The 55,487-nt window shown below is 65.3% G+C and carries 54 protein-coding genes, 2 pseudogenes and 1 riboswitch (1 of these 57 running past the window's edge); of the genes and pseudogenes, 21 read left to right on the plus strand and 35 right to left on the minus strand.

What is annotated here, in order from left to right; translation table 11 throughout:
• Positions 1–264: 264 nt before the first annotated feature.
• Positions 265–624 (minus strand): DUF1236 domain-containing protein, encoded by a 360-nt coding sequence (locus tag AKN84_RS31285; protein WP_050424340.1) that lies wholly within the window; start codon positions 622–624, stop codon positions 265–267.
• A 231-nt stretch (positions 625–855) separates the two neighbouring features.
• Between AKN84_RS31285 and AKN84_RS46185 the strand changes: the two genes are divergently transcribed.
• The 8 genes and pseudogenes from AKN84_RS46185 (at position 856) to AKN84_RS31315 (ending at position 9,750) form a co-directional block, all read left to right on the plus strand.
• Positions 856–1,011 carry a DUF3096 domain-containing protein gene (locus AKN84_RS46185; RefSeq protein ID WP_076865695.1) on the plus strand — a complete coding sequence of 52 codons (156 nt, stop codon included), beginning with the start codon at positions 856–858 and terminating at the stop codon, positions 1,009–1,011.
• 91 nt (positions 1,012–1,102) lie between these two features.
• Positions 1,103–4,023: pseudogene (ppdK, locus tag AKN84_RS31290) on the plus strand (pyruvate, phosphate dikinase).
• Positions 4,024–4,149: 126 nt separating this feature from the next.
• The gene (locus AKN84_RS47505; RefSeq protein WP_157863354.1) at positions 4,150–4,320 is read left to right on the plus strand and encodes a hypothetical protein; all 171 of its coding nucleotides are present in this window, start codon (positions 4,150–4,152) and stop codon (positions 4,318–4,320) included.
• Positions 4,321–4,443: 123 nt separating this feature from the next.
• Positions 4,444–5,940 (plus strand): cell wall hydrolase, encoded by a 1,497-nt coding sequence (locus AKN84_RS31295; RefSeq protein WP_050424341.1) that lies wholly within the window; start codon positions 4,444–4,446, stop codon positions 5,938–5,940.
• Between the two features lie 293 nt (positions 5,941–6,233).
• Positions 6,234–7,478, plus strand: coding sequence for an MFS transporter (locus AKN84_RS31300; RefSeq protein ID WP_050424342.1), 1,245 nt, complete (start codon positions 6,234–6,236; stop codon positions 7,476–7,478).
• Positions 7,479–7,523: 45 nt separating this feature from the next.
• The gene (acuI, locus tag AKN84_RS31305) at positions 7,524–8,510 is read left to right on the plus strand and encodes an acrylyl-CoA reductase (NADPH) (RefSeq protein ID WP_050424343.1); all 987 of its coding nucleotides are present in this window, start codon (positions 7,524–7,526) and stop codon (positions 8,508–8,510) included.
• A gap of 187 nt (positions 8,511–8,697) precedes the next feature.
• A complete protein-coding gene (locus AKN84_RS31310; RefSeq protein ID WP_021080004.1) occupies positions 8,698–9,276 on the plus strand; it encodes a hypothetical protein in 579 nt (192 codons plus the stop codon).
• A 240-nt stretch (positions 9,277–9,516) separates the two neighbouring features.
• The gene (locus tag AKN84_RS31315; protein ID WP_024579958.1) at positions 9,517–9,750 is read left to right on the plus strand and encodes a DUF6894 family protein; all 234 of its coding nucleotides are present in this window, start codon (positions 9,517–9,519) and stop codon (positions 9,748–9,750) included.
• A gap of 27 nt (positions 9,751–9,777) precedes the next feature.
• Here the strand turns inward: AKN84_RS31315 and AKN84_RS31320 are convergent, their stop codons facing one another.
• From AKN84_RS31320 to ygfZ, 5 genes are all read right to left on the minus strand, one after another.
• Positions 9,778–12,483, minus strand: coding sequence for a DUF2339 domain-containing protein (locus AKN84_RS31320; protein WP_050424344.1), 2,706 nt, complete (start codon positions 12,481–12,483; stop codon positions 9,778–9,780).
• 110 nt (positions 12,484–12,593) lie between these two features.
• A complete protein-coding gene (locus AKN84_RS31325; protein WP_050424345.1) occupies positions 12,594–13,100 on the minus strand; it encodes a tyrosine phosphatase family protein in 507 nt (168 codons plus the stop codon).
• A gap of 125 nt (positions 13,101–13,225) precedes the next feature.
• Positions 13,226–13,837, minus strand: a complete 612-nt coding sequence (locus AKN84_RS31330) for a YfbR-like 5'-deoxynucleotidase (RefSeq protein WP_050424346.1) — start codon at positions 13,835–13,837, stop codon at positions 13,226–13,228.
• Complete coding sequence (locus AKN84_RS31335) at positions 13,834–14,460, minus strand: DNA-3-methyladenine glycosylase I (protein ID WP_050424347.1); 627 nt, start codon at positions 14,458–14,460, stop codon at positions 13,834–13,836. Before AKN84_RS31335 ends, AKN84_RS31330 begins: the two co-directional genes overlap by 4 nt.
• Entirely contained in the window at positions 14,457–15,338 is an 882-nt protein-coding gene (ygfZ, locus tag AKN84_RS31340; protein WP_050424348.1) for a CAF17-like 4Fe-4S cluster assembly/insertion protein YgfZ, read from the minus strand. Before ygfZ ends, AKN84_RS31335 begins: the two co-directional genes overlap by 4 nt.
• A 129-nt stretch (positions 15,339–15,467) precedes the next feature.
• On the opposite strand from ygfZ, the gene AKN84_RS31345 reads away from it, so the two are divergent.
• Positions 15,468–16,802: a dihydroorotase gene (locus tag AKN84_RS31345; RefSeq protein WP_050424349.1), complete on the plus strand. Its 1,335-nt coding sequence runs from the start codon at positions 15,468–15,470 to the stop codon at positions 16,800–16,802.
• Positions 16,803–16,814: 12 nt separating this feature from the next.
• Here AKN84_RS31345 and AKN84_RS31350 read toward each other — a convergent pair whose 3' ends face one another.
• The 5 genes from AKN84_RS31350 to AKN84_RS31370 all read right to left on the minus strand — a co-directional run bounded on the left by AKN84_RS31350 (position 16,815) and on the right by AKN84_RS31370 (position 19,308).
• Entirely contained in the window at positions 16,815–17,081 is a 267-nt protein-coding gene (locus AKN84_RS31350) for a hypothetical protein (RefSeq protein ID WP_050424350.1), read from the minus strand.
• 157 nt (positions 17,082–17,238) lie between these two features.
• On the minus strand, positions 17,239–17,895 hold the full coding sequence (locus AKN84_RS31355; protein ID WP_050424351.1) for an HAD family hydrolase: 657 nt from the start codon (positions 17,893–17,895) through the stop codon (positions 17,239–17,241).
• Positions 17,885–18,262: a TIGR02301 family protein gene (locus tag AKN84_RS31360; RefSeq protein ID WP_050424352.1), complete on the minus strand. Its 378-nt coding sequence runs from the start codon at positions 18,260–18,262 to the stop codon at positions 17,885–17,887. Before AKN84_RS31360 ends, AKN84_RS31355 begins: the two co-directional genes overlap by 11 nt.
• Before the next feature lie 86 nt (positions 18,263–18,348).
• A complete protein-coding gene (locus AKN84_RS31365; RefSeq protein ID WP_050424353.1) occupies positions 18,349–18,768 on the minus strand; it encodes an NUDIX hydrolase in 420 nt (139 codons plus the stop codon).
• Positions 18,769–18,807: 39 nt separating this feature from the next.
• Positions 18,808–19,308 carry a hypothetical protein gene (locus AKN84_RS31370; RefSeq protein ID WP_050424354.1) on the minus strand — a complete coding sequence of 167 codons (501 nt, stop codon included), beginning with the start codon at positions 19,306–19,308 and terminating at the stop codon, positions 18,808–18,810.
• Positions 19,309–19,370: 62 nt separating this feature from the next.
• Here AKN84_RS31370 and AKN84_RS31375 point away from each other — a divergent pair.
• Positions 19,371–20,131 (plus strand): annotated as a pseudogene (locus tag AKN84_RS31375) (SOS response-associated peptidase).
• Between the two features lie 411 nt (positions 20,132–20,542).
• Here AKN84_RS31375 and AKN84_RS31380 read toward each other — a convergent pair.
• Genes AKN84_RS31380 through AKN84_RS31390 form a run of 3 tightly spaced genes read right to left on the minus strand, consistent with a single transcriptional unit; the run spans position 20,543 to position 21,840 of the window.
• A complete protein-coding gene (locus AKN84_RS31380; protein WP_050424355.1) occupies positions 20,543–20,929 on the minus strand; it encodes a RidA family protein in 387 nt (128 codons plus the stop codon).
• Between the two features lie 3 nt (positions 20,930–20,932).
• Complete coding sequence (locus AKN84_RS31385) at positions 20,933–21,412, minus strand: DUF6691 family protein (protein WP_050424356.1); 480 nt, start codon at positions 21,410–21,412, stop codon at positions 20,933–20,935.
• Positions 21,413–21,414: 2 nt separating this feature from the next.
• Entirely contained in the window at positions 21,415–21,840 is a 426-nt protein-coding gene (locus AKN84_RS31390) for a YeeE/YedE family protein (RefSeq protein ID WP_050424357.1), read from the minus strand.
• A 214-nt stretch (positions 21,841–22,054) separates the two neighbouring features.
• On the opposite strand from AKN84_RS31390, the gene AKN84_RS31395 reads away from it, so the two are divergent.
• A complete protein-coding gene (locus AKN84_RS31395) occupies positions 22,055–22,489 on the plus strand; it encodes a hypothetical protein (RefSeq protein WP_050424358.1) in 435 nt (144 codons plus the stop codon).
• A 105-nt stretch (positions 22,490–22,594) separates the two neighbouring features.
• Here the strand turns inward: AKN84_RS31395 and AKN84_RS31400 are convergent, their stop codons facing one another.
• Entirely contained in the window at positions 22,595–23,107 is a 513-nt protein-coding gene (locus AKN84_RS31400; RefSeq protein ID WP_050424390.1) for a mismatch-specific DNA-glycosylase, read from the minus strand.
• A gap of 304 nt (positions 23,108–23,411) precedes the next feature.
• Positions 23,412–23,807, minus strand: coding sequence for a hypothetical protein (locus AKN84_RS31405; RefSeq protein WP_050424359.1), 396 nt, complete (start codon positions 23,805–23,807; stop codon positions 23,412–23,414).
• A 234-nt stretch (positions 23,808–24,041) separates the two neighbouring features.
• Here AKN84_RS31405 and AKN84_RS31410 point away from each other — a divergent pair, with 234 nt between their 5' ends.
• Positions 24,042–25,712 (plus strand): flavin-containing monooxygenase, encoded by a 1,671-nt coding sequence (locus AKN84_RS31410; protein WP_050424360.1) that lies wholly within the window; start codon positions 24,042–24,044, stop codon positions 25,710–25,712.
• An 18-nt stretch (positions 25,713–25,730) separates the two neighbouring features.
• Here AKN84_RS31410 and AKN84_RS31415 read toward each other — a convergent pair whose 3' ends face one another.
• The 7 genes from AKN84_RS31415 to AKN84_RS31445 form a co-directional block, all read right to left on the minus strand.
• On the minus strand, positions 25,731–26,399 hold the full coding sequence (locus AKN84_RS31415) for a hypothetical protein (RefSeq protein WP_157863355.1): 669 nt from the start codon (positions 26,397–26,399) through the stop codon (positions 25,731–25,733).
• Between the two features lie 317 nt (positions 26,400–26,716).
• Positions 26,717–28,615 (minus strand): phosphomethylpyrimidine synthase ThiC, encoded by a 1,899-nt coding sequence (thiC, locus tag AKN84_RS31420; protein ID WP_050424362.1) that lies wholly within the window; start codon positions 28,613–28,615, stop codon positions 26,717–26,719.
• A 164-nt stretch (positions 28,616–28,779) separates the two neighbouring features.
• The gene (locus AKN84_RS31425; RefSeq protein ID WP_050424363.1) at positions 28,780–29,388 is read right to left on the minus strand and encodes a thiamine phosphate synthase; all 609 of its coding nucleotides are present in this window, start codon (positions 29,386–29,388) and stop codon (positions 28,780–28,782) included.
• A complete protein-coding gene (locus AKN84_RS31430) occupies positions 29,375–30,157 on the minus strand; it encodes a thiazole synthase (protein ID WP_050424364.1) in 783 nt (260 codons plus the stop codon). Before AKN84_RS31430 ends, AKN84_RS31425 begins: the two co-directional genes overlap by 14 nt.
• Before the next feature lie 178 nt (positions 30,158–30,335).
• Positions 30,336–30,533 (minus strand): sulfur carrier protein ThiS, encoded by a 198-nt coding sequence (gene thiS, locus AKN84_RS31435; protein ID WP_050424365.1) that lies wholly within the window; start codon positions 30,531–30,533, stop codon positions 30,336–30,338.
• Positions 30,524–31,537 carry an FAD-dependent oxidoreductase gene (locus tag AKN84_RS31440; RefSeq protein WP_050424366.1) on the minus strand — a complete coding sequence of 338 codons (1,014 nt, stop codon included), beginning with the start codon at positions 31,535–31,537 and terminating at the stop codon, positions 30,524–30,526. The genes thiS and AKN84_RS31440 overlap by 10 nt, the downstream gene beginning before the upstream one ends.
• Positions 31,525–31,666: riboswitch (TPP riboswitch) on the minus strand. Its footprint overlaps the gene before it by 13 nt.
• A gap of 73 nt (positions 31,667–31,739) precedes the next feature.
• On the minus strand, positions 31,740–32,267 hold the full coding sequence (locus AKN84_RS31445) for a lytic transglycosylase domain-containing protein (RefSeq protein ID WP_050424391.1): 528 nt from the start codon (positions 32,265–32,267) through the stop codon (positions 31,740–31,742).
• Positions 32,268–32,648: 381 nt separating this feature from the next.
• On the opposite strand from AKN84_RS31445, the gene AKN84_RS31450 reads away from it, so the two are divergent.
• Entirely contained in the window at positions 32,649–32,843 is a 195-nt protein-coding gene (locus AKN84_RS31450) for a hypothetical protein (protein ID WP_050424367.1), read from the plus strand.
• Positions 32,844–33,008: 165 nt separating this feature from the next.
• Here the strand turns inward: AKN84_RS31450 and AKN84_RS31455 are convergent, their stop codons facing one another.
• The gene (locus AKN84_RS31455; RefSeq protein ID WP_050424368.1) at positions 33,009–34,364 is read right to left on the minus strand and encodes an ATP-binding protein; all 1,356 of its coding nucleotides are present in this window, start codon (positions 34,362–34,364) and stop codon (positions 33,009–33,011) included.
• Positions 34,365–34,366: 2 nt separating this feature from the next.
• Positions 34,367–35,104, minus strand: a complete 738-nt coding sequence (locus tag AKN84_RS31460) for a response regulator (protein WP_021079973.1) — start codon at positions 35,102–35,104, stop codon at positions 34,367–34,369.
• A 279-nt stretch (positions 35,105–35,383) separates the two neighbouring features.
• On the opposite strand from AKN84_RS31460, the gene AKN84_RS31465 reads away from it, so the two are divergent.
• Positions 35,384–35,761: a PRC-barrel domain-containing protein gene (locus AKN84_RS31465; RefSeq protein ID WP_021079972.1), complete on the plus strand. Its 378-nt coding sequence runs from the start codon at positions 35,384–35,386 to the stop codon at positions 35,759–35,761.
• A 317-nt stretch (positions 35,762–36,078) separates the two neighbouring features.
• Positions 36,079–36,630, plus strand: a complete 552-nt coding sequence (locus AKN84_RS31470) for a PRC-barrel domain-containing protein (protein WP_050424369.1) — start codon at positions 36,079–36,081, stop codon at positions 36,628–36,630.
• A gap of 89 nt (positions 36,631–36,719) precedes the next feature.
• Here AKN84_RS31470 and AKN84_RS31475 read toward each other — a convergent pair whose 3' ends face one another.
• The 4 genes from AKN84_RS31475 to AKN84_RS31490 all read right to left on the minus strand — a co-directional run bounded on the left by AKN84_RS31475 (position 36,720) and on the right by AKN84_RS31490 (position 42,590).
• The gene (locus AKN84_RS31475; protein ID WP_244485612.1) at positions 36,720–38,117 is read right to left on the minus strand and encodes a glycerophosphodiester phosphodiesterase family protein; all 1,398 of its coding nucleotides are present in this window, start codon (positions 38,115–38,117) and stop codon (positions 36,720–36,722) included.
• Between the two features lie 126 nt (positions 38,118–38,243).
• Complete coding sequence (locus tag AKN84_RS31480) at positions 38,244–39,215, minus strand: HlyD family secretion protein (protein ID WP_050424371.1); 972 nt, start codon at positions 39,213–39,215, stop codon at positions 38,244–38,246.
• A complete protein-coding gene (locus AKN84_RS31485; protein WP_050424372.1) occupies positions 39,202–41,532 on the minus strand; it encodes an ABC transporter permease in 2,331 nt (776 codons plus the stop codon). The genes AKN84_RS31480 and AKN84_RS31485 overlap by 14 nt, the downstream gene beginning before the upstream one ends.
• Positions 41,529–42,590: an HlyD family secretion protein gene (locus AKN84_RS31490; protein ID WP_050424373.1), complete on the minus strand. Its 1,062-nt coding sequence runs from the start codon at positions 42,588–42,590 to the stop codon at positions 41,529–41,531. Before AKN84_RS31490 ends, AKN84_RS31485 begins: the two co-directional genes overlap by 4 nt.
• Before the next feature lie 391 nt (positions 42,591–42,981).
• On the opposite strand from AKN84_RS31490, the gene AKN84_RS31495 reads away from it, so the two are divergent.
• Positions 42,982–43,269: a hypothetical protein gene (locus AKN84_RS31495; RefSeq protein ID WP_050424374.1), complete on the plus strand. Its 288-nt coding sequence runs from the start codon at positions 42,982–42,984 to the stop codon at positions 43,267–43,269.
• A 124-nt stretch (positions 43,270–43,393) separates the two neighbouring features.
• Entirely contained in the window at positions 43,394–43,546 is a 153-nt protein-coding gene (locus AKN84_RS48215) for a hypothetical protein (protein WP_167351889.1), read from the plus strand.
• A 118-nt stretch (positions 43,547–43,664) separates the two neighbouring features.
• Here AKN84_RS48215 and AKN84_RS31500 read toward each other — a convergent pair whose 3' ends face one another.
• The 3 genes from AKN84_RS31500 to AKN84_RS31510 form a co-directional block, all read right to left on the minus strand.
• Positions 43,665–44,879 carry an ABC transporter substrate-binding protein gene (locus AKN84_RS31500; RefSeq protein WP_050424375.1) on the minus strand — a complete coding sequence of 405 codons (1,215 nt, stop codon included), beginning with the start codon at positions 44,877–44,879 and terminating at the stop codon, positions 43,665–43,667.
• Between the two features lie 337 nt (positions 44,880–45,216).
• Positions 45,217–46,785 carry a DUF4403 family protein gene (locus AKN84_RS31505; RefSeq protein ID WP_050424376.1) on the minus strand — a complete coding sequence of 523 codons (1,569 nt, stop codon included), beginning with the start codon at positions 46,783–46,785 and terminating at the stop codon, positions 45,217–45,219.
• Between the two features lie 209 nt (positions 46,786–46,994).
• The gene (locus AKN84_RS31510) at positions 46,995–47,684 is read right to left on the minus strand and encodes a L,D-transpeptidase (protein ID WP_050424377.1); all 690 of its coding nucleotides are present in this window, start codon (positions 47,682–47,684) and stop codon (positions 46,995–46,997) included.
• Between the two features lie 248 nt (positions 47,685–47,932).
• On the opposite strand from AKN84_RS31510, the gene AKN84_RS31515 reads away from it, so the two are divergent.
• Complete coding sequence (locus AKN84_RS31515; protein WP_244485614.1) at positions 47,933–49,153, plus strand: acyltransferase family protein; 1,221 nt, start codon at positions 47,933–47,935, stop codon at positions 49,151–49,153.
• 25 nt (positions 49,154–49,178) lie between these two features.
• Here the strand turns inward: AKN84_RS31515 and AKN84_RS31520 are convergent, their stop codons facing one another.
• Complete coding sequence (locus tag AKN84_RS31520; RefSeq protein WP_050424393.1) at positions 49,179–49,961, minus strand: sulfite exporter TauE/SafE family protein; 783 nt, start codon at positions 49,959–49,961, stop codon at positions 49,179–49,181.
• Between the two features lie 113 nt (positions 49,962–50,074).
• The gene (locus tag AKN84_RS31525; protein ID WP_050424378.1) at positions 50,075–51,457 is read right to left on the minus strand and encodes a TAXI family TRAP transporter solute-binding subunit; all 1,383 of its coding nucleotides are present in this window, start codon (positions 51,455–51,457) and stop codon (positions 50,075–50,077) included.
• A gap of 138 nt (positions 51,458–51,595) precedes the next feature.
• Here AKN84_RS31525 and AKN84_RS31530 point away from each other — a divergent pair, with 138 nt between their 5' ends.
• The 3 genes from AKN84_RS31530 (at position 51,596) to AKN84_RS31540 (ending at position 54,245) form a co-directional block, all read left to right on the plus strand.
• Positions 51,596–52,651 (plus strand): glycosyltransferase family 4 protein, encoded by a 1,056-nt coding sequence (locus tag AKN84_RS31530; protein ID WP_050424379.1) that lies wholly within the window; start codon positions 51,596–51,598, stop codon positions 52,649–52,651.
• Positions 52,652–52,684: 33 nt separating this feature from the next.
• Positions 52,685–53,374, plus strand: a complete 690-nt coding sequence (locus AKN84_RS31535; protein WP_050424380.1) for a class I SAM-dependent methyltransferase — start codon at positions 52,685–52,687, stop codon at positions 53,372–53,374.
• A gap of 253 nt (positions 53,375–53,627) precedes the next feature.
• Entirely contained in the window at positions 53,628–54,245 is a 618-nt protein-coding gene (locus AKN84_RS31540; RefSeq protein ID WP_050424381.1) for a hypothetical protein, read from the plus strand.
• Positions 54,246–54,520: 275 nt separating this feature from the next.
• On the opposite strand, the gene AKN84_RS31545 is transcribed toward AKN84_RS31540, so the two are convergent.
• Positions 54,521–55,487, minus strand: partial view of an aminotransferase class III-fold pyridoxal phosphate-dependent enzyme gene (locus AKN84_RS31545; protein WP_050424382.1) — the 3' portion only. 698 nt of this gene lie beyond the right edge of the window; only the last 967 of its 1,665 coding nucleotides appear in the window; its start codon lies off the right edge, out of view; it ends in the stop codon at positions 54,521–54,523.

Here is a 55,487-nt window from a genome sequence, read left to right on the forward strand (position 1 = left end):
TCGGGTGAGGGGCCGCAGCTCTAACGAGGGACCGGAACCCCTCACCCGGCGCTACGCGCCGACCTCTCCCAAGGGAGAGGTGAACCTCCGCAGTCGATCCAGCTCAAACTAATCTCATCACGCGCCAGAGTTCATCACGCCGCAACAGAAAAGCCCCGCCCGGTGGGGAGGCCGGGCGGGGCTTTCTGGTCCGGTCGATCTTCGCGCAGATCCGCTTGCGCGGCGCCCGGACTGTTCGTTCAGGCCATCGCGCTGACGTTTGCTCTAGTCGACCACCTGAACGATCCGTCGCGAACGCGGCTCGACCAGAACGGTCTCACCATTCACGACGGTGTAGCGATACGGCGTCGCGCCGAACCGTTGCGGCACGTCGTAATAGGTCACGCCGGCGTCCGGCAGCACGGTGCCGACCACGACGCGATCCGGAATGGTGTAGTTCGGTACGCGCTCGCGCACGATGTATTCGCGGAAGGCGGGTCGCTGATCGACTGTAATCCCGCCATCCTCCTCGACTGCAACCGGCGGGCCACCGCGGACAACGCCAACGGTCTGGGCCTGTGCGGCAACAGCCGGCACCGTGATCGCAGCAGCAATGGCTGCAACGGCAAGTATTCTGTTTCGCATGGCTCGCTCCATTCTTTATGGCGCGCGCCGGCCTTCGCCGAAGCGCACGTCGAGCCAATGCATCGGCTGCGGTGATGTTCCGGAAAAACCGCTGTCATATCCGTGGCAATTTGGAGCAATTTTCATGAGTAGCGGGAACTCTCAGGCCGTGCAGGCGTCTTGATGTGGGAACCTCCTCAGCGGATAAACTGCCGCTCGATTCGCACCTCCAAAAACTGCCGGAGAAATTCAATGACCATCACCGCTGGGCATCTGCCTGCCATCGTGGCTCTGGTTGCAGGCGTCCTGATCCTGATCATGCCGCGGCTCCTCAACTACATCGTCGCGATATACCTGATCTTCGTCGGGCTCGTGGGAATGGGTCTGCTGCGCTGGCTGCACCTGTAGCGGGAAAGCGGGGTTTCGCGGCTTGCGCGGAACCCCTCAAAATGGTGTAAGGCGCGCATCTTCGACCCCTCCTTCCGGATTGTTGTCTGACATGGCCAAAGCCGTCGCGAAGTCCAAGAAACCTGCTGTGAAAACTGCCGCGAAAACTGCAGCGAAATCAAAGCCCTCCGCCGCGGCCCGCAAGGCCGCTCCGGCGCGCAAGGCATTGAAGAAGAGCGCCCCGAAAGCGGCGCTGAAAGCTGCTGCCAAGCCGCCTGTGAAGCCGGCCGCAAAGCCTGCCAGCAAGGCGCCGGCGAAGGCCGTTGCGAAGAAGGCGGCTCCGCCGGCGATCAAGGCCGGCAAGTGGGTCTATACGTTCGGCGACGGCAAGGCCGAGGGCCAGGCGACCCTGCGCGATCTGCTCGGCGGCAAGGGCGCCAACCTCGCTGAGATGGCCAATCTCGGCCTGCCGGTGCCTCCCGGCTTCACGATTCCGACCTCGGTCTGCACCTATTTCTACGACCACGACAAGACGTATCCGAAGGAATTGAAAGCGCAGGTTGAGAAGGCGCTCGACTATGTCGGCAAGCTGACCGGCAAGACGTTCGGCGACGCCAAGAACCCGCTGCTGGTCTCGGTGCGCTCGGGGGCGCGCGCCTCGATGCCGGGCATGATGGACACCGTGCTCAATCTCGGCCTCAACGACCGCACCGTCGAAGCGCTTGCCGAACTCTCCGGCGACCGCCGGTTCGCCTATGACAGCTACCGCCGCTTCATCACGATGTATTCGGACGTGGTGCTCGGCTTCGAGCATCATCACTTCGAGGACATCCTCGACACCTTCAAGGACGGCCAGGGCTACTCGCTCGACACCGACCTCACCGGCGACGACTGGGTCGAGTTGGTCGGCAAGTACAAGGAAGCGGTCGCCAAGGAGACCGGTCACGACTTCCCGCAGGATCCGCATGACCAGCTCTGGGGCGCGATCGGTGCGGTGTTCTCATCCTGGATGAACGCGCGCGCGATGACCTACCGCAAGCTGCACGACATTCCGGAGTCGTGGGGCACCGCCGTCAACGTGCAGGCGATGGTGTTCGGCAACATGGGCGAGACGTCGGCGACCGGCGTCGCGTTCACCCGCAACCCCTCGACCGGCGAGAGCAAGCTGTACGGCGAGTTCCTGATCAACGCGCAGGGCGAGGACGTTGTCGCCGGCATCCGGACGCCGCAGGACATCACCGAGGAAGCGCGTCAGGAATCCGGCTCCGACAAGCTGTCGATGGAAGCCGCGATGCCGGCCGCGTTCAAGGAATTGACGCGGATCTACACGCTGCTCGAGAAGCACTACCGCGACATGCAGGACATGGAGTTCACGGTCGAGCAGGGCAAGCTGTGGATGCTGCAGACCCGTGGCGGCAAGCGCACCGCGAAGGCGGCGCTGCGCATCGCGGTCGAGCTCGCCAATGAAGGCCTGATCTCGCGCAAGGACGCGGTGACGCGGATCGATCCGGCCTCGCTCGACCAGCTGCTGCACCCTACCATCGATCCCGCCGCCAAGCGCGATGTGATCGCGACCGGCCTGCCGGCATCGCCTGGCGCGGCCTCCGGCGAGATCGTGTTCTCGTCGGACGAAGCCGCCAAGCTGCAGGCCGACGGGCGCAAGGTGATTTTGGTCCGCATCGAGACCAGCCCGGAAGACATCCACGGCATGCACGCCGCCGAAGGCATCCTCACCACCCGCGGCGGCATGACCTCGCACGCGGCGGTGGTCGCGCGTGGCATGGGCAAGCCCTGCGTCTCCGGCTGCGGCACCATCCGCGTCGATTACGGCCGCGGCACCATGAGCGTGGGTCAGCGCACCTTCAAGACCGGCGACGTCATCACCATCGACGGCTCGGTCGGACAGGTGCTGGCCGGCCGCATGCCGATGATCGAGCCGGAGCTGTCCGGCGAGTTCGGCACGCTGATGGGTTGGGCCGACGAGGTCCGCAAGCTCGGCGTCCGCGTCAACGGCGACACGCCCGATGATGCGCGCACTGCGGTGAAGTTCGGCGCCGAAGGCATCGGCCTCTGCCGCACCGAGCACATGTTCTTCGAGGAGACCCGCATCCGCACCGTGCGCGAGATGATCCTCTCCGAGGACGAGCAGTCGCGCCGCGCCGCGCTGTCGAAGCTGCTGCCGATGCAGCGCGCCGACTTCGTCGAGCTGTTCGAGATCATGAAGGGCCTGCCCGTCACGATCCGCTTGCTCGACCCGCCGCTGCACGAGTTCCTGCCGCACACCCAGGCCGAGATCGAGGAAGTGGCGCGCGCCATGAACACCGATCCGCGCAAGCTGGCCGACCGCGCCCGCGAACTGTCCGAGTTCAACCCGATGCTCGGCTTCCGCGGCTGCCGTCTCGCGATCGCCTATCCGGAGATCGCCGAGATGCAGGCGCGCGCGATCTTCGAGGCCGCCGTCGAGGCCGGCAAGCGCACCGGCAAGCCGGTCGGTCTTGAGGTGATGGTGCCGCTGATCGCGACCAAGGCCGAGTTCGATCTGGTCAAGGCACGGATCGATGCGACCGCGGGCGCGGTGATGAAGGAAACCGGCGTCAAGCTGACCTACCAGGTCGGCACCATGATCGAGCTGCCGCGCGCCTGCCTGATGGCCGGCGAGGTGGCGGAGACCGCGGAGTTCTTCTCCTTCGGCACCAACGATCTGACGCAGACCACCTACGGCATCAGCCGCGACGACGCCGCGAGCTTCCTCGGCACCTATGTCGCCAAGGGCATCCTCGAGATCGATCCGTTCATCTCGGTCGATCGCGACGCGTCGGCGAGCTGGTCAAGATCGGCGTTATGCGCGGCCGCAAGACCCGGCCGAGCCTCAAGGTCGGCATCTGCGGCGAGCATGGCGGCGATCCCGCGTCGGTCGCGTTCTGCCACGAGGTCGGGCTCGATTACGTCTCGTGCTCGCCCTACCGCGTGCCGATCGCGCGCCTCGCCGCCGCGCAGGCCGCGCTCGGCAAGGAGATCGCCAGCCAGGCGTGAGCGATCACACGGTTCAGAGAGTGCGATGGCCGGGACCAAGTCCCGGCCATTTTTGTTGAGTGCCGTCAGCAGCCGCCGTCATTGCGAGCGAAGCGAAGCAATCCATCTCACGGCATATGCGGAGCGATGGATTGCTTCGTCGCTGGCGCTCCTCGCAATGACGATGGTGTTGCGGCCGCGGCCCTGCCGCGTAACACTTTGTTCACCATCCGCGTTGACCTGTTGTTTACGACTTTCATGCGCTGCGCATTTACCAACGCGCGCGATGCAATGCGCGAAGGCGTTGCGATCGCTTGAGTGTAGCGTGCGGGCAACGCCGATTAACTCCGCGGCAACCTAAACAAGTTAGCAACGGGAAAGGTCGAATTGCGCGGATGTACCGCGTTCGATTGCACTCAGTAAGCGTTGCGTGAGCGTACGATGTTTGTGTCGCGTAACCAGCCGAAGGGCGCACGGCTCGCGCTCTTCGGTCTCGGTCTTGGCATCTTCGCACTGATGCCGACCGAGCTCGGATATCAGGATATTGCCTCGCTCCTGGCCCGGCAGCCCGGTGTCGCCGAGCGCTGGCAGAAGCGCGTCTTCGCCTCCGCGGTCGGCTCCATCCAGGTCGCGACCTACAGCTTCGGCCGGCCGATCGGAACCTCGGCGCCGCAGGATCCGCAGATCCTGCTCGCGCGGCTGGACAGCTCGAGCGGCGACATCACCGGCGCGGTGACGCGCAATCCGATCACCACGCCACCGCCGCGCTATGCGGCATCCGATTTTCCCAAGGTCGATCGCACCTTGAAGGGCGATCGTCTCGTCGTCCGGCGGCCAGACCAGGCCGATCCCGCGCAGCCGGCAAACCCGGCGCCCGCGAACGAGGATCCCGCGACATCGAATTCGTCGGTCAAGGGTATGAAGACCGCGACCGCAACGAGTGGCAGCCCACCTGCGGACAACGCGCCGCTCGATCCCGAATTGCAGGAGGCGCTGCGTGCGCCGCCGCTGCCGCAATATGCCAAGCCGTCGCCGCAGCAATACGACGTGTCGATGTCGCTCGAGGCCAACCCGCTCGACGATCTGAAGCCTGTGCGCGCGAAGCCTGCTGCTGCGCCGCCCGTCGAAGCAGCGCATGAGCGCGACCCGTTCGCATTCAAGACCGCCAGCCTGTTCTTCGGCTCGTCGCTCGGCACGCCCGAGAATCTCGAGCGCTGGCAGCCCGGCGAGGCGCCGGTCGTCGTGGCGCCCGTGGTGCAGCCCGATCCCGACATGAAGGTGATGGCGTCACTGCCGGTCGATGCCGACGGTCCGGTCAAGGCCGGCGAGATGGGCGAGAGCATCGCGCCGAAGGGCGAGGTCAACGCCGACGACCAGCACAGCAAGACGCCGGCGGAACGGCTCGGCCTGCTCGACGAGAAGTCGCGCGCCAAGTCGGAGAAGTGCCTCGCCGAGGCGGTCTATTTCGAAGCCCGCGGCGAAGCGGTGCGCGGCCAGATCGCGGTCGCCCAGGTGGTGCTGAACCGCGCCTTCTCCGGCAAATATCCGGAGACGGTGTGCGGCGTGGTCTACCAGAACAAGAACCGCCATTACGCCTGCCAGTTCACCTTCGCCTGCGACAACGTCCCCGATGTCGTCCGCGAGCCCGACATGTGGGACCGCGCGAAGAAGATCGCGAAGGCGATGCTCGACGGCAAATTGTGGCTGCCGGAAGTCGATCGCTCGACCCACTACCACGCCTATTGGGTGCGGCCGTCCTGGGTCAGCGAAATGAAGAAGATGTACAAGTTCGGCGTCCACACCTTCTATCGCCCGCGCGCCTGGGGTGATGGCAGCGACGCGCCGAGCTGGGGCAGCGCGGCCGAGACCGCCAAGATTTCGGCGCAGCTCGCCGAAGCCGCCCAGAGCTCGGCCGAGCAGGCCAGCACCAAGCGGTAGCACGCTCACACCGGCGCTCACCAACGAACGTCATTCCGGGATGGCCCGCAGGGCCAGACCCGCAATCTCGATGATTTAGGGCAATGAACGACCTCGAGATTCCCCGATGCGCGATTGCGCATCTGAGGTTCGCGCCGTTGGCGCGCCACGGAATGACACCCTCATAAGATTCTGCAGGGCAGCTCTGCAGGCGAATATTTTTCTCCAGCCCCCTCTTGGGGTTTCATGCATATGCATTAACTCCCCGTAACGTTTGCGGGGCGGTTCCCCCGCCAGTCGCGGGGGAAGGTAAGATGGCTGTTACCACCGGAGATCTTCGGCCGGCGTCCAGCACCTGGCGCACGCCGCTCGTCATCATCGTCTGCGGCTGCGCGATCGCATTGCTGAGCTTCGGCCCGCGCTCCAGCCTCGGTTTCTTCGTGCAGCCGATGGGGCGCGAATTCGCCTGGGGCCGCGACGTGTTCGGCCTCGCCATCGCGCTGCAGAACCTGTTATGGGGTCTCGGGCAGCCGATCGCAGGCGCCATTGCCGACCGCTTCGGTTTGCTGCGCGTCATGATCGTCGGCGCCTTGCTGTACGCCGCCGGCCTCCTGCTGATGCGTTACTCGACCACCTCAGTGTCGCTCGACATCAGCGCCGGCGTGCTGATCGGGTTCGGCCTGTCGGGCTCGTCGTTCAATCTCGTATTGGCGGCCTTCAGCAAGCTGTTGCCGCCCGAGCGGCGCGGCATCGCGCTTGGCGCCGGCACCGCCGCCGGCTCGTTCGGCCAGTTCCTGTTTGCGCCGTTCGGCGTCGCCTTGATCGACAATTTCGGCTGGCAGACTGCGCTGGTCGTGTTCAGCGCGCTGATGCTGCTGATCCTGCCGCTCTCGCTCGCGCTGGCGACGCCGCCCGCGGAGACGAAGGATGTGGCGCCCGCCGATCAGCAATCGTTCAAGACTGCGTTGGCGGAGGCCTTCGGCCATCGCTCCTACGTCCTGCTGGTGCTCGGCTTCTTCACCTGCGGCTTCCAGCTCGCCTTCATCACCATCCATCTGCCCGCCTATCTGGCGGATCGCGGCATTCCGGCAACGACCGGCGGTTGGGTGGTCGCGGCGATCGGCCTGTTCAACATTGTCGGCTCGCTCAGCGTCGGCTGGCTGCAGAACTTCTTTCCGAAGCGCTATTTGCTCTCGGTGATCTACCTGTCGCGCGCGCTGGCAACCGTCGCCTTCATCTCGTTCCCGGTCACACCTTTCTCGGCGATCGCATTCGGCGCGGTGTCGGGGCTGCTGTGGCTGTCGAGCGTGCCTCCGACCTCGGCGCTGGTCGCGCTGATGTTCGGCACCCGCTGGTTCTCCACTCTCTACGGGTTCGCCTTCGTCAGCCATCAGGTCGGCGGCTTCCTCGGGGTCTGGCTCGGCGGTGTGGTGTTCGAGCAGTTCGGTTCCTACGCCCCGATCTGGTGGCTCTCGGTGCTGTTCGGCGTGCTGTCGGCGCTGATCAACCTGCCGATCGTCGAGGCGCCGGTCGCCCGCCCGGTTGCGCAGCCCGCCTGATGGGTTAAACACTCCCCGAAACCAAGATTACGGGGAGCGCTCATCGTGGCAACGTTCAAGGCAATCAGGATCGACAAGGCGGACAAGGGTACCACCGCCGCACTGACCCAATTCGACGACGCGGAATTGATGGACGGCGACGTCACCGTCCGCGTCGAATGGTCGACGCTGAACTACAAGGACGGCCTCGCGCTGACCGGCAAGGCGCCGGTGGTGCGCCGCTTCCCGATGATCGCCGGCATCGACTTCGCCGGCACGGTCGAGCAATCCAGCCATCCCGACTGGAAGGCGGGCGACAAGGTCGTCTGCAACGGCTGGGGCATGGGCGAGACCCATCTCGGCGCCTATGCCGAAAAGGCCCGCGTCAAGGGCGACTGGCTGGTGCGGCTGCCTGACGGCATCTCGGCCCGCGACGCGATGGCGGTCGGCACGGCCGGCTATACTGCGATGTTGTCGGTGCTGGCGCTGGAGAAACACGGTCTGACCCCGAAGAGCGGCCCGATCGTGGTGACCGGCGCGGCCGGCGGCGTCGGCTCGGTCGCGATCGCCGTGCTGTCGAAGCTCGGCTACCACGTCATCGCCTCGACCGGCCGGATGTCGGAGGCCGACTATCTCAAGGGGCTCGGCGCCACCGAGGTGATCGACCGCGCCGAGCTGTCGGGTGCCCCGAAGGCGCTCGCCAAGGAGCGCTGGGCCGGCGGCGTCGACAGCGTCGGATCGACCACGCTCGCCAACCTGCTTTCGATGACCAGATACGGCGGCGCCATCACGGCTTGCGGTCTGGCGGCCGGCATGGACCTGCCGTCGTCGGTCGCGCCCTTCATTTTGCGGGGTGTGTGCCTTCTCGGCATCGATTCCGTGATGTGCCCGATCGAGCTCCGGAGGACCGCCTGGCAGCGCCTTGCCCGCGATCTGGATAAGGCAAAACTGGCTGATATCACTCACGAAATCGCCTTGGACGAGGTCATGGGTTACGGTGCGAAAATCCTCGGTGGCCAGGTCCGCGGCCGGATCGTGGTAAAAATAGTCTGAGGACGTTCAGACTTTACCAACGAAGCTGCTCCAATGTTGCCACTGTTGGTATGGTAAGCAGCGGGTAAAGAGGCTTGCAGCATGATCCCGGGGGGCCGGGTGTCCTCGCGCAGACGCCGAGAAGCGTCGGTAGCGGGGATCATGCTCAACAAGGAGCGGGTGCCCGCGCTCGTAAGTGGAGTAGCTCATGCTTGCGCGTTTGGTGTTGGGGGCCGTCACGGCCGGAGCGATGGTCGTGCCGGCATTCGCAGGCAGTATGAATGCCGATGAGGCCCGCAGATTTGTCGCCGGCAAGGTATTCGCCTTCACCTGTTTCGATGGCACCCGTGGCGCCGGCCGTATCCTCGACGATCTCGGCGCGGCAGGCTCGATCCAGTTCTCCGGCTCCGGCCCCATCCGCCACGTACGCCTGCCCGGCAATACGCTGCAAATCCGCGGTCAGAGCGTTTGCGCGTCGCTGAAGGGCATTCCGTTCGAACCTTGCTTCAATCTCGACAAGCAGGACGACCGCTCGTTCCGCGGCTCGGTCTCCGGCATGGGCTTCGCCTATTGCGATTTCCACCACCAGGGCGGCCAGCAGATGCTGATGGCGCGCGCCGCGGCGCGTCCGCGCACGCTGCACCCGCGCACCCGATCCGCCGATGCCACGCCGACCGAAGTGTCGCGCGTTGAGACGCCGCAGGTCGGAAGCGCGAAGCTGGAGCCGGTCAAGGCCGAGCCCGCCAAGGTCGAGAGCGCACCGGAATTGCGCCGCTCCACCGACTAGAGCCCATTCGTTCCGATGGAATCGGAACGAGGCTCTAGATTCCTGTTTTGACGCGTTTTCTTCACGCGAACCGGTATCCGCTTCGCTCGAAAACGCTCTAACTTCTCATCTGCGCGCTAGCGGGAATACGCTCCGAGCCGTAGTCATACGGATGGCGGTCGCCACGCGTTGATAGCTACTCAATACCTAGCGTTCATCGCCGAGAGGCGGGATGGTGGGGACACCGATTTGAGTAGTCATATGGCGCAGTATTTTTTCCGGATCAGCGACGGCGATTACGCTGGTGCATCCGATCACGCGACCGAGTTCGAGAGCCGCGACGTGGCCTGGGCCGAGATGACCAAGGTCTGCGGCAATTTCCTCGGCAGCATTTCGCGCAACATGAAGCAGAACAGCGAGTGGCACATGGAGCTGCTCGACGAGGGCAGAAAACCGGTCTTCCGGATTCGCCTGGTCGCTGAATCCGTCGATTGAGGCCCTTGCCGTTCAGCACAACAAGCTTCAAGCCTCGGTCTGCGGCACAGGCGGAGCCGCGCGCCTGCGGAACAGGATGCGCTGATACAGCCAGCCGATCGCGACCAGCACGATGCCAAGGCACATGAACGACAGCGCCCGGTAGACACCGGTAAGGGTCGACATGTCGACCAGGAACGCCTTGAGGATCGTCAGCCCGATCACCGCAGCGGAGGCGAGCCGAGCCCGCTGCGAATTGACCACGATGCCGATGCCGAGCAGCGCGACGCCGAACATCAGCCACGCGATCGAATAGGTGTATTGCACCGCGCCCGTGGTCTCGCCGTGCGTCAGCACCGGCCCATGATAGAGTCTGCGGATTTCGAACGTGACATAAGCAAGCGCAAGCACCAGCGCACCGGCCGCGATCGAGTTGGCGTAGGCAGCGGGACGATGGCCGGCTACCGCGTAGGACAATAGCAAGGCCAGCACAGCCGGCAGCGCATAGCCGAGCAACAGCAGATTGATGAAGCTGCCGCCGACGTCCTGCCACCACAGCATCGGGTTCTCCAGCCCCAGCAGTCCGAACAGGCTGGCAAGCCCGGCGAACGCGGTCAGCAGCACCGCGCCGACATTGTGGACGATGCTGCCGCTGCGCAGGCGCAGCCGCTCCAGCCCGATCGCCATCGCAAGCGTCACGCCGACCTGCAAGGCGACCTCGGTCAGTCCCGCGCTGGCGTAGTAGACGTCGCCGCCATTGACCGCGTGGCGGATCTCCATGAAGGCGAGCAGCACCGTGAACAGGATCGCCGCCGACTCGACCATGCGCAGCGGCACGTCGTCGCCGTTGCGGCGCAGGAAATGGCTTCCCGCCCAGAATGACAGCGCCGGAACGCCGTAGCCCCACAGCAGCCAGTTGAAGATCGGCGTGGTGCCGACGACATCGCCCGCGATCCGCGGCTCGTAGCCGATGCGCAGCACGACGATGCCGGCGAAGATCGCGGCAAGCCAGCGCAGGAACGGGATCGGCCGCTGCACCGACAGCCACGCCGTGCCCATCGACACCAGCGCCAGCGCAATGGTGAGCCAGCCCTTGTCGAGCGCGAAGGTCAGCCCCAGCGCCAGCGAGGCGAGGGCGCCGGTGGCCGAGAGCGCGATCGAGGGCGACAGCTCCGGCCGCTCGCCGCGCCGGGTCAGTGCTTCAGTCGCGGCGGCGTAGGCAGCGGCCAGCAGCACGGCGAGAACCGCGAACGGGATCGAGCGATCGAGATGCGCGATCCGCGCATAGAGCGCGACCAGCAGCGCGACCGGTGTGAACACGGCAGCCGCGGCCCAGCTCACCTTGACCTTCGTCGTGGCAAAACGGAATTGCGCGAGGAAGCCCGAAATGCCGAACGCAGCCGCGAACAGTGCAGCCGTGACGAGATGCAGCGACACCGATCCGTCGGTCGCGGACGGCCCGATCCCGGGGATCGCACCGCCCGGCAGCACCAGCATGTCGACGTTGCGGCGGACGGCCCATTCGCCGGACACGATGAAGACGAAGACCGATGCAGCGGCGATCGCGCCAGTCGCGGCGGGTGCGCGCCAGGCCACGGCAAGGCTCGCGGCCGTCAGCAGCGCGAAGCCGATCATCGCGGTGTCGGCGTGTGCGCTGTTGAGCACGATCAGCATCGCGCCGAACAGATAGGCGGCGAGCGAACCCGACGAGATCGGCTCGATCTCCTCGCCATCGCCGTCGGGGCCGAACATGAAGCCGCAGACCACGAGCAGCGCCGCCAGCGCGAAGCCCGCGATGACGTGGAAGACGTGCGGCGCGATCATCTCCGGGCCGCATTGCAGGCAGGGGAAGGTCCATAGCAGCGCGAACGCGATCGTCGTGACCGCGAGCCAGCGCCACAGCCGGATGCGCGCGAGGCCAAACGCCGCCGCCGTGACGATGGCAAGGTAGATATAGAGCGACCAGAAGTCGGGCTTGTCTGATGAGACCAGGATCGGCGTGACGAAGGCGCCGACGATGCCGAGCCCGGCCAGCGCAGGCCCGTGCAACAGCGCGGCCGCGAGTGTGCCGAGCGCGACCATGCCAAGAAGGATGAAGGCGGTTGCCGGCGCGAGGAAGTCGTACAGCGCGTAGGCGGCGTAGACGGTCGCGAACGCCACGGCGGTACCGGCCGCGGTTAGGATCGCCGGAATGTTGGCGATCGGCAGCGCCGCGATGTTGGAGATGCTCTCCTTGCGCCGCGTCCATTCACCGGCGCCGAGCAGGGCCAGCGCAAACAATCCGCCGAGCATCGTGCGCACACCGGGGCCGAGCAGGCCGGCCTCGATCGAATAACGCACCATGAAGAAGCCGCCGAGCGCAAGCGTCAGGCCCCCGATCCACACCACCCAGCGCGTGCCGAGGGTCTCCTCGAAGCCGGGCGCCGGCTGCGGCGGGGCGGGCGGTTCTGGCAGCGGCGGTGGGGCGGCGGCTGGCGCGTCCGTGGCTGGCGCCGCATGCGTATCCGGCTCGCTTCCGATCGCTTCGGGGAGTGGTGGCGGCGCGATGGGAGGCGCCGTCGGAAGCGTCTGTTCGAACTCCTGCTGCGGGGCCAGCGGAGGCGGCATGGCCGCCCGCGCGGCGGCTGTGCCCGCCGCCTCGATCGCATCCAGCCGGCGCTGCAGCACCGCGATCTGGCCCAGCGCCTTGCGCGAGAAAATGATCGCGACAATGGCGATGACGAGCGTGAGGAAATCGAACGGCGAATCGAACATTGGGCCTCCGGCGGGACGCGCCGGACCATCGGCTGGCCGGCCGTCCGTCGCAACCTAGTAGTGCAGTCGAGGGGACTGGAAGTTCAAGCGATCCGGGCACGCAGCCCGCGCTATTCCAGATCGATGTGGAAGGGCCGGCCTTCGACGCTCATGCTGCCGGGACCCATCGCATCGAGCGCGCGCAGCATCCGGCCCTCCCGCCCCAGCGCCTTGTCGGCGAGGCTGACGATCAGCCGGTTGGGCGCCGCGATCGGCGAGGCTTCGCGGATCAGCCGGGCGATGGACATTTCGTCGCGGTGCGGATTGAGCGCGCAGACGGTGGCGAATGCGCTCGCGGTCGAGCGGCTGATGCCGGCGTAGCAATGCACCACCATCGGTGCGCGGCGATCCCAGCCGCGCACGAAGCTCAGCACGCGCTCGATATGCGTCTCGTTCGGCGCAACGAAGCCGTCCATCTGTTCGACGATGTCGTCCATCGACACTTTCAGATGATTGGCCGGAAGCACGGAGGGCGGTCGCTGCACCTGGTCGACATTGGCCATCACGGTCAGCACATGGCTGGCGCCAGTGGCACGAACCGTGTCGGAGAGCGCGGCAAGCGAGCAGACGTGAAGCATGGATGGTCCTTAGGCGTCGGGAATGCCGATTATAACGGCAGCTCCCGGACGGGGCAAAGGTGCGCGGCGGCATGCCGGTTGTTCGTTTTGCGGCGCAACCGCGGCAAGGTTTCGCCGAGCCGTGGTTATGACGCGTGCAATACGTTGAAGCGCTCGAGGAACTGCTTCTCGGCCCGCGCCGCGGTCCATGGCGTCAGATAGTCGCGCTCGGTGGCTTCGGGCAATTCCGGATCGCGGCCGAACAGCCGCTTGGCTTCGGCTTGCGAGAATCCCGCCAGATGGGTCGCCTCGAGATAGGCGGCGCCGCGATCGGCGGCCTTGATCTGCTGCGTGATCTCGTCTGCCAGCACCGCGGGCAAGCCGAAGCGGATATGGATCGCCGACAGCAGCCGCTTCTCCACCACCTTGTATTCGCCCGCCAGCACCGCCTTGAACGGCGAGATCATGTCGCCGATGACATATTCCGGTGCGTCATGCAGCAGCGCAGCGAGACGATGCCTGATGTCGACGCGCGGCATCTGCTGACGCATCACGGCTTCGACCAGCAGCGTGTGCTGGGCCACCGAGAAGATGTGCGCGCCCGAGGTCTGTCCGTTCCAGCGTGCGACCCGCGCCAGTCCATGCGCGATGTCGACGATCTCGATATCGAGCGGCGAGGGGTCGAGCAGGTCCAGCCGGCGTCCCGACAACATCCGCTGCCAGGCGCGAACCGACACGTCCGGTTTGCGTGCAGTCATTTCTTCTTGAGCCGCGGCGTGCGGAGCTTGCCGCTGCAAGACTCGTGGCAGAAGCAGGTGACGAGGTGATCGTTGACCATGCCGGTCGCCTGCATGAAGGCGTAGACGATGGTGGGGCCGACGAACTTGAAGCCGCGCGCGCCAAGCTCCTTGGAGACCTTGATCGAGACCGGCGTCGAGGCCGGCACGCTCGCGGTGGTCTTGAACTGATTGACCTTCGGCTTGCCGTCGACGAAGTCCCACAGGAATTTCGAGAAGCCGGGACCTTTCTCCATGATCTCGAGATAGCCTTTCGCGCTCAAAACCGCGCCTTCGATCTTGGCGCGGTTACGGACGATGCCGGCGTCGTTCATCAGCGCATGCACCTTCTTGTCGGTGTAGCGCGCGATCTTCTCGGGCTGGAAATCGTCGAAGGCTTTGCGGAAATTCTCGCGCTTGCGCAGGATCGTGATCCAGGACAGGCCGGCCTGGAAGCCGTCGAGGATCAGCTTTTCATAGAGTGCGCGGTCGTCATATTCCGGCACGCCCCATTCATTGTCGTGATAGGCGACATAGAACGCGTCCTCGCCCGGCCAGGGGCAGCGCGTCTTGCCGTCGGGATGCAGTTGCGCGGTACGGCTCATGCGACGGTCTGCTTCGGTGGGATGCGGACAGCGTCCGGCTCGGCGAGATGCAGCGATAGCCCGCCCGCGGTCAGCGGCAGGCCTGCGTCGAGCGCATCGGCGACGCGGTCGATGCGCACCAGCGCGAGGCCTTTCTCGCCGGCGGTCGAGCCTATGGTGCCGACCTGCTTGTCGCCGGCGAGGATGGTGGCGCCGGCTTCTGGCGAGGGACCGTCGAGAATGATCTTCACCGTGCGGGTGCGCGCCGTGCCGCGGTGCTGCATGCGCGACACCACCTCCTGGCCGACATAGCAGCCCTTGTCGAAATCGACGCCGTTGAGGCGGTCCATGTTGGTCTCGTGCGGGAAAGCGTCGCCATACATGAAATCGAGCCCGCCGCGCGGCACGCCGGTCGCGATGCGATGCGCCTCATAGGCGCTGGAGTCGACGAGGTCGGCGCCGATCAGATCAGCGAGTTTCTGCTTCAAATCTTCCGGGATCAGGATGCGCCAGCCGAGCGCTGCGTTGCGCGGATCGGCGAAGGCGAGATCGGGTGTCGCCGCCGGCTCGCCATCCCAGGCTGCCAGCACGCCGAGGCTGTCGGAGAGGTTTTCGACCACGACCTTGGCGCGCAGCTTGTAGAAGCTGAGCTTGTCGGCGAGCCCCTTGGCGAGCGCGCGCGGCGCGTCGATCAGGAAGCCGCCGCCATGGCCTGTGGGTATCTCGGTGATCAGGAAATCGACGATGATCTTGCCCTGCGGCGTCAGGAGCGCGCCGAACCGGGCCTGCCCCGGGGCCAGCTGTTCGACGTCCGTCGTGATGAGGCCGTTGAGGAAGTTGCGGGCGTCCTCGCCAGAGACTTTGACCACGCCCCGATCTGGAAGAAACGCTGCTTTCATTCGCAAAATTGGCTCTTTTTCCAAGTTCCTTGGGAAACGCGGTCCTCGCGGATATCCCCTTCCAAGCTAAGGCGCTAGAGTGCGCCGAACAAGGCCCGCGCGACAGCCGAAAGCGGGCGCCGAGGACCGATGAATCAGCATTTTGACACCATTCTAAAATCCGGCACCGTGGTCAATCAGGACGGCGAGGGCGTGCGCGATATCGGCGTCACGAATGGCCGCATCGCGGCGATCGGATCGCTCGGCCAGGCCTCGGCCGGCGAGGTGATCGACTGCAAGGGCCTGCACATCCTGCCCGGCGTGATGGACACCCAGGTGCATTTCCGCGAGCCCGGATTGACGCAGAAGGAAGATCTCGAGACCGGCTCGCGCAGCGCCGTGATGGGCGGCGTCACCGCTGTGTTCGAGATGCCGAACACCAATCCGCTGACGGTCACCGAGGAAGCGTTCACCGACAAGATCAAGCGCGGCCACCATCGCATGCATTGCGATTTCGCGTTCTTCATCGGCGGCACCCGCGAGAACGTGCAGGACCTGCCGGAGCTTGAGCGCGCGCCGGGCTGCGCCGGCGTCAAGGTGTTCATCGGCTCCTCCACCGGCGCGCTTTTGGTCGAGGACGACGAGAGCCTGCGGCGGATCTTTAAGGTGATCCGGCGCCGCGCCGCGTTCCACGCCGAGGACGAATACCGCCTCAACGAGCGCAAGCCGCTGCGGATCGAAGGCGATCCGCGCTCGCATCCGGTGTGGCGCGACGAGACCGCCGCGCTGATGGCGACCGAGCGGCTGGTCAATCTTGCGCGCGAGACCGGCAAGCGCATCCACGTGCTGCACATCTCGACCAAGGAAGAGATCCTCTATCTGCGCGACCACAAGGATGTCGCGTCCTGCGAGGCGACGCCGCATCACCTGACGATGGCCGCGCCCGAATGCTATGAGCGGCTCGGCACGCTGGCGCAGATGAACCCGCCGGTGCGCTCCGCCGATCACCGCGCCGGCATCTGGTACGGCATCGAGCAGGGCATCATCGACGTGCTCGGCTCCGACCACGCGCCGCATACGCTGGAAGAGAAGGCGAAGACCTATCCGGCCTCGCCGTCGGGCATGACCGGCGTGCAGACGCTGGTGCCGTTGATGCTCGATCACGTCAACGCCGGGCGGCTGTCGCTACAGCGGTTCGTCGACCTCACCAGCGCGGGTCCCGCGCGGCTGTTCAACATGGCCTGCAAGGGCCGCATCGCGGCGGGCAATGATGCCGACTTCACCGTGGTCGATCTGAAGCGCAGCGAGACCATCACCAACAAATGGATCGCCTCGCGCGCAGCCTGGACGCCCTATGACGGCGTGCGGGTGCAGGGCTGGCCGGTCGGCACCTTCGTGCGCGGCAAGCGGGTGATGTGGCAGGGCGAACTGACGACGCCGTCGATCGGTGAACCGGTCCGGTTCCTCGAGACGCTCAAGCCGTAAGGATCGCGGCGGTTACTGCCGCGCCAATGCCAGCGAGAACTCGCCGTTGCGCACGCGCGCGGCGAGGCCCTCGGCGAACTTCGCCACCGCGTCCTCGCCATAGGTGTTGACGAGCTCGGCGAGCGCCGCGAACAGGCTCGCCTGCGCGAGGCAGTCGCCGTCGACGCCATCGTGACGCGCTTCCGCCCACGCCTCGTTCAGATAGCTCAGCGCGGCCTGCTTCTGCTCGTGATCGGGACGCGGATCGTCTTGGTGATGGAAGGACGCTGGATGGCGCATGAAACTCTGCAAAATGGATGCGCGCGGTTCGAGGAGCGAACCACTGCGAGACCCGCGAGGTGTATCACGCATGCGGGTACCGCCTAGCCCACTTCTTTCGAAAAGGTTAACGGCCGCCACGGCATTTAAACGGGAATTCCGGATATCGTGGCCCCGATCAGCCGAATGAGCTGTGGATATGGTCCAGCACCGCGCGCGGCGAGGCGCAGAGATGGCTGGCGCCGGCCTCGGTCAGCTCTTGCGGCGTGCCGTAGCCGTAGGTGACGCCGACGGCGCGGATGCCGTTACGATTCGCCCCGATCACGTCATGGCTGCGGTCGCCGATCATCACGGCCTTGGCCGGATCGGCCCCGGTCTGCTCGAGCGCATAGGCCAGCAGGTCGACCTTGTTGACCCGGGTTCCGTCGAGCTCGGAGCCGAACACGTGGTCGAAATACCCGTTGAGGCCGAAATGCGCGACGATCCGGGTCGCGAACACATGCGGCTTCGAGGTTGCCACGAAGATCCGGCCAGGCCGTCGGCGCAGTTCGGCCAGCACCTCCGCAATATCGGGATAGACGCTGTTCTCGAACAGCCCAACGTCGCCGAACCGCTCGCGGTAGAGCTCGACGGCGCGATCGGCGAGCTCCTCGCCGCCGAGCAGCATCGCAAAGCTCGCCCTGAGCGGCGGCCCGATGCACCAGGTCAGCTCGTCCTGCGAGGGAACCGGGCGGCCGAGCTTTGCCAGCGCATACTGGATCGAGCCGGTGATGCCGGGCTTCGGGTCGGTCAGGGTGCCGTCGAGGTCGAAGAAGATCGCCCGTTCAGTTGGCATAGCGGGCCGTCAGGTCGCGCGAGATTTTCGAGCCCTCCTCGATGTAGCGGCGGATCGCCACGCTGGCTGCGGGCGTGCAGGTCCGGTAGGTCTGCTGGAAGCCGTTGTAGCCGCGGTTGAAGCCGGCGACCATGCGGGCGCGGCGGTCGCCGGAAGGGGTTTCGGCATCGATCAGCGCCTGCATCTCGTTGCGCCATTTGGCGCCCTCGTTGGAGCCGCAGATGCCGCGCAGATAGTGCAGCGCGCCGAGGATCTCGGCCAGCCGCTGCAAATCGCCGTCGAACGGCGCAGCCGCGTCCTGCGCCCGGGCGGGCGTCGCAAGGCATGCCGACATCAGGATCACAACGGCGAGAAAGGCTCTGATCATCAGGGGTTCCGGAATGGCCGTGGTATGCCCCCTCAATGCGCCCGAGGCAAGGCGCAAGGGACCTGCAATATCGTCACAAACAGGCCTCAAACCAGCCGCCGGGCGGCCGCAATGACCTCGTGCAGGCCGCCGGTGACCTTGAGGTCGCCGATCCCCTCCGGCGCCAGCCATTTGAAATCGTCGTGCTCGTCGTTCAGCGCGGGCTCGCGGGAGGCCCACCGTGCCGCGAATGTCATGATCAGGTAGTGGCCGGTGCCGGGGCCGGTCGGCAGCACCTCGCGCCAGCCGGCGAGACCGAGGATCTCGACCCTAAGACCGGTCTCCTCGTCGATCTCCCGGTGCAGGGCGGTGTGCAGCGTCTCGCCGAACTCGACCCGGCCGCCGGGCAGCGAGTAGAAGCCCTTGCCGGGCGAGCGGGCGCGGCGGACCAGCAGCACACGGCCGTCACGGAAAATCACGCCTGACACGGCGAGTTGCGGGCGGATCGGAAGTTCGGCAGAGGTCAAAGGGCAGCACCAGTTTTGCGGACAACCATGCCCGATATCTCAGGCGCCCGCCATGATCCTGTCGACATCGGCCTCTGCGGCGCCGTTGATGATGCCGGCAGTCTGCATCACCAGCGGCTTGACCCAGACGATCGCCTGTTCGGCAAGCGCGACCCGGCTCTTGTCCTGCTGCAATTGCCGCATCGCGGCGCCGACCTCGGTCAGGATCCTGGTCATGCTGTCGGTGAGCTGGTCGAATTCGGCCCTGATTCCGGCATCCGCGGTCTCATAGGACTCGATCGCGAGATCACGCGCCTTGAAATTGGAGGCGGTGAAGTGCTCAGCATAGGACAGCGGCTGCCATTCCAGGAAATCGTCGGCGCATTCCGGCAGGTCCGGGACCATCTCCAGCAACATGATGGCTTCGTTGAAGTGATTGAGGTAGTCGGTCGCAAGCCCGGTGCGGGGATTGATGTTGGCGGCGCGCAACAAAGCCGCCCGCGCCTCGTCGGGGTACGTCGGTCGCGGGGAAGAGCCCGCTATGGCGGCCGTTGAGGTCATTGATCGCAGTCTTTAACGGTCTGAGTTAAGGCTGAATAAACGGATACCACTCTGGACGGGATATGTGCGGACGCTTTGTCATTACCTCGCCGCCGGCGGCTTTGCGCGAAATGTTCGGCTACATCGAGCAGCCGAATTTTCCGCCGCGGTATAATGTTGCGCCGACCCAGCCGATCCCGGTGGTGCTGCTGCAGAACGGCGGCCGGCATTTTCAATTGATGCGCTGGGGCCTGATCCCGTCCTGGGTCAAGGATCCCCGCACATTCTCGCTGCTGATCAACGCGCGCTCCGAGACGGTGCGGGAAAAGCCCGCCTTCAAGAACGCGATCAAGCGGCGCCGCGCGCTGATCCCGGCCGACGGCTATTACGAATGGCATGATGCCGGCGCCGCAAGCGGCCGTTCTTCATCCATCGCCGCGACGGTCACCCGCTCGCCTTCGCCGCGCTCGCCGAGACCTGGATGGGGCCGAACGGCGAGGAGCAAGACACGGTCGCGATCGTCACCGCGCCCGCGAGCGCTGACCTTGCGCAACTGCATCATCGCGTGCCCGTCACGATCCGGCCCGAACAGTTCGCGCGCTGGCTCGACTGCCTGCCCAATGATGTCGACGATGTGATGCCGATGCTGAAGGCGCCCGATGTCGGCGAGTTCGCCTGGCACCAGGTGACGATGCGGGTGAATGCCGTCGCCAACGACGACGCACAACTGCTGCTGCCGATGACCGCGGAAGAGATCGCGACGGAGGATGCGCCGGCTGCGAAGAAGGCAGCGGCGCGCAAGGTGACGCCGCGCGAGGATGACGGGCAGGGGTCGTTGTTTTAACGGCGCTGAAGCCGCGTGGTGAGATATCGGCCCATGTGTCTCCACATCGTCGTCCTGGCGAAAGCCAGGACCCAACCACCGCATTTGATTGTGAACGGGATCCGCGGCCCCAGCGACGCGCAACACTGCGCAGTTGGGGTAATGGGTCCTGGCTTTCGCTAGGACGACGGCGGTGGATGGTTCTCGCTTCAAGACGTCAAACAGGCAGTGTCATCACACACGCATGCGGGTGATCCAGTATTCCAGAGACGTTTGTGACTGAGTTGAGAGGTTACGGCGTACTGGGTCGCCCGATACTCTCCGTCGTCATTCCGGGGCTCGCGAAGCGAGAACCCGGAATCCATTGCTCCACAAACTCTGCGGCGCGATGGATTCCGGGCTCGCGCCAAGCGGCGCGCCCCGAAATGACGGCTACCCCTTCACGGACGCCACGCCCTCGATCTCGATCAGCATCTTCGGATTGGGCAGCGCCACCACGACGCAGGTGGTGCGTGCGGGATAGGGCGCGGGGCCGAACGCGCCGGCATAGAGCGCGTTCATCGCAGCGACGTCGCTGGCGCGCGTCAGCAGCACGTTGACCTTGACGAGATCGCGCATCGTCGCGCCCGCCTCATTCAGCACGCGCTTGAAATTGGTCACGACATTGGCGAATTGCGCCTCGAAACCGTCGGGCAGTTCGCGATTGGCATCGAAGCCGGGAATGCCCGAGATGAACAAGAGATCGCCGACGCGGGCGCCGAACGAGAGTGGCGGCGCCTGGATGCCGGGCGGAGGTGGGAAGTGCTTGATCGCTGTCATGTGTCACCCGTCTGCGCGAGATGGAAGGGAAGCGGTTTCGGCGGCGCGCGGCGCCATTGTGCGCGGGCGCCAGAGATTCTTGCCGAACAGATTCTGGCCGATCATGCCTGCCAGCATCGCGGCGACGAACACCACGATCGGCAGCGAGAGGCCGGCGAGATTGACCAGCGCGGGACCGGGGCAGATGCCAGCGAGGCCCCAGCCGATGCCGAACAGGATTGCGCCACCAACCAGCGGCGCGTCGATGTCGTTACGGTCGGGCCACAGGAAGCGCGCCGAGAAGGTGGGTGCAGTGCGGCGTCGCGCGATCGCAAAGCCTGACGCTGCGACCGCGACGGCACCCGCCATCACGAAGGCGAGCGTCGCGTTCCAGGCGCCGAACAGATCGAGGAAACCGAGCACCTTCTGCGGATCGGTCATGCCGGAGATCAAAAGGCCCGCGCCGAAGATCAGGCCGCAGATAAAGCTTGCGAGAACGGGCATCGCTAGCCTCCGATCACGTGTCTTGCGATCGCAACCGTCGCGATCGCCGCCGTCATGAAGATGAACGTCGCCACGATCGAGCGGCCGGACAGCCGGGCGAAGCCGCAGACGCCGTGGCCCGAGGTGCAGCCATTGCCCATGCGGGTGCCGAACCCGACCAGAAGGCCCGCGATCGCGATCACGACGAGGCTTCCGTTCATCGTCGGCCGCGGCAGCGGCGCGCCGAACAGCGCTGCGATCAGGGGCGCCGCGATCAGCCCCAAGATGAACGCGATACGCCATCCGCGGTCGGCGGTATCGGGCTGAAGCAGGCCGCCGACGATGCCGGTAACCCCCGCGATTCGTCCGGTCAGCAGCATCAGCAGCGCCGCGGCGAGGCCGATCAGCGCGCCGCCGGCGAAGCCGGAAATTGGGGTGAAATCGTGCATCTGTGCAGATCCCTGTTGCGCAAACTCCTCAGCGATCCGGCAAAGCGGTGCGCGCGCATGCGCCAACGTCGCGCGGCTGCACGGCCGATGATAGACTCCGCAAGATCAGGAACAAGCGCAATCCCGCATGTTTCGCAGGCGTTTCGACGATGCCTGCCGTCGGCTGGATTGCCGCGATTCGCATTTCGCCCCCAACTTCGTCCGGAGAACCCCCATGAGACTGTCATCCGCCGCCCGCGCCGTGCTGTTCGCGCTGGCGCTGCTCACCGGATCGTCCGCCGCCCTGGCTGACGAGGGCGCGGTGACGCTCGTGATCTTCAAGGGCGGCTGGATCTTCGGCGGCTCCGCCGGCAAGGGTGTGCTGACCTTCCACGGCCAGACCTACGGGCTCACCGCCGGCGGGCTGGATTACGGCCTCGTGTTCGGCGGCTCCCAGACCACATTGCAGGGCCGGGTGCGCAATATCCGCCGCGCCCAGGACATCGCCGGCGTCTACGCCGCGGCGGGCATGGGCGTTGCGCTCGGCGCCGGCGTGCGCGGCATCCTGTTGACCAACCAGAACGGCGCGGTGCTCGAACTGAGCGGCAAGCAGGTCGGGCTGATGGCCAATGTCGACCTCAGCGGGCTCGCGATCACGTTGAAGGAGTAACGGGCGCGCACAAGATACGATCGCGTAGGATGGGTAGAGCGAAGCGAAACCCATCATCTCTCCCGGCGCACCAATGTTGATGGGTTTCGCTGCGCTCTACCCATCCTACGATGCGATCCACTCGGCCAGCTCACGCCACGGCTGCAAATCCCAGTGTCCGGAGGCCGCACCCGACGGCGATGGCAGCACGAACACATCCGGGAATCCACTCATCGGCGTCTGCCGCCCAAGCGCAATTGCGCTGGTCGGCCGGTGATAAAACAGGCTCGCCGCCATCTTGCTGGTGAAGGCGATCGTCTTCGGCCGATATGTTGCGATCTTCGTCCTGAAGCCAATCACATCGAACGAGCCCCGCGCGATCTCATGATCCATCCCGGCGCCGGTCTTGGAGAGATCGGTGAAGCCGATGCCGAGCTCGAGCAATGCCGTGAACTCGTCAGGCCGATAGCGCCGCGGCGTGATGCCAGCCTCATGCAACGCGCGCCAGAAGCGGTTGCCGGGATGCGCGTAGTAATGCCCGACCGCGGCCGAGCGCGTGCTGGCCGCAGTGCCGACGAACACCAGGCGCAGATTGGCGCGGAGCTGATCGGGGAGGCGGTGGGCATTGTTGTCAGGCATCTGAAGGGAGACCGAGGTGAGCATGCGCGTGTCAACGTGCGATGAGATCAGGTCGAATAGCGACAGCGCGGCGCTCCCTCTCCCGCTTGCGAGGGTGGTCGGATCGCAGCAGCGCCGAGCCGTTCGCGGCAGATGCGGGGGGCCAAAATATCGAAAACAACCCCATGCAAAGGAGCGGGCGGCTGCCGCCGTCCGACACGGCACCTTGACAAGTCGGGCAAATCAGGGATAGATTTCCAATATTCCGAAATCGTGTGGCCGTCCCTCGCCCGCTGGCCCAGCGCATTTGGCGTCCCGATACGCGCTACCGCGCCGGCTCCTTGATCTCGTCTTCGGCCGCCACCGCTTGCGTCGGCGCCGTCGAACGCACCATCAAGAACGTTCCCGAGAACCGTGTGCCGCGGATGGTCCAGCGTCCGTCGATCTCGGTCGCGTCGGCATTGACCGCGCCTTCATAGTGGACGGTGTCATAGCCGTAGCCCGGTGGCTCGTAGCGTTTGACGAAGGTGACCGCGCTGCCGGAGCGGTGACCGGCAAGCGACGCATTGTGGGTGCCGAGCGGGCAGCCCGGCATCACGCAGGGTTCGCTCACGCTGCCGCCCAGCGCGCCGCCGGCGTCGATCAGCGTCGCCAGGAATGTGACCATGCAGCTGGGCTGCATATAGCTGCCGTCCCAGACGCCGGTGAGATTGTCGGTCATGGTGGTCTCATGTCGATGGGAGCTGCGTAGCCCGCATGAGCGCAGCGATATGCGGGATGGATACAAACCCCGGATATCGCTTCGCTCATCCGGGCTACGCTCTTCGGCCGCAACGATCGATGTGGTGCAGGCAGCGCCTCAACGCAAGTCGCGCGCGCCGCGGCGCGGTTGCCTGATCAGCAAAAGGGTCTGTAATCCAGCCCAACAGATCAAGAAGAATTTTGGGAGCTGACAATGACGGGAGAGGCGAAAACCCATTACGAGGTGATCGTGGTCGGCGCCGGCGTCGCCGGCATCTACCAGATCAAGCGGCTCGCCGATCTCGGCATCGACGCCACCGTGCTGGAAGCCGCGCCCGATCTCGGCGGCACCTGGTACTGGAACCGGTATCCCGGCTGTCGCTTCGACTCGGAGAGCTACACCTACGGCTTCTCGTTCTCGCGCGAGCTGCTCGACGAGTGGCACTGGAAGGAGCGCTTCTCCGGCCAGCCGGAGAATCTGCGCTACCTCAATTACGTCGCCGACAAGTTCGACCTGCGCCGGCACATGCAGTTCAACTGCAAGGTCGAGGCCATGCAGTTCGGCGAGGCGCGCGACCTCTGGCAGCTCCGGATCAGTGACGGCCGCGCGCTGACCTGCCGCTTCGTCGTGCTGGGGATCGGGCTATTGTCGGCGCCGACCATGCCGCGCGTCGAGGGCGTCGAGGATTTCAGGGGCCGCTCATTCCACACCTACTACTGGCCGCACGAGCCGGTCGATCTCGCCGGCAAAAAGGTCGCCGTGATCGGCACCGGCGCGACCGGCATTCAGCTGATCGGCGAGATTGCCGACAAGGTCGGCGAGCTCACGGTGTTCCAGCGCCGGCCGAACTGGAGCGCGCCGCTCAACAACAGCGAGATATCGGACGCTGAAATGGCCGACATCCGCGCGCGCTACGACGAGATTTTTGCCGCCTGCGCGCTGACGCCCGGCAGTTTCGTTCATGGCCCCGACAAGCGCGGCTTCTACGAGGTGAGCCGCGAGGAGCGGCTCAAGACGTGGGACAAGCTCTACGACGAGCCCGGCTTCGGCATCTGGCTGGCGAATTTCCGTGAGATCTTCATGGACGAAGCCGCCAATGCGGAGCTGTCGGAATATATCGCAGGCCGCATCCGCGAGCGCGTGAATGATCCGAAGGTCGCCGAAAAGCTGATTCCGAAAGATCATGGCTTCGGCGTGCAGCGCCTGCCGCTGGAGACGCGGTATTTCGAGGCCTACAACCGCGACAACGTCAATCTCGTCGATCTCAGCGAGACGCCGCTGGTCCGCGTCACCGAGACAGGCCTGCGCACATCAGCGCGCGACTACGACTTCGACATCATCGTCTACGCCACCGGCTTCGACGCCATCACCGGCGCCTACGATTTGATCGACATCCGCGGCATCGGCGGCGAACGCCTCGCCGACAAATGGAAACAGGCGCCGTCCACCTTCCTCGGCATGCTCGTGCACGGCTTCCCGAATTTGCTGATGCCGACCGGCCCGCAAAGCGCATCCGCCTCGACGAACTTCCCGCGCGGCATCGAGAACGGTGTCAACTGGTGCACCAACCTCATGCAATACATGTGGGCGCGCGGCCTGACCCGCGCCGACGCCACACTCGAAGCGCAGGAGCGCTGGACCGCGCATGTCGTCAAGATGTACGAGATCATGCTGATGCGCAAAGCCAAGGGCTGGTTCACCGGCTACAACTCCAACGTCCCCGGCCACGAGGAGGGCACGGTGCGGTACTTCGTCTACAACGGAGGGACGCCGAAGTTCTTGGGGATCATCAACGGCGTGGCGGCGGAGGGGTATCGGGAGATTGAGTTCGGCAGCGGCTCGCGGGGGAACGTGCGAGCGCCGGCCGCAAGCGCGTCGATGTAGCGCCGCTGCATAGGGTGGTTAGCGCGGCGTGGCCAACCAGTCGTCCAGCATCCTACGTGCAGTCACAAGCGGTGCCGGAAGCGATCGCTGTCGCACGGTCGTGCAGTCAGGGCCATTCTGCTCTTCGTTATCCTTGAGGATGCCGGCGGCAACAAGCGCGGCGCGGTCATCCGGACAGAACTCGGATGATTTTTGATCCAGCTCCTCGAGGCTTAGGGGAGTTTTGAGAATACAGCCGCCCGCGTTGCGATAACCTGAGACGTTCACGATTGATTTGAGAATGAGCTTGTACGCGCGCGTCGCCGTGATCTCATCGTCCCAGGGCGATTTCAGCCCCCGATTGCCGGCGAAAATCCGCGCCGTGGAGACGACGCCGACGTGGTAGGACGTCGCCGCGTCACCAAAGCTCGTAGAAAATGCATAGCGCCAATTCCAGGCCTCGACCTTCAGATCGAACGGAATGAGAAGGTACTTGAACGAGGGCGCGTTTCCCTCACTCGCCGTTCGCTCTATGAACCGGTCGGCCACCTTGGAGACTTCGAATTGCGTGGGCGTTGCAAGCAATTCCGGTCCGAGCGGAAAGTCCAGCGCCTGCACGGAGACGGGTGCGGTGAGAACGCGCTGAAGCGCGCAGACCAGCGGATGAACAAAGTCTGTTCGCTTCAAGTCTGACTGGATGTAAAGCACGACCTCCGCGGGCGCGACCACACGTGGTTGCTGCTGCGCCGGTGCGACTGACGTTCCCGCGAGAAGGAACGTAAATATCAAATGGTGCAATCCGTACTTCAAAGGTGCGATACCGCCGCCCTCGCAATGTCTTGTTGCTCATTTTACATCGATACCAAGCGGGCTCGCGATCAGTCGGGCAGAGACTTCGTCGGCTCGGTTAGCGAAGTGTAACCGGCATGTTGAAGAAGCGGCGAATGACGAACCCACCTCTTGTCGCAAACAAAAAGACCGGGCGCGCTGGCCCGGTCTTCTTATTCAGTCGGTGCGCTGAAGTCTCACAACACCCGGTTGCTCTCCTTCACCTTGTCCGCGTCGAGATACAGGTTCTCGCCCATCTCCTTGAACTTGGCGCTCATCGTCGCCATGCCGTCCTCGATGGTGCCTGACATCGATGCGCCAACGCCCGTCGGGTCATTGAGCGTCGCGGCGTAGTCGCGGACGTCCTGGGTGATCTTCATCGAGCAGAATTTCGGGCCGCACATCGAGCAGAAATGCGCGACCTTGTGGGCTTCCTTCGGCAGGGTCTCGTCGTGGAAGTTCTTCGCGGTCTCGGGGTCGAGGCCGAGGTTGAACTGGTCCTGCCAGCGGAAGTCGAAGCGGGCGCGGCTGAGTGCATCGTCGCGGAGCTGCGCGGCGGGGTGGCCCTTGGCGAGATCGGCGGCGTGGGCCGCGATCTTGTAGGTGATGACGCCGGTCTTGACGTCGTTGCGGTCGGGGAGACCGAGATGCTCCTTCGGCGTGACGTAGCAGAGCATCGCGCAGCCGAACCAGCCGATCATCGCGGCGCCAATGCCCGAGGTGATGTGGTCATAGCCCGGCGCGATGTCGGTGGTCAGCGGGCCCAACGTATAAAACGGCGCCTCGCCGCACTCCTTGAGCTGCTTGTCCATGTTGATCTTGATCTTGTGCATCGGCACGTGGCCGGGACCCTCGATCATGACCTGGCAGCCCTTGTCCCACGCGATTTTTGTCAGTTCGCCGAGCGTCTCCAGCTCGGCAAATTGGGCGCGGTCGTTGGCGTCGGCAATCGAGCCGGGGCGCAGGCCGTCGCCGAGCGAGAACGAGACGTCATACTTGCGCATGAGGTCGCAGATCTCGTCGAAATGGGTGTAGAGGAAGCTTTCCTTGTGATGCGCCAGGCACCACTTCGCCATGATCGATCCGCCGCGCGACACGATGCCGGTGACGCGGTTGGCGGTGAGGTGGATGTAGGACAGCCGCACGCCGGCGTGGATCGTGAAATAGTCGACGCCCTGTTCGCATTGCTCGATCAGGGTGTCCTTGTAGAGCTCCCAGGTCAGCTTGACGGGATCGCCGTCGCACTTCTCCAACGCCTGGTAGATCGGCACGGTGCCGATCGGCACCGGCGAGTTGCGCAGGATCCATTCGCGGGTGGTGTGGATGTTGCGCCCCGTGGAGAGGTCCATCACGGTGTCGGCGCCCCAGCGGATCGCCCACACCATCTTGTCGACCTCTTCCTCGACCGACGAGGTCACCGCCGAGTTGCCGATATTGGCGTTGATCTTGGTCAGGAAGTTGCGGCCGATTATCATCGGCTCGAGCTCGGCATGGTTGATGTTGGAGGGGATGATGGCGCGGCCGCGCGCGATCTCGTCGCGGACGAATTCCGGCGTGATGAAGGCCGGCACCGACGCGCCGAAGCTCTCGCCGTCGGCAAGGGCTGCTTCCGCGCGCTCGAGCTGTTGCTTGCGGCCGAGATTCTCGCGCTCGGCGACGTAGATCATCTCCTTGGTGATGATGCCGGCGCGGGCGAACTCGAGCTGGGTGATCTTGTGGCCGTCGAGGCCGCGCAGCGGCTTGTGATGCGCGGTGAACGCCTTGGCGGCGTGGGCTGCGCCGACATTGCCGTTGTCCTCCGGCTTGATGGTGCGGCCCTCATACTCCTCGACCCCGCCGCGCTCCTTGACCCACGCGAGGCGATTGCGCGGCAGGCCGGAGTTGACGTCGATCGTGACGTTGGGATCGGTGTAGGGGCCCGAGGTGTCATAGACCGGCAGGTTCGGCTCGCCGGCGCCCTCCGACAGGATGATCTCGCGCAGCGGCACGCGGACATCGGGCGCGCTCGCAGGCGTCGCGAATATCTTGCGCGAGGCGGGCAGCGAACCGGTGGTGACGGCCGGACGGGTGGTGTCGGGGTTGGAGCGGATGTTCATGAGGGATCCTCCTTCTTAACTCTTGTGCGGGCTGTTGTTCTCGTCATCCTGAGGAGCGCGAAGCGCGTCTCGAAGGATGAACGAGCCGGGCCGTCGCCCTTCGAGGGCCGCTGAAGAAGCGGCCACCTCAGGGTGACGGTTCGAATGGTGTGCGATGCCCAGCATCACGCGGCCTCCGCACCGATGCCGAGCCATTGTCTGACCCGTGCGTCGGGGTCGGCGTTCTGGGTGACGTCACTGACGACGGCGATCGAATCGGCGCCGGCGGCGAAGATCTCGGCGGCGTGCTCGAACTTGATGCCGCCGATCGCGACAAGCGGGATGTTGCCGATCCGCTTCTTCCACTCGGTGATCTTCGCAATGCCCTGCGGCTCGAACCGCATCGACTTCAGCGTGGTGAAGAAGATCGGGCCGAGCGCGACATAGTCGGGCTTGGCGGCGAGCGCGGTGGCGAGCTCGGCGTCGTCATGGGTGGAGACGCCGAGCGTCAGCCGCGCTTTACGGATCTCGGCGAGATCAGCGTCGGCCAGATCTTCCTGGCCGAGATGCAGATGCTCGGCGCCGGCGACGATCGCCGCGCGCCAGTAGTCGTTGACGACGAGCTTTGTGGGCGTGCCCTTGGTCACCGTCAGCGCGTCGCTGACGATCTGCAACGCCTCGGCATCGTCGAGCTCTTTGGCGCGGAGCTGGATGGTGCCGACGCCGAGCTTTGTCAGTCGCTCGACCCATTTGATGCTGTCGACGACGGGATAGAACGGATCAGGATACGGCATGCCAGAAAGGTGTCCCAACGACAGGGGTGGAGGGGGAGGCGAAGTCGCGGGCTTCCATCAGCCCGGCTTCATAGGCGGTGCGACCGGCCTCGACGCCGAGGCGGAAGGCATTGGCCATCGCAACCGGATCGGCGGCCTTTGCCACGGCGGTGTTGAGCAGCACGGCGTCATAGCCGAGCTCGAGCGCCTGCGCCGCATGCGATGGCGCGCCCAAGCCGGCATCGACCACCAGCGTGATGTCGGGCAAACGGTCGCGCAGCAGTTTCAGCGCGTCGCGGTTGGTGATGCCCTTTGCGCTTCCGATCGGCGCGGCCCACGGCATCACCACCTTGCACCCGGCTTCGACCAGCCGCGAGGCGACCGAGAAATCCTCGGTGCAATAGGGGAATACTTCAAAACCCTCCTTGATCAGGATGCTGGCGGCCTCGACCAGGCCGACGACGTCGGGCTGCAGCGTGTCGTTGTCGGCGATCACCTCGAGCTTGATCCAGGGCGTGCCGAACAATTCGCGCGCCAGCTTCGCGGTGGTGACCGCCTCGCGCACGCTGCGGCAGCCCGCGGTGTTCGGCAGCACGGTAACGCCGAGCTCGCGGATCAAGGACCAGAACGCATCGCCGGTCTTGCCGCCGGCGGCCTCGCGGCGCAGTGACACCGTGACGATGCTGGCGCCGGAGGCGCGGATCGCGTTCTGCATGATCGCAGGCGAGGCGTAGAGCGCCGTGCCGATCAGCAGGCGGGAGGGGAAGGTTTTGCCGTAGAAGGTGACCATGTCGTCTATCCCTCGTGGTCGTGTTCGCTGCCGCGCATACAACTCGTCATCCCCGCGAAAGCGGGGATCCAGTATTCCAGAGGCCGCGCTGTGATACGGAGAAGCCGCGGCGTACTGGATCGCCCGGTCAAGCCGGGCGATGACACCGGAGTATGTGGAATGCGCATATTCATCATCATCACCCTCCCTGCCGTGGTGTGATGATCTCGATCTCGTCGCCGGCCTTGAGGGCCGTCTCGGCCCAGCGGCCCTTCGGCACCACGTCGTAATTCACTGCGATCGCGAAATGGGTGCCCTGGTAGTCGAGCTCGGCCAAGAGCGCATCGACGCTGGCCGCGCTGATCTCCCGCTGCTCGCCGTTGACGGTCACGCGCATTGCATCACCTCGTTGTCGATTTCGCCGCGCTGGAGATAGGCGAGCGTCAGCTCGGCCAGCGCCGGCGCCAGCAGGAAGCCATGACGGTAGAGTCCGTTCACCGTGATGCGTTCCTGCTCGATCCTGATTTTCGGCAGATTGTCGGGAAATGCCGGGCGCAAACCGGCACCGAATTCCACGATGCGCGCCTCGCCGAACGCCGGATGCACGACATAGGCCGCGCCCAAGAGCTCCAGCGCCGAGCGCACGCTGACGCCGTTGTCCTCGGCCTCGATCGAGGTCGCGCCCAGCATGAAGCGGCCGTCGCCGCGCGGGATCACGTAAAGCGGCCAGCGCGGATGGATCAGGCGCACCGGGCGCGTCAACTCGACCTCCGATGTCTCGATGACGATCATCTCGCCCTTGACGCCGCGCAGGCTCGGCTCGCGGTCGCGTGCGGCTAGTCCCCGGCAGTCGATCACGAGGCCGTCGAGATCATCAGCCTCGGCATCGCTGCCGAACTTGATGGCGCCGCCGGCCTTGGCGATCGCGGCATGCAGCCGCGGCAGCACGCGGCGCGGTTCGACATGACCCTCCTGGGGATAGAACAGGCCAGCGCCGAAGCGGCCCTCGAGCGCCGGCTCGAGCGCGCGAACGCCCTCGGCATCGAGCCGGCGATGGCCTGATGTGAGGCGGGCAAAGCGCTCGAAATCGGCGCGATCGCGCGGATGCGCCACCACCAGCGAGCCGTTGAACGCCGTTTCCGGGAGATGCTGCCGCCACAGGTCGAGCGAGCGGATGCCGAGGCGCGTGATGACGGGCTCGGCGGCCTCCTCCTCGCACCAGGGCGCCAGCATTCCGCCGGCCCAGTGGCTTGTGGATTCCGTCATCCCAGCGTCACTGCGCTCATGCAGGGTGACGGCACGTCCGGCCTCTGCGAGCAATAGCGCATGCCAGGCGCCGGTTATGCCTGCGCCGATGATGGTGACGGGGGAATCCCCCCGCGGTCTTGACGTCTGATACATCCCTGTCCCTTCGCCGGCATGACCCGGATCAGGTTCAAAGGGTCACCGCGGTCCCGGACTGTTCGCCTACTGGCCAGTCCAAGCTTGCGGTATCTCAGCTCCTCCTTCGGAGCACCCCTCGGAACGCCCCTAATGTAGGCGGATGGGCGGATGTGTCAACTTGTATGCCAAGTTGTATGCCAAGGTCGGGAACGCGACGCACCTATTTGGAAGCCTGTTCCGGCTGCGGCTCGGCGCCATCGGCCGGCATCTGGTCCTGCTTGGCGAGCTCCTTCGGCGGTGCACCTGCGCCGCCATGCGTCGCCTCCTTGAGGTGACCGCCGCGCTGCCGCTTTGCGACGTAGTAATACCCGCCTGCGAAATAACGCACGGCTCGGTCGTGATCGCCATTGGCGGCGCGATAGGCGCCGGCGAGGTACTTCACGCCGTATTTGAGGTTGGTGCCGGGGTCGCGCAGACCCTCGGCGGTACCGGTGTAGCCGAGCCCGCGCGCAGTGCCGAGCTTGATCTGCATCAGCCCGATGGTGCCGCCGCGCCCGATCAGCTGCGGATGGTACTTGCTCTCGCGCACGATGACGCGATGCACCAGCTCCACCGGCACCAGATTAGCCTGGGCCTCGGCCGCCACCATCGCCTCATATTGCGCGCGCGATTGTGCGCTTGCGCTGCCGCAGAATGCCAGCGCCGCGATCGCGACGGCAAGGCAGCTAAGGGTCTGAAGGGTCTTCATCTCGGATTGCTCGGGGTGATCAAACGCGCGTCGGTTCTGCGGTCTCATTGGTACGGCGAGCGGGCAGGAATGTGGCAAAACCTTCGCATCAGCGAACGTTGTGCGTCCGTGATTGTCCGGATGCAGGTGACCGGAGCATGCGATCGCAACACGCATGCTTCAAATTGTTCGCATCAATCGTCTCGACTGAAAATTGTCATCGGCTAAATTTTGGCCGCTAATTTTCTCGATCGATTTTGCCGCACGCGATCCATCACAGTTTTTCGTGCAAACGAGGGAGCGAAGGTTTACACTTCATCTCACGACAGGGTGGGCGCGTTCAGTCAGCACATCTGTCCAGTCCAAAGCACGCAAAAAACAACATCACTCGGGAGATGCGCCATGGTCCGTCAGGACACAGGCTATATGCCTCGCGAAAATCCCTGCGCGCAATGCGGCAAGCCGATTGCCCGCCCCGATTGGGTGGAGCACAGCGAGGGGCGCACGTCGTTCCTGTGGCATTGCCGCGCCTGCGATTACCGCTTCGAGGCGATCGCGATCTACGACACGGCGCAGCTCACGCCGCTCGCCGCCTGAGAGGCTGTGAAACCGTCTATCTGTTCCGTCATTGCGAGCGAAGCGAAGCAATCCATAGCGCCACAAGTGCAGCGATGGATTGCTTCGTCGCTATCGCTCCTCGCAATGACGAGGCTGATAGGCTCACAGCCTCTAAAGTCTCCGCATCGCATCAGGTCAGCCTGATCAGGCCGCGGACTTCCGTGGCAACTGCATTTGCTGCCGCGCCGGCAATTCGATCCGGACCACGAGCCCGTGCGGCTTGCGATCGTGCAGCGACAGCGTGCCGCCATGCGCGAGCACGATGGCGTTGGCGATCGACAGGCCGAGGCCGAAGCCTTCGGCCTCGTCCATGTTGCGCGCCTGGTCGCCGCGCACGAATGGCTCCAGCACGCTCGCCTTATGCGCATCCGAAATGCCGGGGCCGTCGTCCTCGATGTCGATGACGAGGAGATCCGGCTTGACGTCGAGGCGGACGGCGACTTCGCCGCCGAAGCGCACGGCATTGTCCACCAGATTGGTGATGCTGCGATGCAGGTCGGCCGGCCGCGCGGTCGCCATCGCGTGCTGCGGACCCTCGTAGCTGACCTTGTGTCCCATGTCGGCGAACTGGTCGGTGACGAGGTGCAGCGTGCTCGCGATGTCGACCAGCGTCATCTCCTCGAGCTTGCGGTCGTTGCGCAGGAACGACAGCACCGATTCCAGCATTGAGCGCATCTGGTCGAGGTCGCGCAGCATGCGGTGGCGATGGGTCTCGTCTTCGATGAACTCGGCGCGCAGCCGCATCCGCGTGATCGGCGTGCGCAGGTCGTGGCTGATGGCGGCCAGCATCTTGGTGCGGTCGTCGATCAACGCCGTGATGCGCTCGCGCATCCGGTTCAGCGCCTTGGCCAGCGAGCGGATCTCCTCGGGGCCGCGCTCGGGCAGCGGCGCGGCGGCGCCGTTCAGGCTGAACGTCTCGGCGGCCTTGACGAAGGACGACAGCGGCGCGGTCAACGCCCAGGCCGCCCACAGGCCGAGCAGGGTGACGCTGATGACGGCGAATAGCACCGTCATCATCCAGGGCCCGCCCCAGAACGGCCGCATGTGCTGATCCGGCATCAGGTTGGCGGCGAACATGGCGCCGTCCGGCAAGCGGATCGCGACGCGGCGGATCTCGTTGTCATTCGGTTTGCTGCCCGCCTCGCGGGGCAGGGAGTAGACATGATAGCCGGCGCCGAGACGGCGCAGCGCATGCAGGCTCGGCGGGTCGGTCTCGGTGAGCCCGCCGGCATCGGACGTGAAGTCGCCGATCGCAAGCTGCGGGAAGGCTCTGACGATATCGGCCTGCAGCCGCGGCCGCTCCGATGCCGGAGCATGCCCGAGCAATTGCGCTGCGGCGGCGAGCTGGGTGTGCCAGCGATCGGACGCCTCCGGCCTATCGGGGCGATGGATCAGGAAGGTGGCGGTGATGATCAGGTGCAGCGCGACGATCGAGACGACGACCAGCGCCGCCATCTGGGCGCCGATCCCCCGCAGACTCAGCACGCGCAGCAGCTTCATGATCAGTTGCTCGTGGCGGCAACCGCCTCCACCCTCGGCGTGAACACATAGCCGCCGGAACGCACCGTCTTGATCATGGTGGCTTCCTGCGGATCGGGCTCGATCTTGCGACGGATGCGGCTGACCAGCACGTCGATCGAGCGCTCGAACGAGCCGGCGCTGCGGCCCTGCGTCAGGTCGAGCAGGCTGTCGCGCGACAGCACGCGGCCGGGCCGTTCGCAGAAGGTGCGCAGCAGGTCGAACTCGGCGCTGGTCATGGCGACGCGCGCGCCTTCGGGATTGCGCAGCTCGCGCAGGCGGATGTCGATGCGCCAGCCGAGGAAGGTCAGCGTGGTCGCCCCCTCGATCGCGCTGGCGTTGCGCGCGGCGGCCTGCCGGCGCAGCACGGCATTGATCCGGGCCAGCAGCTCGCGCGGGTTGAATGGCTTGGCGAGATAGTCGTCGGCGCCCATCTCGAGGCCGAGGATGCGGTCGACGTCCTCGCCGCGCGCGGTCAGCATGATGATCGGCGTCTGCGACTCAGCGCGCACCTTGCGGCACAGGCTGAGGCCGTCCTCGCCGGGCAGCATGACGTCGAGCACCAGCAGATCGACGCGGTGGTCGGTCATGGCCTTGGCCATTTCGCGACCGTCGGAGGCGGTCGTGACATGACAGGAATTGGTGCGGAGATATTTTGCGATGAGGGATCGCGTTTCGCGGTCGTCCTCGACGACGAGGATATTGGGCGCAGCCTGGGTCATACCGATCTTTTGTCCGTGATTCGGGGAAAGCGGCTCAGGAATTTTGTTTCAGTGCATGTCTGAAATCTTGCCCGGCAGAACGAGTTAACAGGTCGGCGGTGGGGAGAAAAGTTATCGTTCCGTCATCAGGCCTAATGCGTTGAAATGCGGGTGGATCTCTCCCGGGCCCGGCTCCGCCGCCGTGCCGGCCCGGGAAAGGGAAAGGTGGCTGTCGTATCCGGGGCCGGAACCCGTTCCCCCGGCGAGGCGTTGTCTCCCTTTCAGGTCAGGGAGGGTGAGATGGCGGTCGAGGTCAGGACAAGGCCGCATCAGCTCATTGCAAGCGATCGCGTCGAGGGGACGGCGGTACGCCGGGCCAATGGCGACATGATCGGCCATATCGAGCGGCTGATGATCGACAAGATCTCGGGCAAGGTGTCGTACGCGGTGCTGAGCTTCGGGGGCTTTCTCGGGATCGGAACCAATCTGATTCCGCTGCCGTGGGGCCGGCTGCACTACAACCCGAAGTTCGAAGCCTATGAGCTCGACATCGAGGATGATGAGCTGAAGCGCGCGCCATCGTTCCGCGCCGACAAGGATTTCGATTGGGGCGATCGCTCGCAGGAAGTCGAGCTGCATCGCTTCTACGGCGTGCCGCCTTATTGGGGCGGCTTCTGAGCGCGGTCAGGTGTGCGCATGATCGACGCATGTCGATCGATGATGCGGCTGCGCGGGCGCGTGTCCGCTTGCGCAGCGCGGTTCGCCGGGACGACTTAGTGAACCAAACATCGTCACATCGGGGACTGCGCGTCCGGCGCAGTCGTGAGGCTCAACCGCGGCTTACTTGAGAGGCGACGATCCACGCGCACGGCCTGCTGCATCGCATGTTCGGCGCCGCCACAGACCGGCGGCGTTTGACCGCAGTTCCGTTAGGAACGGTTGCGGAGATGACGGGTTCTCCATGCATCGATTTTGCAACTGAGGAGAGCGCAACAATGTTGATCAAATCCTTCCTTGCCGGCGTCGCCGGCTCCGCGCTGCTTGCGACCGTCGCGTTTGCGCAGGCGCCCGCCGACAAGAGCGACAAAATGGCTCCCGCGGCGTCGCCGGCTCCTGCGGCATCGACGTCGGCCACGTCGCCAACCGAGTTCAAGGGCGACTGGCGCGCGTCGAAGGTCGTCGGCCTGAGCGTGTACAACGACAAGAACGAGAGCGTCGGCTCGATCAATGATCTGCTGATGGAGAAGGGCGGCACCATCAAGGCGGTCGTCATCGGTGTCGGCGGCTTCCTTGGCGTCGGCGAGCATCTGGTCGCCGTGCCGCTCGACAAGGTGAAGTTCGTCGACGAGCCGATCGCCTATACCGGCGCCGCGAACACCGGCGCCGGCGCCAGCAGCACCAGCAAGACGACGACCACGGGCGCGGCGCCCGCAGCGCCCGCGGCGGCGGCTTCAAAGCCCAATCCCTGGTACCCGGATCACGCGGTGTTCAACGCGACCAAGGATGAGCTGAAGGCGATGCCAGAGTTCAAATACTCGACCGAGTAACGCGGATCGCATCACGTGAAAGAGACAAACGCGCCCGGTGATGCCGGGCGCGTCTTGTTGTGCCAGAAGCCTGTGCTCAGTTGCCGGCGTCACCAGCCGAGTTCGCGCAGATAGGCCGCGCGGGCGGCAACGCCGGTGTGGGTGAAATCCGTGAACACCCCGTCGACGCCGAGACGGAAGAACTTCAGATATTCGAGGCTCGGATCGTTGCGATAGTCGGCCGCCAGGTATTTCTTCTCGTTGCGGAACGTGAAGACATGCACGAACAGGCCGAGCTTGTGCGCGTCGGTAATCACGCTGGTCGCGTCCTGCGTCGAGGCCTCCGCGGTCGATCCCTTGTAGGGCTTGCCGTCGGCGCCAGCGTCCTTCCAGGGCGATATCTTGTACGGCACGATATAGGCCTTCCACGGACCGATGCCGTCGGCATAGGTCTTGATCTCCGCGAGGCCTTCGGGCGTCAGCATCGCATCGAAAGTGCGGCTGTCGCCCGCAACCGTCCAGTCGTAGGGACGGGAATTGGCGATGTTGTTGAGCAGCACCTTGCCGGTCTTGAAGTCGACGCCGTTACCGTCGATCAACTGGACCTGCCGCGTCTCCAGCCCATGGCTGCGCATGTATTTCAGGCTGCCGGGTTCGAAGCTCTGCACGATGATCGGCGCGTCCTTTGAATTGAGGCCGTTCTCCTTGATGATCTTGATCAAGGCATCCTCGAGCGGGTGGCTGCCGGGCGCACCGCAACCATTGGCGATCGCCTGGGCATTGTTCCAGGTCGGATTCTTGGTTTCCGGATAGACCGAGATCGAACGACCCGTCGTCTTGCTCTTGGCCTTGGCGATGTCGATGATGTCCTGGAAGCTGATGATCGGGAATTTGCCGTTGAACAGTTTTGGCCGTTCGTTGGCCGCATCATAGGTGGTGCCGGCGATCCACTGCCTCAGCTCGGCCATGGTGAAATCGGTGATCGACCAGTCATTGGTGTGGTCGTCGCCGTCGACGATCAGCGCTTTCAGCACCGATTTCGGGTCGGCCGGATCAATCAGATCGGTCGGATATTCGGCCGGTCCGCTGGTGGGGGTTTGCGGCCATTTCACCTTGACGGGAACGCCCGGCGCCGTGCGCTTGCGGGCCGCAACCTCGGTGTTGGTCTTCGCCACCTCGGCGACATTGGTGTTGTCGCCGAGCCATGGATTGTGCCGCGCCACCAGCACGCAATCCTTGGTCAGGTGCAGGTCCTCTTCGAGCGAGTCCGTTCCGAGGTCGGCGGCCAGCTCATAGGATGCTTCGGTCTCCTCGGGGACGAGGCCCGGCACGCCGCGATGCCCGATGACCAGCGGCAGCTTTCCGTCAACGGTCAGGAACGGCTTGGCGCCCGATGGCGCCGCGCCGGTCTGGGCCGATGCCATCGACGGCAGCAGCACCGCCAAGGCCGCCGCACCGAGCAGCATCGCTCCAACATGTACTTTCCGTCGTGAACGAATCTGCTTCACGGTCAACGCTCCATCTTTTGTGCAGTATGAGATCGAATGCCAGAAGGGCAGAGCCGGATAAGGCCGGCCCGGCTGCCTTCTTAGTCTCAATCTCCTGACAGGCGGATGACTGCCGGGCACCGCGTATCAACGCTCGATCCGGACGCCCATGCCGGGTTCGAGACCTTCCGCAGCGCCCGCGGGATCGAGGCGCAGCCGCAGCGTATTGCGGTCGTGATCGCCGATCACGCGCTCGGCCTGCCAGGTGGCGAACATCCCGAGCGGCCGCAACTCGGTGACGAGGGCCTTGGTCGCGCCATTCGCGGCGCTTCGAGTCACGTTCACGGTGTTTCCGATCGCAAGACCGTTGAGATGGTCCTCGCGCACGTTGAACGACAGCCATTGCTTGCCGGCCGCCGCGATCGCCATGATCGGCTGACCCGCGCGAACGTTCTCGCCGACCTCCGCAGCGATCACGCTGACCACGCCGTCGGCCGGCGCGCGCAGCACCATCTTGTCGAGACGGCGCTCCAGCACCGCGACCGCGGCCGCGGCGGCCTGCACCTGTGCGTCGGCGATGGCGCGCTCCTCCTTGGTCGGCCCGGCCACCGCGGCATCGTAATTGGCCTGGGCCGCCGCCACGCCGGCGCGCCCGCTGGCAACGTCGTTCTCGGCCTGGTCGAGCGCCTGCTGGGTTTCGAAATTCTGCCCCGCCAGCGTGCTGATCCGCTTGAGTTGGGTCTCGACATATTCGAGGCGCGAATTGGCCTTGGAGATGGCCGCCTTGAGGGAGTCGACCTGCTCGCGGCGCACGCCGGCGTAGACGTTGTTGCGGTTCGCGACCGCGGCGGCGAGGGCAGCGCGCGCCTGGTCGGCCTGCGCGGTCAGTTCGACGGCGGAAAGCCTGGCGAGCACATCGCCGGCGCGCACCTGGGCGCCTTTTGCGACCGCGATCGACACCAGCTGGCCGTTCACTTCCGGCTCGATCCTGACCTCGGTCGACCGCACGACGCCGACGATCGCGGGGGCCGTTGTCGCACGGGTTTCGGCGTAGATCAGCGCGCCGGCGACGAGCACCAGCGGGATGATGATGACGGCGACGCGCCTAGCGTTGGACATGTTGCTGTCCTCCCTTGAACAGCCGCGCGGAGATCACGGCAAGCGCGAAATAGCCGAGCGCAAGACACCACAGCCAGAGCCAGTCGTGCCCGACCTCCCAAATGCTTGCGCCGAGCTGGTTGATGCGCACCAGGCCGTCGATCGCGGAGTCGGCCGGGAACAGCCGCCCAAGTGCCTTGGCCGCGTCGGGAATGGCCTCGCGCGGCCAAGCGAAGCCGGCGGTGAAGAATTGCGGCAGGCTGGTCGCCAGCAGCAGGATGGTGGGGTTCTCCGGCCGCGTGAACCAGGCGCCGATCGCCTGTCCGAGGAAGCTCGTCGCCAGGATGAAGACCGAAGCGAGCGCGAACAGTTGCGGCAAATGCCCGAGCGCGGAAAAACCATAGACGCGCGGCAGCACGATCAGATAGAGCGCGAGCGTCGGCAGATAGATCGTCAGATGGGCGATGCCGCGTCCGAACACGCCCGACAATGCGCCGCTGGAGCCTGCCAGCGCAGCGCGGGTCAGCATCGCCGCTCCGATCAGGAGCGTCTGCTGCAGGATCAGGATGAAGGCCGCCGGGACGATGTAGCTCGCATAGCCGCCGACCGGATTGAAGATCGGCTGCAGCAAAACGTTGCCCGGGCTGAGGCTCGCCAGCCTTGCCTTGGCAAGACTTCCCTCGGAACGGCTACCCCGCGAAGCCAGCTCCGACGTCAGCGTGCCGATCGCGGTCGCCACGCTGCTCGCGGTCGATCTGAACACGAACAGGTAGGTGGCGTCGGCGTAGACCGGGATGTGGGCGGTGATGCCCTTGAGCACGTCGCGCTCGGTGCCGGGCGGGATCTGGATCGCGGCCAGCGCGTCGCCGCGATCGATCGCGGTGCGCGCCTCGGCAAGCGTGCGGGCGCGAACCGTCACGCTCAACGTTCCGCTGGCATCGATCGTCTCGACGATCTGGCGCGACAGTTCGCTCAGATCATCGTCGACGATCGCGATGGGCAGCTTGCGGAGGATCTGGTTCAGATAGGGCTGCGGATAATAGATGCCATAAATCAGGGGGGCCAGGAACAGCAGGGTGAAGGCGCTGCGGGTTCCGAGCACGCGCCGCCACTCCGCGATGAAGGCACCGCCGACGCCGGGCGGTGTCGGCTCACCCGCCAGCTCGTCAGAGGGCCCCGCCGTCTCGAACCAGGCCCTGCGGGTGAGGCTCGCCATGCGCAGCCATGCGAGGCCGGCGAACAGCAATGCGAGGCCCGCGAGCGCCGCAAAGGGAATGGCTGACTCCGAGATCGGCAAGCCGCGCGCCGCCTGTCCCATCAGCACCGCCATGTACCAGCGCAGCGGCAGGATCGCGCTCCAGACCTGCGCAAACGTGTTCATGCCGATGGTCGGAAAGCCGACACCCGCATAGCCGAAGGCAGGGGAGGCGATCAGGCCGGCAAGTCCGAGCCCCGTTGCGAGGTCGCCGACCAGAAGCTGCAACAGCGCGCCGATCGACAGATAGGCGATGATCAGGAGCGAGCCGGCGGCGATCATCAGCAGCAAGTCGCCCTTGAAGGGGATTTGCAGCACGCCCTCCAGCGCGAGCGTCACCGCCAGCATGATCACGACGAAGATGCAGAACAGCGGTGCGAGCTTGCCGGCCAGGGCTGCGACCGGATCGCCGCCGGCGCTTGCGAGCCACTCCCTTGCGTTGCGGCGGCGGAATTCGGAGCCGACCGAATAACCCGCGGCGAGCGTGATCACGACATGGATGATGGTCGGCAGCAGCGCGCGCAGCAGGAATTGCGCGTAGTTCTTCTGCGGATTGACCAGCGCGATGGTCTCCGCGCTCAGCGTTCCCATCGAAGCCGGGCCGGGCGCTGCGCGCCTGGCGGGCGCGGCCGCGTTCGCCCCGGCGGTCAGGGAATCGCTGAGCCCCGAGGACGCGATGCCGGCGGCGGTCAGGAATTGCTGGTTGTAGAAGCCCACGACCTGCGGGCGGCGATCGGCCTTCAGGTCGCGCTCGAAATTCGGCGGGATGAAGATCGCCGAAATCGCCTTGCCGGAGCGGATGTCGTGCACGGCGGTCGACAGCGATCCAGAGTCGTCGACGATTTTCAGGTTCGGCGACGCCGCCACGAGCTGCGTCAGCGCGCGCGAGGCATCCGACTTGTCGGCGTCGACGATGGTGACGCCGAGGCCACGGATCACCGGTTGGCTGAACACCGTCGTGAGCACCACGAAGGCAAACAGCGGCACGCCGAAGATCAGCAGCAGCGCGACGCGGTCGCCGAGCAGCCAGCGGCACTCGCGCTGCGCGACCCGCCAGAATCCGGGCTTTGAGGCCAGCCTCATTGGCGCGATTTCCAGTCGAGATAGGCACTCATGCCCGGCCGCAGCTCGGGCACCGGCTGGACCGGATAGGCACGGATCGAGAAGGTCCGCAGGTCGAAATCGCCGGTGGCGCGGGTCGCCCGCCAGCTCGCATATTCACCCTTGGTCGCGATCAGCTTGACCTCGACCGTGACGTGACGGTCGGCGAGCGCGGGAATGCGGACGTCGAACTTGTCGCCGACCTTCAGGCCCTTGACCAGATCCTCGCGCAGATCGAAGTGGATCCACAGATCGTCCAGATTGATCAGCGTCACCAGCGGCACGCCCGGCGAGACATATTCGCCCGGCTCGACGTTGCGCTGATAGACCTGCGCGCCGACCGGCGCGTAGACCGCGAGCTGATCGATCACCGATTGGACACTCTGGATGTCGGCTTCGGCCTTCTCGACATTGGCCTTCGCGATCGCGCGCTCTTCCTTGGTATAGCCGTTGACCGCCTGCTCATAGGCCGACTTCGCCTGATCGAGCCCGCGCTCGGCCTCGTGCAATGCGTCGGTGGTCTGGTCGAGGCGGGCCTGCGGCGCGTTGCCTTGCTCGGTCAATGTTTTGGCGCGATCGAAGGTCTTCTGGGCCAGCACCTGCGCCGCCTCGGCGCGCTCCATCTCCGCCTTGCGCGCGGCAATGGTCTCGACCCGCGTTCCGACCAGCACGTTGGCGAGCTGCGCATCGGCGACGGCCTTTGCAGCCCGCGTCTGGTCCTGCTTGGCAAGCGTCTCCGGGTTGTCGATCTGCACCAGGACGGCGCCCGCGGTCACGTTCTGTCCGCGCCCGACCGGGATGTCCTTGACGCGACCGTCGACGCGCGCGGCGATGTCGAGCCGCGTCGCATCGACCTCGCCCTGCACCAGCAGCGGCTCGGGCCGCAGCAGATAATAGACGGACAGCGCGATGATGACGGCGGCAACGACGCCGACAATGATGGCCGGTGTCCGCGTTGCCGAGCGCGCATTCGCCTGGGGCTCGGCCGGCGGCGGCCCCGACGTGCCTTGGGTCTCGCTACCGGAAGGTGACACGTCCATGGCTGACCCCACATTGGCTCACGACAACGATAGTCGTTCACTATGGCGTGGATGTTAAATCCTGCCAACCTCGGCAGCTTGTCCGATTTTGCTCCGATCTGACCGGTTCGCACACGCACCGGTGTTGCCGACCACGTCGCGCTGATGTTTCGCATCGAGCTGCTGTTGTGATCACCAGCGCCCGATGCGGCGACTTTTGTGTTTGCGTGCGACGACAACAGACCGGCCTTGCTCCCCCTGCATAGCCGCGTGGATCACACGGATATTTGAAGCCCCGCGCTCGAATAAATCGCATCCGATTAAATCGGGATACTTGAAGGTCGGCCGCGCCCTGCCTTTATCAAGCGCGAGCGAATTAATCGTGTGCGATGTAAATCGCGGGAGCGTTACCATGACCACCAGGATTTCCCACCTCGCCAGGACGTTCAAGACCATCGCGCTCGCTGCGGCGCTGTCGGCCATCACTGCGACGGCGGCCTCGGCCCAGGCCGCGATCTCCGAGCCGGCCGCCTTCCAGGCGCTCTATCCGTATCGCGACGTGCTCAACAACGGCGCGCCGACACCCGCGGCCAAACTCGTGCTGGAGCCGCCGGCGGTGCTGCAGAGGCTTCAGGCGGAGCAGAGCGGCATCGGTATCGTTCGCCTGCCGCGCCAAAGTTCGCATCGTGCCGGGCGCTGAAGCAGCCGCCCAATCGGATGCGGATCGCGCGCCTGTGATTGAATGATTGGCGTCATTCTATTGACGTTGGGCGCGCGCCGACTACGTCGAAATACAGGACTTTCCCTTATGACGGAGACGTTCCATGACCAAGCAGATCGACGACCTCTCAAGGTTCTATCGCTTTGAGCTCGTACACGGCGACCACGCCGATTTCATCGCCTATCAACGCAATCTCGGCGATGGCGTCTGGCAGACCTATTCGACCTGGATGATCCCGGGCGCGAGCGGCGACTAAACGCGATCGCGGCTGACGAGGCGGTGATCGAAGCCTGTTGCACAAAGAAAAACGCGCCCGGTGTGGCCGGGCGCGTTTTCTTGTTCGCAGTCATCCGATCGCCCGCAGCGGCGCGTCGTCAGTTCGACTTCACCAGCGGGCAGCCGCCCTTGTCGAGCGGGCGGAAGGCTTCGTCGCCGGGCACGGTGGCGATCAGCTTGTAGAGATCCCACTCATTCTTGGATTCCTCGGGCTTCTTGGTCTCGAACAGATACATGTCGTGCACCATGCGGCCGTCGATCCGGATATGGCCGTTCTTGGCGAAGAAGTCGTTGATCGGGGTCTTGCGCATCTGCTCCATCACCTTCGGCGCCTCGTCGGTACCGATCGCCTCGATCGCCTTCAAGTAATGCATGGTCGCCGAATAGAGACCGGCCTGGATCATGGTCGGCATGTGGCCGACCTTCTCGTTGAAGCGCTTCGAGAAGGCGCGGGTCTCGTCGTTCATGTCCCAGTAGAAGGCATCGGTGACGATCAGGCCCTGCGTCGCCTTCAGGCCCAGCGCATGGGTGTCGGTGATTTCCATCAACAGCGCGATCAGCTTCTGGCCGCCCTGGGCGAGGCCGAACTCGGCGGCCTGCTTCAGCGCGGTGGTGGTGTCACCGCCGGCATTGGCCAGCGCCACGACCTTGGCCTTGGAGGCCTGCGCCTGCAGCAGGAAGGACGAGAAGTCCGACGAGTTGAGCGGATGGCGCACGTCGCCCAGCACCTTGCCGCCGGTCTCCTTGACGACATTGGCGGCGTCGCGCTCCAGCGCCATGCCGAACGCGTAGTCGGCGGTGACGAAGAACCAGGTGTCCTCGCCGCGCTTGACCATCGCCTTGCCCGCGACGTTCGACAGCGCGTAGGTGTCGTAGGTCCAGTGCACGGTGTTGGGCGAGCAGGCGGTGCCGGTGATGTCGGAGGAGCCGCCGCCGGAATTGATGTGGATCTTGTTCTTCTCGCGGGTCAGCGCCGAGATCGGCAGCGCGACCGACGAGGTCGGCACGTCGAGGATCGCATCGACCTTGTCGTTGTCGTACCAGTTGCGCGCGATGCTGACGCCGACGTCGGGCTTGTTCTGATGATCGGCCACGACGACCTGGATCGGCTTGCCCTTCACCTTGCCGCCGTAATCGGCGACCGCCATCTCGACCGCGGCGACCGAGCCCTTGCCGGTGGCGTCCGCATAGAGGCTCGACATGTCGGTGAGCACGCCGAGCTTGACGACGTCGTCGGAGATCTGGGCGTTGGCCGCGGTGCCGGAGGCCGCAAGCGCGAGGCTGGCCGCCGCTGCGGCCAAGAGCGATTTCATCGTGTTTCTCTCCCTGATTTTTCGTCGAAGATTGCTTCCACGGGGCACCTTCTATCCGGTGCGGCAACCTGTCGCAAAGACGACTTTTTGGGCATGCGGCGGATGGAACGCCGGGATCGGCGAGGGACGCGGAACGATGTTGGATGAGCTGGGTCGAGCGACCGCTGTAGTGCACCTCTCCCGCTTGCGGGGGAGGTCGGCGCGTAGCGCCGGGTGGGGGGTATCTCCACAATATGACTCGTGGAGAGAGCCCCCGCCCCAACCCTCACGCGCAAGCGGGAGAGGGGGTTCAACCGCTGTCGCGGCTGCCATCCAATCTACTCGCGTGACAATCTAGCTACAGCGCCGGTAGCGCGGTGACGGCGGCCTTGATGGTGCCGTCGGTTTCCACGACCACCCGGAGCGTCTTCGAATCGAACGCGATGCCGGCAAGGCGGATGCTGTTGACGTCGGCGTCGACCCGGATGCCTTCCTCGTTCTTCTGCAGGTCGGCGATGGCGGCGGCGATCTTGCGCTGCGCGTTGCTCGCGAATGGCTTGAGGTCGACCACCAGCCGGTCGGCGAGCGCCTGCTGCATGTGCGGGATCGCCGCGCGCGCGGCGGCGCCGAGCAGACCGAACGCGGCCTCGGACTCGACCGCCAGCTCGACGTCGGCGAGCCGCAGCGTCTGCGCCGCCTGGTCGAGCCGCGGCCGGCCCCAGATATGCACCGTCGCCTCGGCGCCGAGGCCGAAGAAGCTCTTCTTCTCCTTGGCGTGCACCAGAAGCGAGATCAGAAGCCGGTCGCCGGAGGCGGCGATGCTCGCGCTCTTGACGGTGACGTCGACCGGGCCGGAGCCGTCCTCGGGGAAGGTCTTGCCCTTGAGCTGCGCCTCGACGAGTTGCGTCAGCGTGGTGAAGGACATGTCGACCGGCAAGCCGACCGAGACCTGGCTCGGCATCGGCGGCACGATCGAGAGCTTGTCGGGGAACGGGCAGTTCGGCGTGGTCTGCGTCTCCGTGATCCGCGTCTCGGCCTCGATCCCCATGGTCAGGATCAGCGAGGACGCATCGACCTTCGGCTGCGCGGCGATCGCGCGGGTCGGCCGCAGCTCGAGCCACATCGGCGGCATCGACGCGGTGCCGCCGGTGCCCTGCAGCGGGATCGAGCGGCAGGCCTTGGTCCATTGCGTGCGGGCGGTGTTCTGGAACACCGGGTCGTTGTGCAACCGCGCCTCGACCACCGAGATCTGGTCGGCGACCGCCTTGTCGATGACAGGCTTGACCTGGGCCGGTACGCTGATGCGCACGCCGGCGGCCGACAGGCCGGTGTCGCCGAGATTGACCTGCGCCTGCAGGTTCGGCTCGATCCGCCAGGACGCACCGAGCTTTGGCCGCGCGGTCAGCGTGACGCTGCCCTTGATGTCGGCATTGGCGTTGATGTTCTTGATGTTCACGGCGCCGATCTGCTTGGCGACATTGCCGCCGAGCAGGTTGCCGAGCGCGTTGGTGACGGCGCCGGTCGCCTTATCCGACAGCGAGCCGGTGACCTTGAGCGTGCCGTTGATCGGGGTCGTCAGCGTCAGCACGTCCTGCGCGCCGGTGGCGGCGATCGGCCCGCGCGACGCGGTCCAGCCGATGTCGGCATTTTGCAGGATTTGCTGGACCGGGTTGTCGGCCTTGCCGCCGAAGGTCTTCGGCGCGCCGCGTTCGGCGGCATCGCGGATCGCCGACAGCGCGACCGAGACCTGCGCCACGACCGTCGAGGAGCGCGGCGCCTGCGGCAGCGGCGGCAGTTGCACCAGCGGCGGCGTCTGCACGGTGACGCTCGGCGCGAGCCAGTCCATGGCCTTGAGGCTGATCGCGAACGAGACCAGCAACACCGTGAGCCCGAGCGCGATTGTTCTTGGATGCATCGGTAGACGCATCGTCCCCCCGGATGAAAATCAACTTGACGGGTTGTACAGGCCCCTCGACGAGGGCGCCAGTGTGGCGGGATCAAGCTGCTTCAGGGGCGGAAGGCCGCCGCCCGCCCGCGATCACCCAGACGTTAACGATCCGGACGTTAACGATTGTGAACGCGACGACGGCCCCGGCATGATGCCGGAGCCGTTGTCGATGTCTGAATGTGTCGGGTTTAGCGGACGGCCGAGCCGAGATCGGCGCGGCGGTCGGTCATCGGCAGCACGATTACCTTGGTGCCGACGCTGACCCGCGAATACAGGTCGGTGACGTCCTGATTGGTGAGCCGCAGGCAGCCGGACGAGACGTGGGTGCCGATCGTCTCAGGCGCGTTGGTGCCGTGGATGCGGTACACGGTGCCGCCGAGATACATGGCGCGGGCGCCGAGCGGGTTGCCGGGGCCGCCGGCCATGTGGCGCGGCAGATAGGGCTGGCGGGCGATCATTTCCGGCGGCGGTGTCCAATCCGGCCATTCCGCCTTCTTGGTGATGGTCTGGGTGCCCGACCAGGTGAAGCCGTCGCGGCCGACGCCGATGCCGTAGCGCATCGCCTGGCCGCCTCCGAGCACCAGGTAGAGATAGGTGTGCGGGGTGTCGATGATGATGGTGCCGGGCGCCTCGCGGGTCGGATAGGCGACGACCTGACGGCGCAGGCGGGCGGGCAATTCGACGGATCGGTCTTCCTCCTGCGCTTGCGGCATCGACTGCACTGGCGGCTGCACGGCCTCGGTCGGCGGCGTCAGGATGAACGGGAAGATCGGCAGCGGAGCGGCCGCGGCGGAATTCGAAAAGGCAACGGTGCCAATCGCCAGCGCACCGAAGGCGGCGGCAGCGAGACGTGCGTTCAGCTTGATGGAATTGAACATTGTCGACCCCTGTTGTTTGCGCCCTGCGCGCCAGTTCCGGCGCGTCGTTGGGTCAAACCAGTACAGGTGAGGCGTTTCAGGACGTTTGCACGAAATCGCCAAAATGGTTTCGTGCCGTTAGGGGTTTGTTTCGTCCGTGTTTCGTCGAACGGTTAAGGGCGGGTTGCCGGGAGGTGTCCCGTCCCAAGACATTTTTCCTGGCACGGCCCTTGCTGTCCGAAGGCGTGGTTCGGAATGGAGTGGAAATCATGCCAGCGCCTTCGATCGGGAGCATGCTGGATCGGCAGAAAGGCTTTGGTCCCGGGTTCGATTTTCTCCGCGTTGCGCTCGCGATCGCGGTGGTCGCAGGGCATACGCCCTATGTTGCCACCGGTCGCGGCGATTCCGATCCGACGTGGATCCTCTGGTTTCCGCAATTTGCGATCCTGGTGATGTTTTTCGCGCTGAGCGGGTTTCTGATCGCCGCAAGCGGGCTGCGGCTCAGCGTCAAGGAATTCCTGATCAATCGCGGCTTGCGGATCATTCCGGCGCTCGCGGTCGAGATCGTGCTGTCGGCGTTGATCCTCGGGCCGCTCTTCACCACGCTGCCGCTCTGGGACTATTTCATCAGCGCCGGCACCTGGAAATATCTTACGAACGTCGTCGGCCTGGTGAATTACACGCTGCCGGGCGTGTTCAACGGCAATCCCGCGCCGGAGGTCAACAGTTCGCTGTGGACCGTGCCGTTCGAATACGGCTGCTACGCTGTGATGGCGGTCATCATGATGTTGGGGCTGCTGCGCAAGCCGCTGCTGATCGTGCTTGGTGTTGTCATTCTGGTCGGCATCGGCTTTGCTGTGCAGATCACAGGGCATACCGCCAATCCGTCGCAACTCCCTCCCGGCGTTGCGGGCACGCTGTACGACAAGATCTTCAGCACGGCGCTGTTTCTCGGACGCGGTGCGAAACTGCCGGTCGCCTGTCTGCTCGCAATCGTGGTCTACCTCTACCGCGATCGCATTCCCTATGACGGGCGGATTCTCGCCGCCTGCTGTGCGCTCTGCCTCGGCGCCGCACTGCTTGGGCCGGCAGCCTGGATGACCCAGCCCGTCCTCAATGCCATCATCGCGCCGGCGCTGATCTATATCACCGTGTTTCTCGGCGTCTCCAATCTGCCGCGGCTGCCGCTGTTTTCGAAGGGCGACTACTCCTACGGCATCTATCTCTATGGCTTTCCGATGCAGCAGGTGGTGAAAGTCTGGCTGCCCAATGCGGCGCTGATTGTCCAGTTCGCCGTCGCCCTGGTGCTGATCACGGCGTTCGCGGCGTTCTCCTGGCACTGCATCGAGAAGCCGGTCCTGAAGCTGCGCCGCCATTTCTCCTTCGTGGCGCGCAAGCGGCTCGAGCCGGACGAGAAGGCCAAACCGCTCGAGGGGATCGGGCCGCTTGCGGTCAGTGTGAGCGGCAGCCGGAGCGCGCGATCTTCCTGACGGGAAGCCACAACGCCGGCGGCACTCAGAGGTGAATGTATCCGGCCAGTCCGTCCCACAGCAGCTTGGCCGCGGTGACGACGAGAATGGCGTAGCAGGCGCGGTACAGCGCGCGCTGGTCGAGCCGTTCGTGCAGCCGCCAGCCGGCCCAGACGCCGACCGGCACGGCCGGCACGCACAGCGCCATCAGCATCCACAGGCTCCGCGACGGCGTGGCGAGCACGAGCCAGGGACCTGCCTTCAGCAGGTTGCCGACCGTAAAGAACAGGCTGGTGGTGCCGGCGTAAAGCGCCTTCGACATGCCGAGCGGCAGCAGATAGATCGCAAGCGGCGGCCCGCCGGAATGCGCGACCATCGTGGTGACGCCGGAGGAGAGACCGGCGAACGTGGCCTTGATCGTCGAGCGCGGACGCGGCTTGATCTCGCCGCCGCCGATGAACCACAGCGCGGCGAATACCAGCGTCACCACGCCCATCACGATCTCGACCGCATGCCGGTCGAGATCGCGCAGCACGAAATAACCAAGGCCGATGCCGACGACGAGCGCGGGCAGCAGCATCGCGAGGTCGGCCCGCGACCATGTATTGGGACGCCAGAACCGCAGCGCCGTGATGTCCATCACGACGAATAGCGGCGCGAGCAGCGCGCCGGCCGCGATCGGGTCCATCGCCAGCGAGAGCAGCGGGATGCCGACGATGGCGAAGCCGCCGCCGAACGCGCCTTTCATGAAGGCGATCAGGAAGACGCCGGCGAGCGCCACCGCGAGCACGAATGGCGTGGGCAGGTCGGCGATGATGGACGTGATCATGGTGTTGTGCGGAGCGTTGTGGCCGTACTCATACATGGCCAGGCGCGCATCCACGCGCAATCCAAACATTGCTCTCGGTGCACATTGCTCTCGGTGCAATCGGCGTGTACGCGCTAGCCGGTGCGCATCCTCGGCAGGCCCGGCCGATCGCCGTTGATCACGGCACGGCGGTCGGAGACGGCATGATGGAATTGCTCGAGCGTCAGCCCGATCACCGACAGGTCGCCTTCCTCGATCGCGCCGTCGTCGTAGCAATCGAGCGCCTCGCGCAGCAATGCGTCGGCATCGCTCTGCATCGCCGCGAGCTGCTCCGGCGTCTCGGCGCTGCGTACCCGCGAGATCAGGGTCAGCAGATTGTCGCGGTGGGTGATGTATTGCTCGCGCTCGTCGCGTTTTATGTGGTGGCGGAGCCAGGCGCCGGCCGAACCGATGCCGGAGATCAGCAGGATGCCGCCCCAGATGTAGTCGGAGTATTTTTCGAGGAAGGTGCGCTCGGTGCCGTCGATATAGGCGGCAGCGCCCTGATGCGCCGGCAATGCGGCGTCCTTGTCGGTGTCCGGCTTCTCGATCTTGGCTGCCGCCGGCAGGTCGCGCGCGACCTGGAAGCGCTGCGTGAACAATTGCCGGTCCAGCCCGCCGACGGTCGCCTCGTGCAAGCTGTGCTGCGCGATGATCAGGTGATTGACGCTGACGGTCTCGACCTTGTCTTCGGGGCGTGCCGGCGACGAGGAGAAGATGCTGCCGGCGATCTCTTCCGATTCGTAGAGCGGATGCTTCTGCGCGATCGCCTCCGAGACCTCGATGGGAATGAATTTCGGCTCGCCGCGCGCAGCAGCCGTCGCCGCGATCGCTTCCGCCGTCACCTTGCTGTCGAGCGGGCCGACGGTCATGTAGGCGTCGAGCGAAGGATCGCGCGCGAGGTCGGCGACCTTGTTGACGGCGAACTGGCTGACCGCGACCTTGTCGGGATTGACGCCGGACTCGGTCAGGATCACGCGCAGCAGCGTGACATTGGCCGGGGTGCTGCCGACCACGCCGACCTTGTGGCCGGCGAGATCGTCGATGCTCTTGATCTTGGCGGAGCGGTGCTTGCCCTTGCCGCCCGAGGGGGTCCATAGCACGACGACGTTCTTGCGCAGGATCGCAACCGACTCGGCGCTTGCCGGCAGACTGAGATCGCCGCGCACCACGGCGAGATCGACCTTGTTGGCCGTGAACAGCGCGATGCTCTCGGCGGCGCCCTGCGTCGGGACCGGCTTCAATCGCACCGAACTTCCGTCGTGCGCAAACGCCTGAGCGAAGCCCTGGATGAGCCTGACGTCGTCGCTGCCGATCGGGCCGACGGCAATCGTTAGCGTCACCGGACGCAGCGCATAGAACAGCGTGCCGGCGGCAGCGCCAAACACAAAGATGCCGACCGCAAGTATCAGGAGTGACGAGTTTCGCCTTCTGAGCCTGCGGCGCGTGGTGCCCGAATTTTCACTCTGCTCTGACATCTGATTGTCACGTTACACGAAAAACCGGCGGTTTGCCCTGAAAATCAACCTAACATTTCGATGACGTCATACGTTTGAAACATCCATGTCAGAACGTCATGCGAGCAGAATCAAGATTAACGATTTGGGTTTCCTGCGATGCGCATACTCGTTGCGACCGATGCCTGGCATCCGCAAGTCAATGGCGTGGTTCGGACGCTGACGTCGCTCGCGCGCAGCGCCGAGACGCTTGGCGCCGAGATCGAATTCCTCACCCCCGACGGTTTCCGTTCGGTCGGCGTGCCGACCTATCCGGGGCTGCGGATGGCGCTGCCGAACCGCCGCGAGATCGCGCGCCGGATCGAGGAGGCCGCGCCCGAGGCGATCCACATCGCGACCGAAGGACCGATCGGCTGGGCGGTGCGCGGCTATTGCCAGCGCAACAAGCTCGCCTTCACCACGTCCTATACGACGCGCTTCCCGGAATATGTTTCGGTCCGCACCGGCATTCCCGACAGCGTCGGCTACGCCGTGCTGCGCCACTTCCATGCGGCTGGATCGATGACGATGGTCGCGACCGACTCGCTGCGCACAGAGCTTGCCGAGCGCGGCTTCCGCAGGCTCGGCTTCTGGACCCGCGGCGTCGACACCAAGATCTTCAATCCGGATCAGCCGGCCGTGCTCGACCTGCCGCGGCCGATCTTCATGACGATGGGTCGCGTCGCGGTGGAGAAGAATCTCGACGCCTTCCTGTCGCTCGACCTGCCGGGCTCCAAGGTGGTGGTCGGCGACGGCCCGCAACGGGCGGCGCTGGAACAGAAATATCCCGACGCGATTTTCCTTGGCGAGAAGAAGGGCCAGGATTTGACCTCGCACCTCGCCGCCGCCGACGTCTTCGTGTTCCCGAGCCTGACCGACACCTTCGGCGTCGTGCAGCTTGAGGCGCTGGCCTGCGGCACGCCCGTCGCGGCGTTCCCGGTCACCGGCCCGAAGGACGTCATCGCGGATCATCCGATCGGCGCGATCGACAACGATCTGCGCAGCGCCTGCCTGCGCGCGCTGAACATGTCGCGTGCCGATTGCCGCAATTTCGCGTTGGAGCGTTCCTGGGAAAACAGTGCGCGTCAGTTCATCGGCAATCTGGCCACGTTGCAGCCGAGCCGCGCGCCGCGGCCCGCCCGCCGCGTCGCCGGCCGCAGTGCGGTTCCGAATTAACAGCTCAATCGAACGAAAGACGAGAGACTATCTATGGCTGAAATCATCAAGCTGGGTGCCGACCGTTCCCTGGACTTCGACCGCGAAACGGTCGAGCAGGCCTATGATCGTTGGGCGCCGATCTACGACCTCGTGTTTGGCGGCGTGTTCAGCAAGGGCCGGCAGGCTGCGATCCAGGCCACCAACAAGATCGGCGGCCGGGTGCTCGAGGTCGGCGTCGGCACCGGCATCTCGCTGCCGCTCTATAGCCAGAATGTGCGCATCTTCGGCACCGACATTTCCGAGGCGATGCTCGAGAAGGCCAAGAAGCGCGTCACCGAGCAGGGCCTGAAGAATGTCGAGGGGCTTGCGGTGATGGACGCCGAGAAGCTCGAATTCCCCGACAATTCGTTCGACGTGGTGATGGCGCAGTACGTGCTCTCGGCGGTGCCGAACCCGGAAGCAGCCCTCGATGAATTCGCCCGCGTGGTGCGTCCGGGCGGCGAATTGATCATCCTGACCCGGGTCAGCGCCGATGCCGGCGTCCGCCGCTTCATCGAGCAGAAGCTGCAGCCGGTGGTGCGCCCGCTCGGGTTCCGGACCGCCGAATTCGCCTGGTCGCGCTACACCAAGTGGCTCTCCGGCGCGCGGGGCATGGAGCTCGCCGAGCGCCGCCTGATCCCGCCGCTCGGCCATTTCTCGCTGGTCCGCTTCCGCAAGGCGGATGTCGCCAAGGCGGCCTGAAGAGGCAGCCTGAAGAGGCGGCCTGAGGCGGCCCAGTCCGCCGGTCCTCCCGGGTGAGGTGGCGCACGGCGCGCCGCAAACCGGGAGGCTACGATCTCCTCTGCCTCAGCCCCGCAAATCTCCGGGATGAGGCGAGACCCTTCTCCAGTCGCGTCAAGGTGTCGCTCCGCATTGTCATATGTCATTATGATGATGTCACACGCGATACATCGAATCCCTGTAGATCCTGTCCCGAAAGATGTTGGGGGAACCAATGATCAAGAATTTTCTGCAAGAGCTGCGTACCCAGCGCTGGGATGACCATCGCTTCTACCATCACAGCCGGATCAACCAGAGCCTGCACTTCGTCAGCGCGCTGAGCTTCCTGTTCGCCTATGTGATGCTGTTCTTCGATCCGGTCGTGTCGGCGCTGGTCGGCTGGCTGGTCTCGATGACCTCGCGCCAGGCCGGTCACTTCTTCTTCGAGCCGAAGGGGTATGACCACGTCAACCAGGCGACCCACGAGCACAAGGAAGACATCAAGGTCGGCTACAATCTGCAGCGCAAGGTCGTTCTGATGGCGATCTGGGCGCTGTCGCCGATGGTGCTGTACTTCGATCCGACCCTGTTCGGCCTGTTCAAGCCCTGGGTCACGATGGGCGACTTCACCCGCCAGGTGGCTAAGATCTGGCTCGCGGTCGGCGTCGGCGGCCTCTTGTTCCGCACCTTCCATCTGTTCTTCATCCGCGACGTCGAAACCGGCCTCGTCTGGATGACCAAGATCATCACCGACCCGTTCCACGACCTGAAGCTCTATCACAAGGCGCCGCTGTTCCTGATGAAGGGCGAGCTGATCGATCCGGGCCTCGAGAAGCACGTCAAGCACGCCTGATCGTTGCTCCCAGCGTCTTCCAACTGCGTCATGCCCGGGCTTGTCCCGGGCATCACCGTTCTTAGGCCATGTCGGATACCCTCTCGTTGAGCCGCTTCGACCGCACGACCACTTCACCTCGCCCCGCTTGCGGGGAGAGGTCGGATCGCGTTAGCGATCCGGGTGAGGGGGGCTCACCGCGAGTCCGTCTGTCATATATCTTGTGGATGCAGCCCCTCACCGCAACCCTTTCCCCGCAAGAGCGGGGCGAGGGGGGGAGAGAGCAGGGCCAGCCGTCAGCGCCCAAACCTCACGGCGACCATCTCTTTCAGGATCTGCCGCTTGATGTTCTTGTTGGTGAGGCCTTCCTTGTGCCACCACCAGCCGTCGCGCTTCATCTTGTCGCAAGCCGCGACGAAGCGGTCGCTGACCTCCGCGAAATCCGCGTCGGTGTAGTTCAGGCTGAAGATCAGGCGGCCGGTGCCGACCCAGCTCAGCGCCAGCCCCTCGGCGCGCAGGTAGTATTGCAGCATCCAGTTGTAGCGGGACGGCTCGGTGTAATAGACGGTCCAGATCGACGAGATGTTGCCGACGCGAACCGGCAAGCCTTGCGCTTCGAGCCGGTCGTTGAGCGACTTGGCGCGGCCGTTCCAGGTCTCGTCCAGCCCGTTGTAGATCGAGCGGAAGTTCGGGCTGGCGAGCCGGCTCAGGAACTCGTCCATCGCCGTCATCACGTAAGGGTGCGAGTTGAAGGTGCCGCGGGCGAAGCAGATATCGGCCGGACGGTCGTCGCGGAAGCGCCGCATCAGGTCCTTGCGACCGCACACCACGCCGACCGGAAGCCCGCCGGCAAGGCTCTTGCCGTAGGTCGCCATGTCGGCCTTGACGCCGAAATATTCCTGGGCGCCGCCGGCGGCGAGGCGGAAGCCGACGAACACCTCGTCGAAGATCAGGACGATGCCGCGCTCGGTGCAGACCTCGCGCAGCTTGTTCAGCCATTCGGTGTAGGCGGCGCGGTCGTACCGGGAGGAGCGCGACGAATCGACCAGGGCGGAATCGCCGGGCGCGTTGCCGTTCGGATGCAGCGCCTGCAGCGGATTGACCAGCACGCAGGCGATGTCCTTGCGGGTGCGCAGCACGTGCAGGGTCTTCTCCGACATGTCGGCGAGCGTGTAGGTCTCGTGCGGCGACACCGGATTGCCGACGCCGGGCTGCACCTCGCCCCACCAGCCGTGATAGGCGCCGGCGAAGCGCACGAGGTGC

Source organism: Bradyrhizobium tropiciagri (genome assembly GCF_001189845.1).
Lineage (GTDB): Bacteria > Pseudomonadota > Alphaproteobacteria > Rhizobiales > Xanthobacteraceae > Bradyrhizobium > Bradyrhizobium tropiciagri.

Bases quoted from the DNA above. Each gene is read 5' to 3' on its own strand.
- AKN84_RS31285 (WP_050424340.1), bottom strand. From the start codon at position 624: ATGCGAAACAGAATACTTGCCGTTGCAGCCATTGCTGCTGCGATCACG.
- AKN84_RS46185 (WP_076865695.1), top strand. From the start codon at position 856: ATGACCATCACCGCTGGGCATCTGCCTGCCATCGTGGCTCTGGTTGCA.
- AKN84_RS47505 (WP_157863354.1), top strand. From the start codon at position 4,150: ATGGATTGCTTCGTCGCTGGCGCTCCTCGCAATGACGATGGTGTTGCG.
- AKN84_RS31295 (WP_050424341.1), top strand. From the start codon at position 4,444: ATGTTTGTGTCGCGTAACCAGCCGAAGGGCGCACGGCTCGCGCTCTTC.
- AKN84_RS31300 (WP_050424342.1), top strand. From the start codon at position 6,234: ATGGCTGTTACCACCGGAGATCTTCGGCCGGCGTCCAGCACCTGGCGC.
- AKN84_RS31310 (WP_021080004.1), top strand. From the start codon at position 8,698: ATGCTTGCGCGTTTGGTGTTGGGGGCCGTCACGGCCGGAGCGATGGTC.
- AKN84_RS31315 (WP_024579958.1), top strand. From the start codon at position 9,517: ATGGCGCAGTATTTTTTCCGGATCAGCGACGGCGATTACGCTGGTGCA.
- AKN84_RS31320 (WP_050424344.1), bottom strand. From the start codon at position 12,483: ATGTTCGATTCGCCGTTCGATTTCCTCACGCTCGTCATCGCCATTGTC.
- AKN84_RS31325 (WP_050424345.1), bottom strand. From the start codon at position 13,100: ATGCTTCACGTCTGCTCGCTTGCCGCGCTCTCCGACACGGTTCGTGCC.
- AKN84_RS31330 (WP_050424346.1), bottom strand. From the start codon at position 13,837: ATGACTGCACGCAAACCGGACGTGTCGGTTCGCGCCTGGCAGCGGATG.
- AKN84_RS31335 (WP_050424347.1), bottom strand. From the start codon at position 14,460: ATGAGCCGTACCGCGCAACTGCATCCCGACGGCAAGACGCGCTGCCCC.
- ygfZ (WP_050424348.1), bottom strand. From the start codon at position 15,338: ATGAAAGCAGCGTTTCTTCCAGATCGGGGCGTGGTCAAAGTCTCTGGC.
- AKN84_RS31345 (WP_050424349.1), top strand. From the start codon at position 15,468: ATGAATCAGCATTTTGACACCATTCTAAAATCCGGCACCGTGGTCAAT.
- AKN84_RS31350 (WP_050424350.1), bottom strand. From the start codon at position 17,081: ATGCGCCATCCAGCGTCCTTCCATCACCAAGACGATCCGCGTCCCGAT.
- AKN84_RS31355 (WP_050424351.1), bottom strand. From the start codon at position 17,895: ATGCCAACTGAACGGGCGATCTTCTTCGACCTCGACGGCACCCTGACC.
- AKN84_RS31360 (WP_050424352.1), bottom strand. From the start codon at position 18,262: ATGATCAGAGCCTTTCTCGCCGTTGTGATCCTGATGTCGGCATGCCTT.
- AKN84_RS31370 (WP_050424354.1), bottom strand. From the start codon at position 19,308: ATGACCTCAACGGCCGCCATAGCGGGCTCTTCCCCGCGACCGACGTAC.
- AKN84_RS31380 (WP_050424355.1), bottom strand. From the start codon at position 20,929: ATGACAGCGATCAAGCACTTCCCACCTCCGCCCGGCATCCAGGCGCCG.
- AKN84_RS31385 (WP_050424356.1), bottom strand. From the start codon at position 21,412: ATGCCCGTTCTCGCAAGCTTTATCTGCGGCCTGATCTTCGGCGCGGGC.
- AKN84_RS31390 (WP_050424357.1), bottom strand. From the start codon at position 21,840: ATGCACGATTTCACCCCAATTTCCGGCTTCGCCGGCGGCGCGCTGATC.
- AKN84_RS31395 (WP_050424358.1), top strand. From the start codon at position 22,055: ATGAGACTGTCATCCGCCGCCCGCGCCGTGCTGTTCGCGCTGGCGCTG.
- AKN84_RS31400 (WP_050424390.1), bottom strand. From the start codon at position 23,107: ATGCCTGACAACAATGCCCACCGCCTCCCCGATCAGCTCCGCGCCAAT.
- AKN84_RS31405 (WP_050424359.1), bottom strand. From the start codon at position 23,807: ATGACCGACAATCTCACCGGCGTCTGGGACGGCAGCTATATGCAGCCC.
- AKN84_RS31410 (WP_050424360.1), top strand. From the start codon at position 24,042: ATGACGGGAGAGGCGAAAACCCATTACGAGGTGATCGTGGTCGGCGCC.
- thiC (WP_050424362.1), bottom strand. From the start codon at position 28,615: ATGAACATCCGCTCCAACCCCGACACCACCCGTCCGGCCGTCACCACC.
- AKN84_RS31425 (WP_050424363.1), bottom strand. From the start codon at position 29,388: ATGCCGTATCCTGATCCGTTCTATCCCGTCGTCGACAGCATCAAATGG.
- AKN84_RS31430 (WP_050424364.1), bottom strand. From the start codon at position 30,157: ATGGTCACCTTCTACGGCAAAACCTTCCCCTCCCGCCTGCTGATCGGC.
- thiS (WP_050424365.1), bottom strand. From the start codon at position 30,533: ATGCGCGTGACCGTCAACGGCGAGCAGCGGGAGATCAGCGCGGCCAGC.
- AKN84_RS31440 (WP_050424366.1), bottom strand. From the start codon at position 31,537: ATGTATCAGACGTCAAGACCGCGGGGGGATTCCCCCGTCACCATCATC.
- AKN84_RS31445 (WP_050424391.1), bottom strand. From the start codon at position 32,267: ATGAAGACCCTTCAGACCCTTAGCTGCCTTGCCGTCGCGATCGCGGCG.
- AKN84_RS31450 (WP_050424367.1), top strand. From the start codon at position 32,649: ATGGTCCGTCAGGACACAGGCTATATGCCTCGCGAAAATCCCTGCGCG.
- AKN84_RS31455 (WP_050424368.1), bottom strand. From the start codon at position 34,364: ATGAAGCTGCTGCGCGTGCTGAGTCTGCGGGGGATCGGCGCCCAGATG.
- AKN84_RS31460 (WP_021079973.1), bottom strand. From the start codon at position 35,104: ATGACCCAGGCTGCGCCCAATATCCTCGTCGTCGAGGACGACCGCGAA.
- AKN84_RS31465 (WP_021079972.1), top strand. From the start codon at position 35,384: ATGGCGGTCGAGGTCAGGACAAGGCCGCATCAGCTCATTGCAAGCGAT.
- AKN84_RS31470 (WP_050424369.1), top strand. From the start codon at position 36,079: ATGTTGATCAAATCCTTCCTTGCCGGCGTCGCCGGCTCCGCGCTGCTT.
- AKN84_RS31480 (WP_050424371.1), bottom strand. From the start codon at position 39,215: ATGTCCAACGCTAGGCGCGTCGCCGTCATCATCATCCCGCTGGTGCTC.
- AKN84_RS31485 (WP_050424372.1), bottom strand. From the start codon at position 41,532: ATGAGGCTGGCCTCAAAGCCCGGATTCTGGCGGGTCGCGCAGCGCGAG.
- AKN84_RS31490 (WP_050424373.1), bottom strand. From the start codon at position 42,590: ATGGACGTGTCACCTTCCGGTAGCGAGACCCAAGGCACGTCGGGGCCG.
- AKN84_RS31495 (WP_050424374.1), top strand. From the start codon at position 42,982: ATGACCACCAGGATTTCCCACCTCGCCAGGACGTTCAAGACCATCGCG.
- AKN84_RS48215 (WP_167351889.1), top strand. From the start codon at position 43,394: ATGACCAAGCAGATCGACGACCTCTCAAGGTTCTATCGCTTTGAGCTC.
- AKN84_RS31500 (WP_050424375.1), bottom strand. From the start codon at position 44,879: ATGAAATCGCTCTTGGCCGCAGCGGCGGCCAGCCTCGCGCTTGCGGCC.
- AKN84_RS31505 (WP_050424376.1), bottom strand. From the start codon at position 46,785: ATGCGTCTACCGATGCATCCAAGAACAATCGCGCTCGGGCTCACGGTG.
- AKN84_RS31510 (WP_050424377.1), bottom strand. From the start codon at position 47,684: ATGTTCAATTCCATCAAGCTGAACGCACGTCTCGCTGCCGCCGCCTTC.
- AKN84_RS31515 (WP_244485614.1), top strand. From the start codon at position 47,933: ATGCCAGCGCCTTCGATCGGGAGCATGCTGGATCGGCAGAAAGGCTTT.
- AKN84_RS31520 (WP_050424393.1), bottom strand. From the start codon at position 49,961: ATGATCACGTCCATCATCGCCGACCTGCCCACGCCATTCGTGCTCGCG.
- AKN84_RS31525 (WP_050424378.1), bottom strand. From the start codon at position 51,457: ATGTCAGAGCAGAGTGAAAATTCGGGCACCACGCGCCGCAGGCTCAGA.
- AKN84_RS31530 (WP_050424379.1), top strand. From the start codon at position 51,596: ATGCGCATACTCGTTGCGACCGATGCCTGGCATCCGCAAGTCAATGGC.
- AKN84_RS31535 (WP_050424380.1), top strand. From the start codon at position 52,685: ATGGCTGAAATCATCAAGCTGGGTGCCGACCGTTCCCTGGACTTCGAC.
- AKN84_RS31540 (WP_050424381.1), top strand. From the start codon at position 53,628: ATGATCAAGAATTTTCTGCAAGAGCTGCGTACCCAGCGCTGGGATGAC.